This is a genomic window from Pseudobutyrivibrio sp. MD2005 (genome assembly GCF_000621865.1).
GTDB lineage: Bacteria > Bacillota > Clostridia > Lachnospirales > Lachnospiraceae > Pseudobutyrivibrio.
This window is the reverse complement of the sequence record NZ_JHXE01000008.1, coordinates 173,015-230,685: the sequence shown is the minus strand read 5'-3', so window position 1 is coordinate 230,685 and position 57,671 is coordinate 173,015. Positions and strand designations below refer to the sequence as shown.

The following is a 57,671-nucleotide window of genomic DNA, read 5'->3' as shown; positions in this document are numbered from 1 at the left end:
ACAAACCCTTCAACAGGCGATGTTGAAAAGTATCTTATCCCTTATGGATCACGTATCAAAGTCCTTTCAGGACAGGAAATCGAAGCAGGTGATGAGCTTACAGAAGGTTCAGTAAACCCACACGATATCCTTACAATTAAGGGTAAGTCAGCTGTTCAGGATTACTTAATCCGTGAAGTACAGCGTGTATACCGCTTACAAGGTGTTGATATCAACGATAAGCATATCGAAGTACTTTGCCGTCAGATGCTTAAGAGAATCAGAATTGACGAAGCAGGTGATACAGGATTTATGCCAGGTTCACTTGTTGATTGGCTTGATTTTGAGGATGCAAATGAGCAGATGGAAGCAGAGGGCAAGGAAGTTGCAACAGGTACACAGGAACTTCTTGGTATCACAAAGGCAGCACTTGCAACAAACTCATTCTTATCAGCAGCTTCATTCCAGGAGACAACAAAGGTTCTTACTGATGCAGCTATCAAGGGTAAGGTTGATCCACTTAACGGTCTTAAAGAGAACGTTATCATCGGTCGCTTAATCCCAGCTGGTACAGGTATGAAGAGATACTCTAATATCCCTCTTTCAACTGACAATCAGTTAGTTGACACACAGGAAGCTTTAGAAGGCTTTGAGGGTGAGACAACTTCAGAAGAACTTGTTGATGTAGAATAATACTAGTTATATTAATGGTCTTGGCCTTGTGCCAGGACCATTTTTTTTCACATTTTTAATCTTGACAGAATGAAATTAAGGAAATATAATGTTCTAGCATGCGCAAATAGGGATAATTATACCCATAAGCATGTAGAAATAAATTAGGAGGTAAAAAAGAATGCCAACATTCAACCAGCTAGTTAGAAAAGGTCGTCAGACATCTGTAAAGAAGTCTACAGCACCAGCACTTCAGAGAGGTTATAACTCTCTTAAGAAGAAGCCTACTAACACTTCTTCACCACAGAAGCGTGGTGTATGTACAGCTGTTAAGACAGCTACACCTAAGAAGCCTAACTCAGCTCTTCGTAAGATTGCCAGAGTTCGTCTTTCAAACGGAATCGAAGTAACTTCATACATTCCAGGCGAAGGTCACAATCTTCAGGAGCATAGCGTTGTTTTGATTCGTGGTGGTCGTGTTAAGGATTTACCAGGTACACGTTACCATGTAATCAGAGGTACACTTGATACAGCAGGCGTTGCTAATCGTAAGCAGGGTCGTTCAAAGTACGGCGCTAAGAGACCTAAGGACGCTAAGTAAGATAGCGTAAAGGCTTAGAAATTTTATTGTATATCACATGCACTTTGGTTAATGTTGTTATTTTTTCTCTATAGAATAAATAGCGCATGAACACATGAGTTTTAATGTGAGTACCGTTGATCTAACAAATTTTAGTTAAGGAGGGAAGTATCGTGCCAAGAAAAGGACATACTCAAAAGAGAGACGTTTTGGCAGATCCTATATACAATAGCAAAGTAGTTACAAAGCTTATCAACAACATCATGCTTGATGGTAAGAAGGGCGTAGCTCAGAAGATTGTATATGGTGCATTTGACAAAGTCGCAGAAAAGACTGGAAAGCCAGCACTTGAGGTTTTCGAGGAAGCAATGAATAACGTTATGCCTGTACTTGAGGTAAAGGCTAGACGTATCGGTGGTGCTACATATCAGGTACCTATCGAAGTAAGACCAGATCGTCGTCAGGCCCTTGGCCTTAGATGGCTCACAATGTTCTCACGTTCACGTACAGAGAAGACTATGGAAGAGCGTCTTGCAAACGAGATCATGGATGCAGCTGGCAACACAGGTTCAGCTGTTAAGAGAAAAGAAGAAATGCATAGAATGGCAGAGGCTAATAAGGCATTTGCTCATTACAGATTCTAATAGGAGGGACAAACAGTGGCAGGAAGAGAATATCCACTTGAGCGTACCAGAAATATTGGTATCATGGCTCATATCGATGCCGGAAAGACTACACTTACAGAGCGTATTCTTTATTACACTGGTGTAAACTACAAGATTGGTGATACTCACGAAGGTACTGCAACCATGGACTGGATGGAGCAGGAAGCTGAGAGAGGTATCACAATTACTTCAGCTGCTACAACATGTCACTGGACTGAGCAGGAAAACTGCAAGCCTAAGAAGGGTGCTCTTGAGCACCGTATCAATATCATTGATACACCAGGCCACGTAGACTTTACTGTTGAGGTTGAGCGTTCCCTTCGTGTACTTGATGGCGCCGTTGGTGTCTTCTGTGCAAAGGGTGGCGTTGAGCCACAGTCAGAGAATGTTTGGAGACAGGCTGACACATATAACGTACCAAGAATGGCTTTCATCAATAAGATGGATATCCTTGGTGCAAACTTCTACGGAGCTGTTGATCAGATCCGTGATAGACTTAAGAAGAACGCTATCGTTCTTCAGCTTCCAATCGGTAAGGAAGATGATTTCCAGGGAATCATCGATCTTTTCGAGATGAAAGCATACATCTATAACGATGATAAGGGTGATGATATTTCTATCACAGACATCCCAGCTGATATGGCAGAGGATGCTGAGCTTTATCACACAGAACTCGTTGAGAAGATCTGTGAGTTAGATGATGATCTTATGATGGAGTATCTTGAGGGCGAAGAGCCATCAGTAGAGGCTCTTAAGGCAGCACTTCGTAAGGGTACTTGCGAGTGTAAGGCTATCCCAGTTTGCTGTGGTTCTGCTTACAGAAACAAGGGTGTTCAGAAGCTTCTTGATGCTATCCTTGAGTACATGCCATCTCCAGTAGATGTACCAGCTATTCAGGGTACAGACTTAGATGGAAACCCAGTTGAGAAGCACTCATCAGATGATGAGCCATTCGCAGCTTTAGCATTCAAGATTATGGCTGATCCATTCGTTGGAAAGCTCGCATTCATCCGTGTATATTCAGGTACATTGAACTCAGGTTCATACTGCCTCAATGCTACAAAGGATAAGAAGGAGCGTGTAGGTCGTATTCTTCAGATGCACGCTAACAAGCGTACAGAGTTAGACAAGGTTTACTCTGGTGATATCGCAGCTGTAGTAGGTCTTAAGGTTACTACAACTGGTGATACAATCTGCGATGAGCAGCACCCAGTAATCCTCGAGTCTATGGAATTCCCAGAGCCAGTTATCGAGCTTGCTATCGAGCCTAAGACTAAGGCTGGACAGCAGAAGATGGGCGAAGCTCTTGCTAAGCTTGCTGAAGAGGATCCTACATTCCGTCAGCATACTGATCATGAGACAGGCCAGACAATCATCGCTGGTATGGGTGAGCTTCACCTTGAGATCATTGTTGATCGTCTTCTTAGAGAGTTCAAGGTTGAGGCTAACGTAGGTGCTCCACAGGTTGCTTACAAGGAGACATTTACAAAGCCTGTTGATCAGGAATACAAATATGCTAAGCAGTCAGGTGGTCGTGGACAGTACGGTCACTGTAAGGTTAGATTTACTCCAATGGATGCTAACGCTGAAGAAACATTCAGATTCAAGTCTTCAGTAGTTGGTGGTGCTATTCCTAAGGAATACATCCCATCTGTTGGTGAGGGTATCGAGGAAGCAGCTAAGGCTGGTATCCTTTGTGGATTCCCTGTACTTGGTGTAGAAGCAGACGTTTACGATGGTTCTTACCATGAAGTCGATTCATCAGAAATGGCATTCCACATTGCTGGTTCAATGTGCTTCAAGGAAGCTATGGCTAAGGCAGCTCCAGTACTTCTTGAGCCTATCATGAAGGTTGAAGTTACTATGCCAGAGGAATACATGGGTGATGTAATCGGATCTCTTAACGCTAAGCGTGGTCAGATCCAGTCAATGGATGACCTTGGCGGCGGAAAGATTGTTAGAGCACTTGTTCCACTTGCTGAGATGTTCGGATACTCAACAGAGCTTCGTTCATCTACACAGGGACGTGGTAACTACTCAATGTTCTTCGAGAAGTATGAGCCAGTTCCAAAGAACGTTCAGGAGCAGATCATCTCTAACCACTCTAAATAATAGCCTATTGGTTATGAAATAATTGAAAATAGTTGAAAAACCTCAGTACTTTCGATATAATCGAGGTACTGAGAGTTTAGAACTAACTATGCCCATTTTGGGGCACTAATTTAAGGAGGATTTTTAAAAATGGCAAAAGAGCATTTTGACAGAAGCAAACCACATTGTAACATTGGTACTATCGGACACGTAGATCACGGTAAAACAACTCTTACAGCAGCTATCACAAAGGTACTTGCTGAGCGTGTATCTGGTAACGCTAAGGTAGATTTCGAGAACATCGATAAGGCTCCAGAAGAGCGTGAAAGAGGTATTACAATTTCTACAGCTCACGTTGAGTATCAGACAGAGAAGAGACATTATGCACACGTTGACTGCCCAGGCCATGCTGATTATGTAAAGAACATGATCACAGGTGCTGCTCAGATGGACGGCGCTATCCTTGTAGTTGCTGCAACTGACGGTGTTATGGCTCAGACAAAGGAGCACATCCTTCTTTCTCGTCAGGTAGGTGTACCTTACATCGTTGTATTCCTTAACAAGTGTGATATGGTTGATGATGAGGAGCTTATCGAGCTCGTAGAGATGGAAGTTACAGAGCAGCTTGAAGAGTACGACTTCAACGATTGCCCAATCGTTAAGGGTTCAGCTCTTAAGGCTCTTGAAGATCCAAACGGCGAGTGGGGCGACAAGATCATGGAACTTATGGATACTGTTGATTCTTACATCCCAGATCCACAGCGTGAGACAGATAAGCCATTCCTTATGCCAGTAGAGGACGTATTCACAATCACAGGTCGTGGTACTGTTGCTACAGGTAGAGTAGAGCGTGGTGTTCTTCATCTTAACGACGAACTTGAAATCATCGGTATCAAGGAAGATACACAGAAGACTGTTGTAACTGGTATCGAGATGTTCCGTAAGCTTCTTGATGAGGCACAGGCTGGTGATAACATCGGTGCACTTCTTCGTGGTGTTAACCGTGACCAGATTCAGCGTGGACAGGTACTTGCTAAGCCAGGTACTGTAACATGCCACACAAAGTTTACAGCTCAGGTTTACGTTCTTACAAAGGATGAAGGTGGTCGTCATACTCCATTCTTCAACAACTATCGTCCACAGTTCTACTTCAGAACAACAGACGTTACAGGTGTTTGCGAGCTTCCAGCAGGTACAGAGATGTGCATGCCTGGCGATAACGTAGAGATGACAATCGAGCTCATCCACCCAATCGCTATGGAGCAGGGTCTTACATTCGCTATCCGTGAGGGTGGTAGAACAGTAGGTTCTGGTCGTGTTGCTACAATCATCGAATAATTTCGAGCGAACAGCCCAACCCAAATTATAAAATCAAGCCCTTCGAGGATTTCCTCGGAGGGCTTTTTTATTTTAAAAATAGGTTAACTTAAATAAATGAGGGCAATGGTACAAGCATACTTGATGAGCTAAAAAAATCTATAAAGATGAATTCTCAAAAGTGTTGAACGAGATAATCTGATTGAAACTCAAAATGAGATTATAAACGCAACCGATAAGATGGTGGATGAAGTAGTTGAAAAAATGGCAGATACGGAAATGAAGAAAGAGTTTATGAGATATGCATTACTGGATGAACCAAAGAGTGCCCTGGGTAAATTGGTCTCGGGTACATTTAGGAGATTTAAAGAGTGCTGGGAAAAAATAGAAAAACATTTGCTATTGAGGAAACAAAGGAAAGTGTACTAGCAAAACTAAAAAGTATTTCACAAAGGAAAGGAGATATACAAAACGATTCTGAAAATATAAAGAAAAGGCACAGGTATGAAATAGATCGATGACTAAGAAGGCTTTGCAGTGATTTTTGCTGCAAAGCTTTTTTATTTTACTGATTGTTTGACACATATTGGTTTTATATAATTAAATAAAAATCAAGTATTCTTTTAGAAAATTCAAAGCCTCTTTGATGTTCATTGGTATAACTTTTTCGTATCATGTAATCATCAAATAACGAATATTTATTGGAGGTCACAAATATGAAACAGAAAAATATATCAACATTTTTAGGAGAACAGTGCAGAAAATATCGTAAAATTCTTGGAATTACACAAGAAGAACTTGCAGAGAAAATGAATACTACACCTCAGACAATTAGTAATTATGAACGTATGGGAATAAAAGATGTAGATGTGGAAAATGAAATTTCAAGTATTTTTGGTGTTGATTTGAGAGAAGAGACAGAAGAAAATGAAGGTGAACCAGGAGAATTAGGGAAAGAAATTCTTTTATTTTTAATGGAACATGAAGGGACTTGTTTAGTTGGAGACTTATTAGATAAGAATATTTTATATGGTATTTCCAAAGAGCGTCTTGATAATGAAGTAGAAAAACTTGCAAAGAAAGATATGTGTTATCGCGAAGAAGATTTTCTGAGATATAAAAGTGATTTAGAAATATATTATGTAAAAGATGGATATGATAGTAACCATAAGCCGGATGATAGACTTTTTATAACAGCTAAGGGAATTATTACAACTAGAAATTTTATTACTAATCATTATCAGGCAGAAAGAATCAATTCGTGTAGTAATATACAGTCATATGAAATGTTACTATCAAAGAAATCTCGCGGTGATAAGATAAAAAAAGTCGGCAATGCAAAAGATATGGAGGAATATTTTGAGCTAAGACCGTGGCATTATATGATTAAGGATATTTCTAGAAATATATATATGAACTATAAGGCTGATTATATAAGTTATTTAAAGAATAATTGGTTACCTGATCTTGGAATTTCTGAAAAATATTATAGATATTATTCTGAAAATGAATGGAACATCCTTTTTCCGGGGAAAAGTTTCTATCATGATTTGTTGTATAGGATGGCATTTGGATTTTCGAATGGTTGGCGAACTGAAAATTTACATTTTAGGAATAGTGAAGAATTATTAAGCGAAGAGTATGAAGATGCAATTCAAAAATACGATGAAATGTATCGAAAAGATGTTGCAAACTCTGATTTACCTTCATGGGTTAAGAATATTAGTAGATTAGAATGGCTAGAAAGAAAAAGATTTTTCTTATTCCCTCCTAAGGAAGATGTGAATTATGTCAATTATATGGCAGAAATGGAAGCTGAATATTCAGAAGCAGAAATAGTTTTAGATGCAACTAACGAATTGCGCAATAATAAAATCTTATATAAGATTTTTGTTAAAAAATGTAAACATGATAATAATGTTGAAATAAGTGAAGAAGAACTTGAACAATTCGTTGCAGAGCCTCTTTTTTTTGAACCGGAAAAATCTAAGAAGAAACATGAAAGTATATTTGATGACAAAAGATTAAAAGAGACATTATATAAAAATATACCTAATATTGAAGAACTTATAGAGCATCCTATGAAGTGGTTTACAAAAGAGCAGATAGAAACATTTATTAAAGAAAACTACAAGAAGCCAGCCTATTATGAGGAATTGCTAATTCAGGAAAAAATAATCGAGATAGAAAAAATAATTCCAGAAGCAAAAGAGGAATACTATCGTTTTCCTAAAAGCTGGGAAGAAAATGGACTGGCTGATTTAGTTAGAGATGTATGTTGTTTAAAATAATTAACTATTGAAAGGCTTTATTATGGAAACATATGAATATAATGGAGAAAAATATTATTTCAAAAAAGGTAAATGGATAAAATCCGACTATACTATTGCGCCGATATCAGTAGTTACTGAATTAAATAAGTTATTAATGGAAAATGAAAATTTTGATGAGAAATCTGTTGATGAAATTATAAAATTACTAGATGGAGCAAAAATGACAAGTAATACTGGCTTTGCCCTAAAATTAGCTGAGGAGGCTATGGAAAAAGCTAGTCTTTCAGAGGCAAGAGCACTTTTACCTAGAATGACATCATTATATAGGATTAAACATAGACCAGAAAAAGCTATTGAAGTAGGAGAACATTATATTGGAATATATGAAGGCAAGATATGGTCACCTTCATTATTTACATCTCTTGCGGCGGCATACTGTGACTTGAATGAGTTAGAAAAGGCTCGCAAATATGCTAATAGAGCTAGGGCAATATCTGGAAATAATAGTTCTATAGAATTGATGAGTGTATATTCTAGGTTAAAGAAACTTGAAGAAGAAAGTCCAAATATAGTACGACGTGATAAAGTCGTTGAAAAAATAATAGAGTCAACAGAACCTAGCACTTCATTAAATGATATCGAAATGGAAAGTGTGGAGCAGCATTTTACTCAAACAAATGAAATGGACGATAAATCACTCTTTAATAAAGAGAGCGAGAATACTGTAATATATGAGGAAAAAGAAGAAATAAAACCACAGGTAGTTGAGAAAACGCTTAAGAAGAAAAAAACTTATGATGACTGGGTCGAAGAGTATCCAGACAGGGTAGTTATTAGAAAAGAAGGATTTTTTTATACAGTAAAAGACGAGTGCGCTACCGTAATTGCATCAATCCTGAGATACAATATTGGAGAGTATTATGGGCGATATATAACAGGATCTCCTTCTCTAGAAATAATGACTAATGAATTAAAGAATCATCATATAAGCTATGTGGCAATTGTAAGTGATGAAATAGTTGATGAAGAGGTATTTACGGATAATCAATTCTATGCTTGGGTGTCTGAAAAAGAACGACTAGTGTCTTTGGAACGAATCCGTGAAAGAAAAAAACGGAATATTACAAAACTAGGTAAAGATGGTATTGAAGATATTCTTAATTTTATTGACGTACTGAATCAAGGAACAGACCCTATTACTGGAGAAATTTATGACGAGGAACATTTTCTAAATACTCCGGAAATGAAGGTTATATTGGAAATAGCAAAAAAGAGACTTCAAAGTAAAATATCAATAGAGGAAAGAAAAGCATCTGAGGATGACTTAAATCAAGATGAGCATCTGATATTTTGTAAACTTAAGGGATGTCGTATGGATATAGCTAGGGAATATGGAGTCCCACCATACACAATCTGCCATGATAGTACTTTGGCTGAGTTAAGCAAGGTGAGACCTAAGGATATAGATGAAATGCTATTGGTTCCAGGCGTGGGTGAGAAGGCTATTGAAAAATATGGAGAAGCATTTTTGAAGATTATAAACGAAGCGGAGTAGAAGACATAAATTTCGTACTTGATTTTTCCATCTAAAATTTGTAAACTAATTTAACATTATTAGAGTGGAGAGCAAGTAATAGTATGTCAAATAAGGGCAGAATAGATATATCAGCTTTAAGTACACCGCCTGAAAAACATGAATTTGAGATGGCGAAATTCTTCACAGAGTTAGGAAAGAATATTACATTCATTGAGCCAAGTAGAATTCCTGGGACACACACTCCAGATATAAGAATGGATGGTGTAGAATGGGAAATGAAATGTCCGTTTGGTAATGGTAAGAGAACTATCGAGGACAATTTCAGAAAGGCAGTACAGCAGTCAAAGTACATTATTTTTGATTTAAGACATACCAAGATACCAGAGAAGCAATGCATAGCGCCGTTTGAAAAAGAGTTTTATGCGCGCCCATATTTAAAAAAGTTACATGTTATCAGAAAGAATGGTGAACTTTTGACATATCCACCAAAATAGTGAAAGTTGATAATTTCAGAATTCGTGTTACTATTTAAGTAAGATAGGACTCGACCCATCGCTGGATTTAGCGAAGGGCCCAGAGTCTTTTTCTTATATATGGAGAAATACTCTGGTACCATTCTGGTACCAAAAACTTCAAAAACAACAAATAATGATGCGAATATAGATAATTGCACCAAAAGAAACACCGTAAAATCAAGGCTTCCGAGGATTTCCTCGGGAGCCTTTTTCATGCGAAAATATACTAAAGATCAAATGTAAAATGAGTGCTTGGTACTATTCTGGTACTTTTTTATACGGAGATGCAACTCAATGGATCATGCGTAGAAAAGAGAAAAAACATTGACAAATGTAATCATGACTAATTAGGAATTGGATTCCGAATTAGTCGAATTCACGATTGAAAAACGGTAATGGAAGTGGTAGAATATGACTAATCTGGAATTGCATTCCGAATTTGTCATACTTTTTATGAAAGGATTAGTATATGGAATATATCAAGAGAGCCATTGAGGATGTGGTAGAGCATTCAGCCAAAACATTTAAGTGTATATTGATTACAGGTGCGAGACAAACTGGAAAATCTACGTTAGTCAAACATTTATATTCAGATGTAAAGCAGGTTTCATTTGATGATCCATTTGTTGAGGATCAGGCAAAGAATAATCCAGAGATGTTCATGTCATTAAATGAACCACCTGTATTTTTGGATGAAATTCAGTATGTGCCATCTTTATTTAGATATATAAAGCAATCTAGTGATAATAATGATTCAAAGGGATTGTATTATCTTTCAGGCTCACAACCTTTTAAGCTTATGGAATTGGTATCTGATTCATTAGCAGGAAGAGCTGCTATTATAGAATTATCACCATTATCACTTAGAGAAATAATGAAGAGCAGTTATACAAAACCATTTCTTCCTACAATGGAGTATGTTCAAGACAGAAATAAAGAAGCTGTAAAACCAGATAACATATGGAAAATAATACATCGTGGTGGCTATCCTGAGATGCAAAATCCAGAAATGGATTGGACAATGTTTTTTGCAAGCTATGTAAAAACTTATTTAGAACGTGATGTTAGAGAATTGGCTGCGGTACAGGATTTAGATGCATTTCGTAGATTTATGATAGCTTGTGCTGCAAGAACTGGACAGATGCTCAATTACTCTAATATAGCCGATGAAGTCGGTAAGGATGCAAATACTATAAAGAATTGGATCTCTATTTTGGAGGCGTCAGGCATAGTGTATATACTAGAGCCATATGCTAATAGTGCCTTAAAGCGTGCTATAAAGACGCCTAAAATGTATTTTAGAGATACAGGCTTAGCAGCATATCTTACAAGGTGGCTTACTCCTGAAACCTTAGCAACAGGTGCAATGAGTGGGGAGTTCTTTGAGACGTTTGTTATTTCAGAGATATTAAAAAGCTATTCCAATAGAGGATTAGATTATCGTTATTTCGTGTCATATTATAGAGGCAAAGATAAGAAAAAAATCAAAAAGAATGGTGAAGAAACCTACGAAGAGGCAGAGATTGATTTCATTATCGAGCAGGATGGTGTTTTGTATCCTATCGAAATCAAGCAAAGTAGTAATGTCTCTGCTGATATGACCTCGGCTTTTCAGATATTAGACACAATACCTGAAAAAAAACGAGGGACAGGAGCTGTTGTGTGTATGTGCTCCATGCCAGGTGCATTAAGAGAAAATGTGTTACAAATTCCATATTGGTTTATATAATGATATTGTAGCTAAGAAAAGACTCGCCCCATTGCTGGATAACGGAGGGCTTTTTTGTGCATAAAGGAAATTCAAAGAGAGAACCGTATCACTTGAAATAGTACACAAAACCTGTATACTGAGTATATGATTGTAAATTAACAGATATGGAGGATGATATGAAAAAAAGAATTTCCTTGATACTTGTTGTTAGTTTGCTTACAGTTGCTTTGCTTGCATGTGATAAAGAGAAAATTGAGACGCCTGTTGAGAATCCACAGGAGACTGTTCAACAGGAAACGGAAGATGTACAAGAGGTGGATGCTGATGCGATGCCAGAGTTTTCGTATACATCAGTAGCATATGATGAAGTATACGAGTATTTTTCGGGGTCTATTCAGTGTATAGAGATTACAGATAGCAATCATTCTAAATTGGCAGATGCTGTTAATGACTATTTTTCGGAGCAAGTTGAGCAATTTAATAAGACTTGCAACAATATGGTGAAGGCAGCAGAAGATGCAAATAATCAACTCGAGCAGGATAAAGTAAATAATGAAGGTGAAGAAAACGAGTTTGTTTATGATTATATTGCATATTACTCATACGATATAAGCGTTGAGGTTACCCGTAGTGATAATCAGATGTTTAGTATTAGAATGGATGAGTATGATTACGAAGGTGGAGCCCACGGTGTTGACAATATTTATGGTATTACATTTGATACACAGACTGGGGAGATTCTTGAAAATACTTGCTTTGAAGCAAGTGTTGCTAGTATCGCAGATACTATTAACAGTGAAATAGATAGTAGTCCACAGGAAGCAAAGGATTTGCTCACAGAAGACTATCAGGATTATATACACCGCATGGAGACTGGATTACTGTCTTCAGTAGCTGTTTGGTTTAATGAAAGAGGAATAGTTATTGGTTTTCCAGAGTCTACAATAGCACCACATGCAGCTGGGATAATCACATTCAATGTGCCGTATAGTAAGCTTGATGACTTCGATGAGAAATATATTCCCGACGGAGAATTCTATACAGCAGATATTTCAAATATGGGATTAGCTGAGATGATTGATGTCAATGGAGATGGAAATGATGATATAGTTTATTTGGAGACTACTGAAGATACAGAGAATTATACTAATACATATACTCTTCATATTGGTGAAGATGAGATTAAACTAAGCGATGTAGATTTATATTACTGCGATCCTATGTTTGTGCATTGTAGCACAGGTAATTATTTTATGATTACAACAACTGCTTCAAATGATTGGCACACAATACATATGTATAATGCTGATAAAAATTTCGCTATCGTTCAGTCGTTAGACGGAACAATAAGAGAAATATGGAACAATAAAGCTAAAATTAGTTATCGAGTAGATGCGTTTGGAACATGGACAGCTGTTAAAGACTACACATACGATGGGAATGGATTCTCTACAAATGAAACCTATGATAAATTACAAAATGATCCTAGAACAAATGGAAATGCTATGGGAATCACATTGTTAAAAAATCTAGATTATACAGATGAAAATGGTGACAGTGAAACCTTGAAAGCGGGAACTGTAATTTATCCAATTACAAATTATGAAAATCAATTAGAATTTGTAAACAAGGATGGAACTATTCAAGGATACTTTGATTATATATATGAAGATGGTGTTCGTTACGTTAATGGCGTTGAAGAGTATAAAATGTTTGATAATATGCCTTACGCTGGATAGGGAAAGAAGGATACAAAATGAAAAACAATGATACAAATATGAGAAAAAAATATAATAGAAAGCTTTTAATAAATGGTTTTAAAGCTGAGTTCGTAAAGAACTTAAAAAAGATATTCAATACAGAAGATAAAGAGCTATCATTTTCACAGTTTTTAATCAAGCATAGCTTTATATTTGTTGGTGGAATGATTCCGATTGTTATTGATTTTTTCAAAAATGGTAGATTTGAAGCAGACACATGTATTGGTTCATTGATTGCAATACTACTATTATCGTTATGCTGCTGGGGGGCAGGTAAAATCAAACTGTAGAATAGAGTGATTGTTAACGCATGATTGAAGTGGTAAGACATAGATCAAATAAGGCCTTCGAGGAAAACTCGGAGGTCTTATTATTTTTCCAGCCGATTTGAGAATAAGTAAAAAGTCTGACATTTGTGTGAACAATCTGAAAACATCAACAAAAACACAAAAAATAGGAGTAAAATGGGAAAAGGTATAGGAAGGAGGTTTCCAATGTCAGGGGTGGGAAAAACAAAAAAAAGAGGATCTATTAAATTCAATTTATTAATCATAATTATCCCGATAGTGGCAATTATGATGATTGGTCTAGTAGTATGCTCGTATGAAATTTCGTCAAGAAGTTTAAGAAAAGAAGCAGAAGAACTGCTAAAAACATCAATCAGAAGTCAGAAAAGTGACATTGAATCATGGATGAAAGACAATTTGGATTCCTTTAGAATTGTGAAGAATACAATAGAAAGCGCAAATCCAGATGAGGAAACCATAAAAGCGATTTTGGATGGTTCTGTAGGATTCAATAGCGCCTATGGTGACGGATTCTATATTGGAAAGAGTGACGGCACATTTATAACTGGTTCTGGCTCAACAAAGACAGAAAGCAATGTGTTGTCATCAAATTGGTATATGGAAGGCTCAACCAGAATCAATATGTCATTTGGTGAACCATATGTAAATAGTGATGGAAAAGAAGTCATTAGTGCAACAGGTATGCTTAATAATGGTGAAGAAGGAATCACAGTTATCGGTGCTGATGTTACACTAGATAGAATTAGTGTAATTGTAAACTCTAACGTTGAGATGGAGAATGCTGAGACTTTCCTTGTAGAAGCTACAACAGGAACTATTATCAGTAATAGAGATTCATCAAAGGTTGGAGCTAATATAGCTGACTACAGTTCAGATAAATTCTATGCCGGTGTACAAAAAGCTATTGAAGAGTCTAATCTTTCAACTCAGGAAATAAGTGGAAACATGACAACGTTTAGTGAAGTAAGTGGCACAGATTGGATATTGGTATCCTTCATTCCTTCAAACATTATCCTAAATGATTTAAAGACTCTCGGAAAAGTAATGACAGCTCTTGCTATCGTTGGAATACTGGTTCTTATCATATTAATTGAAAGAGCAGTACATATTTTAATTAATCCTGTAAATAAGCTTTCAGGAGTAATTAATACTATGACAGATGGTGATTTCACAATGGATGTTGAAGTCAAAGGTAATAACGAAATCACATCAATGTCAGAAGGAATCAGAGATTTTGCAGGTACAATGCATGATTTGATAAGTAAAATCGGAAGTATTGCTGTTAACTTAAATAATCAGGCAGATGAGAGTAATCGAGTTTCAAGAGAATTGTATGATGCTTCTAAACTACAGGAAGATTCAATGCAAGGATTAAATGAAACCGTAGATGGCTTGGCGAGTTCTATCAATGAAATTGCTAATAATGCCACAACACTAGCCTTAGTTGTAACAGATACAAGAACTAATGGTGAGAGTGTAAGCGAGCAGATGACAGAGACAGTAAATGTTGCTAACAAAGGCCAGAAAGAGATGGAGAAAGTTAGCGATGCAATGGGCATTATCATTAAATCAATTAATGAACTCCAGGCAGCAATCAATGATGTAGGTGTTGCATCAAACGAGATTACTGAGATTGTTAAATTAATTGGTAGTATCGCAGAAGAGACAAACCTCCTTTCATTAAATGCTTCAATTGAGGCAGCCAGAGCTGGTGAAACAGGAAAAGGCTTCGCAGTTGTTGCAAATGAAATTGGTAAGCTAGCTCAGACAAGTACAAATTCTGTTCAGCAGATTACCGAACTTGTTGTTGGAATTGATAATCTTGTAAAAGATGCAGAAAAGAAGGCAGAAGAGAGTGTAAGTAGCATTGATGAGAGTAGCGGATACATCAAGAATGCAGTAGACACATTTACTTTAATCTACGAGAATATCCAGCAGACAAACGAGATGGTGGCTCAAATGATTGAAAAGGTAGGAGAAGTAGATGCGGTTGCAACTGATGTAGCAGCGATTTCAGAAGAGCAGGCTGCAAGTGCAGAAATCATTCTTACTACTTCAGAAGAGATAGTTAAGCAATCATCTAAGCTAACAGATAATAGTATGAAGGTTGCTAAGGAATCAGAGCTGTTAGCATCAACCTCAACAGAATTAGATAGACGAGTACATCAATTCAAGATTTAAAGGAGTTAATCAAGATGAGAAAAATAATACTATCATTAATGTTAATATTTGCAGTTTCTATCTCTGGTTGTGGATTTTCTTCTTCAAAAGATTCGTCATCTGGAGGTAGTGGTGTAAAAATAATGTTTTCTTATTCACAAGAAGAAGGAAACGCATTTAGAGACACTTTGGCACAGGGCGCTCAGGAGTATGCTGCAAGCGTAGGTGCCACAGTAGAATGTGACTATGCTGAGCATTCTTTGGAGAAGCAAATTGAGTCAATAAAAAATGCACAGAGCAATGGATATGACGCAATCCTTTGTATTGCAGAGGATGCATCAACAGCAAGACAGCTTGAAGCAGCAGCTGGAGATTTGCCAATAATCTTCTGTAATAATGCTCCAGATGATGCAACATTAAAAGAAGATAAATACATCTATTGTGCATCAAATGAAGGCGTAGCTGGAGCGCTTCAGGCAGAATATATATTAAATGCATTTTCATCAAAGAATGAAATAAATGTTTTGTTACTAAAAGGCCTTGATGGACATTCTGCAACAGTTGGAAGAACTAAGACATTAAAAGAAGGATTAAATGCAAGCGGCAAGACAATAAACTATGTATTCGAAGATTTTGCCGATTTTGATACAACTAAAGCTAGAGAAGCAGTAAACTTTGCAATTAGCAAAGGCATTCAGTTTGATGTAATCGTATGCAACAACGACGCAATGTCACGAGGCGCAATACAGGCGTGCCAGGATAATGGTATCAATCCAAGTGATGTTCCAATTCTCGGCGTAGATGCAACACAGGATGGTTGCGAAGCTATTTTGGCAGGCGAGATGGTATTTACAGTTTATCAGCCAGCTGCACCACAGGGGGCTGAAGCTGCAAAAGCTGCTATAGAATTGGCTAATGGCGGATCAATTAGTGATTTTGAAACACTTTCAGAAGACAAATTACATTTGTGGGTTCCTTTTGAAGCTGTAGATGCTTCAAATGCGAAGGATTATTTGTAATCATGCTTTACGCAAAGCCCTTCGAGGAGTTCCTCGAGGGGCTTTTTTCACGAAAAAGGAGGATGTTGGATGTTTAAAATTGAGGAGTTTTTGCAGGAGGAAGAGGCAAAAACATTGACTTTATCTGATAGCTTATTCCATGAGGCTCTAAAGGATAAGCCTGAAAGTAAAGCACGTTATCATGTTAAGAATGATAAAGGGGAGGATTTTGACATTGTCTATTGGGATAATGACGAGGATATAGAACCACGAGATGCTTATCCAGCATACATAAAGCCTCCATACATGGCTAAATATTATATATACGATGAAAATGATAAAGATACCCTTTATTTAGATTATTTTAAAGGTCTCAAGTATATGATATTTGAGGAACTAAATGAATATACCATAACAATCAGTAAGGTTGTATTGAATTTTACTGACCTTGAGATATGGTGCAATGATGATAGGATTCTATGGTTTATAAATGAAAATCAAAGGCTTCATATAGTTAAAGATTTGCCTGTAGATGATTATAAAGGTGATTGTTTTTATATTCAGGAACAGATTAGAACCGGTTTAGAGGACAACAATTTCAATAGACTTAGCAATACATATGCATTTCACAATATATTTTTCCTTCAATGGATATTAAATGGTAAGTCATTTTCACAATTTAAATATATGACACTACCAATAAATGATACTGGTGGAATCGGAGCATTACTTACTGGATATAAACGATATAAAGAATCCTTTGCAACGTTTAATCTTAAATTTGCAGCTCCAGATAAGGACAAATTGGGTAAATATCCACGAGAAATGGTAGAGCGATATTTTGCTGTGGATATGTGGAGCACGGACGCAAATGAAGAAAATACACTGGCGGTTCCAGATTTAGTAATGTTTCTTAAAACCAAATTCTATCAGATGCAGCCAGGAGTAATGGATAAGTCAGTTATTGCCCCTAGGTTTCGCCAGGAAATGGATGAATACTATGAGGCAGTATTCAATGGAAAAAAGACTCTTGGTGTACTGATACGCGGTAGTGACTATATTGCTACAGGTCTTTCTGGCACTAGAAAAATGGCGACAGTTGAGCAGATGATTCCTACAATCCGTAAATGGATGTCTGAGTATGGATATGAAAGAATATTCTTAGCTACAGAAGATAGTGACATCCTAAAGCAGATGAGAGATGAATTTGGCAAAGATTTGGTGGCATTATCTCAGCATAGAATATCGCAAAAAGACTTAAGAGCTGGCCAAATAATATCTGATTATGAGAAAGAAAATGCTGGAAATGATTATAAAGAAAAGCTGGAAGATACAACAGTTAACTATTTTTATGCATTGTATTTACTGTCACATTGTGATGCCTTTATATGTTCAGGTCAGTGCAATGGATGGGATACAGTAACATCATTAAATAATAATCAATTTGAAAGAACATACAAGTTCATGGTTGGTATAAACGGAGATCCACGAACAGAAGACTGGAAGGAGATTCGTCCAGTTACAGCAGGTATGTTCGCAAGAGGTGTTTATCCTGTCGAAAAGCCATTTTTCATGACATATCGATTTGATTTAAAAGAAAAGGTGGATGGCATTTCTCTAAAAAAGGCGTGGGATAAAACAATTAAAATATACCCATATGTGAGCTATGCAACGGTGATTAGAAAAAGCGACCTGGTGTTATCAGAAAATCCTCTTGAATTTGTGATAGAAGAGACAGGTGAGGTTATTGAACCATCTACGCCAGCTGCTAATTTCCATACAGTGACAATGTGCTATTTAGGAAATACCTTATGGCTTTATGTGGACCACGTTCCTTATGATGGCACTGGATTTATGAAGGTGTTGGAGACTTTATTCTATCACTATTATTGTTTGACAGATGGCTGTGAGTATAAGCTTCCAGAGGGAGTATATTGTGAAAAGGATGGCGTAGTAGAGGGACAGGATGAAGATGCGTATCTAAAGGCTGACCCAGTAGATCCAAAGTCTCTTATGGGAGCAATGGGAAGTCAGGATATTTTCCAGACGCCAGAAAATCCAAAGGAAGGCATTTTTGTACCTAAGCCAGATTGTAGAGGCTTCTGCATAAGTGTACCATCAGAAGATTTCATAAAGTATGCAAAGTCAGTCAAGGGTAGTCCGATGTCTGCAATGGTAGTATGTGTGGCTCAGGCTTTATATAAAGTTCATCCGGATAACACGTTGCCATACTCGATTATGGCGCCGGTAAGTATAAGAAAAACTATGGGAAATAATAATTCTTTGCTACATCAGGTGGTGCATTACACACATAGTTTTGCAGTAGAAGATATTACTTCAAAAACAGACGAAGAACTTAACGTGGAATATAGAAATTATCTAAAGGGATTTAGTTCAGAGCAGGGAATCAAAAAGGTGGCAGGTGTATACCGTTCAATTTGCGAAGGCTACGCTAAAGCATTTAGATTTGGAGCACTGGGAAAGATTACTATGGATCAGCGTAAGAATATGAAAGCTGGTACTGGATTAAGCTACCTTGGAACAATGCGAACTGGCGATTATGGAAATCGTATAAGGATGACTGCATTCCATGCAATGCAGGAGAAAGGATTATCGATACAGTTTGCAGAAGTAGGAAATTATTTTTACATTGACTGGTATCAGGGGTTCCACAAGGAGGATTATGTAAAAGCCCTTCGTGATGTGCTAGAAGAAAAAGGAGTAGGCGGTATTACGATAGAAAGAGTTGAATAAAAAGGCAAAATAAAAATAGGCTTCCGGGATATGATTTCGGGAGCCTAAAATAATAAAGATGACAGAATAGTCATATAAGCTGTATAATTATACGGATAAGAGACTGTAAATTGTCAAACAATGGAGAATAATGGAGGAAAATATGGGATTTCGAATTGAAAGTGATACCATGGGCGAAGTAAAAGTATCAGACGAACATTTCTGGGGGGCACAGACTCAGCGTTCTCTTGAAAACTTTTGTATAGGAACTGAGACAATTCCTATGGAAGTAATTAACGCATTTGCGATACTTAAATCAGCAGCAGCCAGCACAAACCAGCAGCTTGGAAAGCTTGATAGTAACAAGGCTCAGGCGATTGTAGCAGCCTGCGATGATATCGTGCAGGGAAAATATCCAGATGAGTTTCCGCTAAAAGTATGGCAGACTGGTTCGGGTACACAATCAAATATGAACGTAAATGAAGTTGTTGCACATATCGTAAATGCGAATCATAATGATATAAATATTCATCCTAATGATCATGTGAATATGTCTCAGTCTTCTAATGACACATTTCCAACAGCTATGAATATGGCTGCGGTTATCATGATTCATGAGAAATTAATCCCTAGCATAGATAAACTGATTGCTACATTTAAAAGATTGGAAGAAGAAAACTACGATGTAATAAAAATCGGTCGTACACATCTTCAGGATGCAGTGCCACTTAGATTTAGCCAGGAAATATCAGGTTGGCGAGCTATGCTAGAAGAATCTAAAGCCCAGATTATTGAAGCTTCCGACAGACTAAGAAAGGTTGCTATTGGTGGTACAGCGGTAGGCACAGGTCTTAACTGCCCTGAAGGTTTTGATAAGATGTGCTGTGAGAAGATTTCCGAGCTATCAGGAGAAAGATTTGAGCCAAGTTCAAATAAATTCCATGCACTCACATCAAAGGACGGATATGTATACACAAGTGGAGCTTTAAAGGGACTTGCTGCAAATCTTATGAAAATCGCAAATGATGTAAGATGGCTTGCCAATGGTCCTAGATGTGGATTAGGGGAAATCACTATTCCAGAGAATGAGCCGGGAAGCTCAATCATGCCTGGAAAAGTAAATCCTACACAGTGCGAGGCAATCACAATGATTGCTATTCAGGTTATGGGCAATGATGCAACAATTGGTATTGGCGCATCTCAGGGTAACTTCGAGCTTAACGTATTTATGCCAGTGCTTGCCTACAATATGGTTCAGTCTATTCGCTTGCTCAGTGATGGAATCATATCTTTTGATAAGAATTGTGCTACTGGAATCAAGGCAAAGAGAGATAAGATGGAAAGCAATCTATTCAACTCACTTATGCTTGTTACTTGCCTGAGCCCAGTTATTGGCTATGAAAATGCAGCAAGTTGTGCACATAAAGCATACGAGGAAAATAAGACATTAAAAGAGGCTGTGCTTGAGCTTGGATTCTTAACTGAAAAAGAATATGACGAGACAGTACGCCCAGAAAAGATGGTTTAGCACTAAATAAAGGAGGAGAAATATGGCAGACGTATCAAAGGAATCATTAAAACTTCATTATGATTTAAAAGGAAAGATTGAAATCAAATCCAGAGCAAAAGTAGATAGCTCTGAGGCTTTGGCACTTGCTTATACACCAGGAGTTGCAGAGGCCTGCAAGGAAATCCAAAAGGATCCAGAAAAGGGCTGGGAGCTTACACGCCGTTGGAATACAGTAGCTGTTGTAACAGATGGAACAGCTATTTTAGGTCTTGGTGATATAGGTCCAGAGGCGGGAATGCCTGTAATGGAGGGCAAGTGTGTTCTTTTCAAAGAGTTTGGTGATGTAGATGCTATTCCCCTTTGCATACGCTCAAAGGATGTTGATACTATCGTAAATACGATAGCTCTTATGGCAGGATCTTTCGGCGGAATTAATCTGGAAGATATTGCAGCACCTCGTTGTTTTGAAGTCGAAAAGAAGTTAAAAGAAAAGTGCGATATACTTGTATTCCATGATGACCAGCATGGTACAGCAGTTGTTGTTGCAGCAGCTTTGATTAATGCCCTAAAGGTAACAGGAAAGAAGATGGGCGAAGTAAAAATCGTCATCAACGGTGCAGGTGCAGCAGGATGCGCAATCGGTAGACTACTTGTTACTATGGGATTTGGAAATGTTGTTCTTTGTGATATTAATGGTATCATCTGCGAAGGCGATGAGGGATTAAACTCAGGCCAGGAAGCTATGTCACATATCACAAACAAGAACCATGAGCATGGAACTCTTGCTGACGCTATGAAAAACGCTGATGTATTTATTGGAGTATCTCGTGCTGGACTTGTATCAAAGGAAATGGTTGCAAGCATGAACAATGGTATCGTATTTGCGATGGCAAATCCTGTTCCAGAAATCATGCCTGAGGATAGTAAGGCTGCAGGTGCAGCAGTTGTAGGTTCAGGACGTTCAGATTTCCCTAACCAGATTAACAATGTGTTAGTATTCCCTGGTATATTCAGAGGTGCTTTAGATGTTAGAGCTACAGACATCAACGACGCTATGAAGGAAGCAGCGGCCTACGCTATTGCAGGACTTGTATCAGATGAGGAGCTTAGCCCAGAGTATGTAATTCCAAAGGCCTTTGATCCAAGAGTAAAGGATGCTGTTGCAAGTGCTACAGCAGAAGCTGCAAGACGCACAGGAGTTGCAAGAATTTAATAAATTACTGATAAAGCTTTCTATAATCTCTTGGTGAATAACCAGTGATTTCATGGAAAGCTTTATTAAATGCAGTAGTAGATTGGAAGCCAGCAAGAAATGCACAATCTGTTATTGAGATAGACTTGTCCATTAAAAGCTTTGCAGCTGCCTGAACTCTGATGTTTGAAAGATACACAGGAAATGACATATTCATATATCTTTTGAAAAGTTTTGAAAGATAAAATGAACTTAAGCCAACAAAGTCGGCGACATCCTTTTGACTAATATCATCTGAAGAGTTTTCGATGATATAGGTGCAGGCTGCCTGAATGTATTTCCAACTGGCATCAGACTCTAATTTATCATTAGAATTATAATTAATTTGAGAAATAACCTGTTCAGCTATTTTAATAAGAATATTGTAAATACATAGTTTGCATCTGGTTTCAGCAAGGGAATCAGAGGAACTATGTATTTTTTTTATTTCGTTAATTGAATCTGCAATATACCTGGCTAGTTCCGGGTATTCTTTGACAGAAATATATTTGAAGTTGTATAAAAAACGAGAAATAGCAACTAAATCAAGATTGTTTTCAATTATTACTGCGGAAAACTGTGTAAACATGGCTCCGTTTGAAGGGATTGATATAGTCTCATGGATTTGTTGAGGCCAAGCCAAGAGCACATCCCCGGCCATCAACTCAAAAGTTTCGTCATTAATCTTATAAACACAACCATCTTTAAGGGCTACTGTAAATTCTGCAGCATTATGCCAATGTGCATGGTAGGACCCTGGCACAGATACATCAGTAACACTTACAGAGGAAACAGTATCAAATTTGATAAATTCTTTATTTAAGTTCTCCATAAAGTTATGATAACAAAATTTGGGCAAAACTCAACAAATATGAAATTCTATTTCCAAATATCAGGGCGTAAAATGTCAATTGCTTAGAAAGAATTAATTGAGGTATTGATATGAGCGTTAATTCAAATAGAAAGAGCGGACAAAAAGATTTTACAAAAGGCAGCCCTGCAAAGTTAATACTGGCATTTTATTGGCCATTGCTTTTAACAAGCATGTTACAGCAGATATATAATTTTGTTGATACGCTTATTGTGGGTAAGGGCTTAGGTGATAATGCTCTGGCAGCAGTAGGAAATATGGGGTCTTTATTCTTTTTGATAGTGGGATTTTCATTTGGCCTTGCCAATGGATTTGCAGTGCTTGTGGCCCAGAGCTACGGTGCAAAGGACATAGATCTTTTAAGACATCGCATGGCGGCCACAATAGTGTTAGGAATAATTCTGGCCATCGTTTTAACTATTTTAAGCGTAGGCTTTTTGCCATTACTGTTAAAATCTATGAAAACAGATTCTGTTATTATAGGAGATAGTTTAAAATATGGTTATGTGCTATTTGGAGGGCTTTCAGTTGGAATCTGTTACAATATTGCAGGCTCAATTCTTAGAGCATTCGGAGATAGCAAGACACCATTAAAGGCTATTATTGTGTCTTCAATTATAAATCTTATATTGGATATATTGCTTATAATGGTAATTAAGACAGGTGTAGAGGGGGCTGCATTTGCGACTCTTGTGGCACAAGCAGTTTCAGTAGTAATATGCGTTAATCGCTTAAAAGATATACCTGAAATTAAATTGGAAAAGTCACATTTTCATAATAGAGTTGGAGTGTATCTGGATCTTTTAAGAAACGGATTACCTATGGCTATTATGAACTCTATTACAGCAGTAGGATGCATGGTTGTTCAGGGATTTGTAAATAGTTATGGTGTAGTCTATACAGCAGCCTATGCGGCTTGCGGCAAATATAACAATCTGTTTATGAATCCAGCTGCTACGGCAGGAAGTGCCATGACAGCATACACAAGCCAAAATTATGGAGCAGGAAAATACGAGAGAATCAAAGAAGGGCTTAATGTGTGCATGAAGATATCGGTCGTTTCATATATATTATTAGGCTCAATTATGGTATTTCTACCTGCTCAGCTTGGAGGGTTTTTACTGTCAGGTAAGAAACAGATAGAGCTGGCATGTCAGTATTTGCCAATATGTGGATTAATGCTTATAGTTGTGGACGTACTTTTTGTGGTGAGGGCCACAGTGCAAGGCATGGGTAAGCAGATGCTTCCAATGATGTCTGGAATATTGGAAATGTTTCTAAGAATTTTTACCATATCTATTTTTATTGGACGAATTGGTTTTACTGCCACGGCCTACGCCGAGGTTAGCGCTTGGGTAGGGGCATTGCTTGTAAATATAGTAGCGCTATTTATAGCTTTGAATCCTCTTCTAAATAAAAACAGTAACAGGAGAATAAATGACAGCATATTATCATCTACCAGGACTATTTGAGTTTTACGATTTATATAAGGCGTTTCTCCCAATTTATCATAAACATCGAGATTATTTTTACGATTGGTGTGAGATAGGCTCAATATATGGCGCCCCGGCAGATTGCCTATGGGGCGGGGGAAGAGTTGGATTTGGAGATGAGCAGGCTACAGATGTAATCAGGCTGTTGCAGGAATATCATATATCTGCAAGGCTGACATTTAGTAATTCACTCATTAGACCTGAGCATCTAACTGATAAAAAGTGTAACCGTATATGCGAATTATTTGAGAAGACTGGGTATGTGCAAAATGGAGTAATTATATATTCTGATTTGCTTTTAAACTACATCAAAGAAAACTACCCTGGCTTCTATTTTGTATCATCCACAACAAAGGTTCTTACAGATTTCGATGATTTGGTTAACGAATTGAATCGTGAAGAATTCAAGTATGTGGTTCCTGACTTTAGGTTGAATAAGTCCATTCAAAAGCTGGAAGGGCTCAATCAAACTCAAAAGAATAAGGTGGAGTTTTTGTGCAATGAATGTTGCTCCTTCGGGTGCACTGATAGAAAAGCCTGTTATGAAAATGTTAGTAGAAAGAGCTTAGGTGAGGATTGCGAAGATCACATATGTGCCTCCCCTCAGGCGGCGAGAGGCTATAGGTTTTCAGATGCTATGAATAATCCTGGCTTTATAGGTATAGAGGATATAAAAAATATTTATTTGCCAGCCGGATATTCAAACTATAAAATAGAAGGCAGAAGCTTAGGCAGTGCCATAATTTTAGAGTTCTTGCTTTATTATATGACTAAGCCTGAGTATCAGCTGGGAGTTAGAGAGGAAATCTATCTCGATAGTATGTTAGACATATTTTAAAAGGGGGTCTTTATGAACGAAAATATCACTAAACGTAACCAATTGCTGGCACAAAAGGTTATCAGAGGACTTGAATCAAGAAATATGACAGGCTATTATGCAAGCGATAAAGAAGAAGCATTGAAAATAGCATTGGAATTGATCCCAGAAAACACATCAATAACTATGGGTGGTGCAATGTCGGCTCATGAGATTGGCATTGTGGATGCATTGAAAAAGGGCAATTACAATTTCATCGACAGAGATGCAACAGATGATAAAAGAGCAGCTATGCTTGCTGCATACGATGCCGATTATTTCCTTACAAGCGCCAATGCAATTACAGAAGATGGCGTAATGATTAATATCGATGGCAATGCCAACAGAGTATCTGCTATAGCACAGGGACCAAAGCATGTCATTGCAATCGTAGGAATGAACAAGGTGTGTGATGATGTGGATGGGGCTATGAAGCGTGCAAGAAATGTGGCAGCACCAATCAATGCTCAGAGGTTTGGTTTATCAACACCATGTGCTAAAACAGGTTCATGCATGAATTGTAAATCACCAGATACAATTTGCTGCCAGTTTTTGATTACAAGATATTCAAAACATGCAGATAGAATACACGTAATTCTAGTAAATGATTCATTAGGATTCTAAAAAATAAAGCTGTTTGTGACTGTGAAATACAGTACAAACAGCTTTTTATTTATTCGGATTTTAAATATAACCATTTAGCTTTACTGAGTAACTTTCCTATAAGTAAAAATACAAAATAGGCCATAAGCCCGCATACAAATATCGCCAGCACCCAAGTAAATAGCTTTGACATAAATCCCCAGAAATCATTGTATAAAAGAGTAATCCAATCCTGAGTTTCCCAAATGCTGTAAGAAAAGCCATTGTCGTGAAGCAGATATATCATAAAGGTTCCACGGGCCAAAGCGTTCAAAAACTTGAGATTAGGAAGACGTAATCTTCTAAATAACTCGAATGTACATATTCCAAGGACTACAACTACAATGCTATAGTTTTCAAATCTAGGAATCGACTGAGTAAAATCAGTGATAAGAGCACCTGGAATTGTTTGATTGTAATAATAAGCCTGTATCTTTCCTATTACATTGTTGTAGTAAGAAATGCCTATTAGGCAATTGGTAAGCACAATCACAAGAATGAATACATAGCCTCTAATTCTATCAAAAGGATTGTATTTTTTAATGTATCCTCCTAAAGCATAAAAATAAATACCAATAACTACTGTTCGAAGACCACTTGCAAGGTCATCTAAAAGTGCGCCAGACCAGCTGAGCTGTGAAATAGCAAGTATTGTGAATAAGAATCCCAGATATTTCTTTCTATCAAGCGTGGCCAGGAAATTATTTAAAAAGCAAAATGCTAAAAGCATAATTATGAAATAGTATCCTACAAACCAGGACATCTTATTGAAGTATTGGATTTTAATATAGCTGAAGAGTGTTTCAGGAACTTCAACATTTGAGGATTTAAAAATGAAAGCTGAAGAAGCAAGTACAAGCAAAACAGCAGCAAACAGTAATTGTGATAACAGCTTTCTAGATATTTTTAAAATATCAATCTCTCTATCTACAAGAAAATATCCTGAAATCATGATGAAAAGTGCATTTCCTACCAGGCCAAATGGCATCATAAGAGCTAAAGCTAAAAGCTGCTTATAAAATAATGGAAAGCAGAACCATCCGTTTTGCATTTTTTCGATAGATGCAATGCTAACTAACTGGACATTGACGCAATGGATAATGATGTGATAACAAATTATCATCAGCATAGCGATAATGCGCAGCAGTTCAATATTTGAAGCGCGTAAGCTTTTATTATTCATACTAAATACCAACCTTTAATCATTCTCAACAAATACAATATTATACATATTAGGCGGTAGAAAAAACAACCGCGACAATATACAAAAATTGTGAGGAATAAAGTAATATACAGTAAATGGTAACCAATTTGTAACCACGGAGCAGTTAATGTATAATGGCTACGAATAAAACGAGGTGTCAAACTATGAAGAATAATGATAAGACAAATGTAATGCGTGTCCTGGATGCGAAAAAGATAAAATATGATAGTCATTCTTATGAGCCAGATGCCACTATGACTGGTGAGGAGATTGCAAATATTTTGGGTGAGCCTTCTGAAAAGGTGTTTAAGACTTTAGTAACCCAAGGAAAAACAGGATCCTATTATGTATTTGTAGTTCCTGTAGTTGAAGAGCTTGATTTGAAGAAGGCAGCAAAGGCTGCAGGAGAAAAATCCATTACAATGATAAAGCAGAAAGATTTGCTAGGCCTCACAGGTTACGTGCATGGCGGCTGCTCTCCAATTGGAATGAAAAAGCAGTTTCCAACATTTATACATGAAACAGCTGATTCTTATGAAAAAGTATTTGTCAGCGCAGGAAAGGTTGGTTTTCAGATAGAACTGGCGCCTGCTGATTTAAAGAAAGTAGCGAATATTAAGCCTGCAGATTTGGTGTGATACTTCTGTGACATATCATCCTATATACTTAACTCATCAAATGAACAAGTACAGTTTATAGGAGGTATGAAAAATGGGTATCGTGGTTTTTGCAGCATTGGTATTATATGGAATCGAATTTGTTAGTTTAATAAATCTCAGAAGAGAAGCAAAAGAAATAATGAGTGGAGATTATGATTTCGGCGATGAATATGATGAGATGGAAGCAGGGATTATAAGATTTGCAGATGATTTAAGACGTGTAGGCTAACAATTTGCATATTATAAAGATGAAATGTAAAATCATATGGGGCAGGTAGCTGCCTCATATTTTTTTGACTGGAGGGAGAAAAATGTCTTACGCAGAATATATACAGCATTATTTCACAATGCCAGATTGTATATTGTTTATGTTACTTACAATGGTTCTTCTAATTGTAGTCTATGTAATTTTTTATAATTATTCGAAAAAAGTTTTTGATGGTGAACTAAAGATTCAGCATGAATTCTTTTCCTTAACAGAAAGATTTTATGAGCTGATTTTTTCAGGCGGAAGTATCATCGGCTTTATGGCAGCTTATTATCTTATCAACAGATTTGTGACAAGTGGTCCATTCTACAATTTCTGGGAAGAGTATAGCGATTACCTGTTGCTGATATTTATGATCATTTCTATAATGTTAAATTCTTTTTTAGACCATGTGTTGGTGAAGCTGAAGCGGCTTGATAAAAGCGAAATGGCATCTATCAGACTAACAGGAATGCTTTATATGATTATTATCTTCTGCTATATCAAATTTATTTATGAAGATAACAATTATGATATGTTTATTGCATATTTCCTCACTTTGATGATAGGACGATTTGTATATTTTGATGCCAGCTTCAAGGATTTTATTGAGTGTGTGAGAAATGCAATTAAGAATATTCCAATCATGCTGATTGGTCTGACATTCCTTGGTATTCTTTGCCTTAGAGGATATTCAACATCTTATCTTTTAAAGCATAATGGTGTAATTACAAACATATTCTTCTGCCACTTATATATTGTTGTTGCAATCTTCATTACACATTTTGTAACAGAAAAATACTTCAATAGTAGAAGACCAAAGCATAAAAGAGCAACTCGTTCACAGCGCGTGGAAAGGGCAGAAAGAATGGAAAGACCTGCTCGCAAGCCAAAGAGAACTTACGATGAAGTAGAGGATATAGAAGATCTTGAGGACTTCTAAAAGATAAATATTAGAAAGTAATAATATGACAGAAAAAGAATTTTTAGATAGATATACATTGCAGCTCAATCCGCAACAATTAGAAGCAGTACAGACCGTCGAGGGGCCTGTGCTGCTTCTTGCTGTGCCGGGAAGCGGTAAGACTACCGTATTGGTAAATCGATTAGGTTACATGATTTATTGCAAGGGGATTGTTCCGGAAAACATTTTGACACTTACATATACGGTAGCGGCCACAAAGGATATGGCAGCTAGATTTAATCATATTTTTGGAGAGGAGCTTTCCGATAGATTAGAGTTTAGAACCATCAACGGAATCTGTGCCAAGATAATCGCTTATTATGGCAGGATGATAGGAAAGACATCCTTTGAACTGTGCAGTGATGAAAAATACACAGGCCAACTGCTTACCAACATATATTTAAATGTTGAAAAGGATTATCCTACAGAAAGCGATATAAAGGGACTTCGTACTCTTATTACATATTGCAAAAATATGTATCTATCTGCCGATGAAATAAAGAAGCTTGGAAAAGATAATGATTTAGATTTATATCGTATATACGAATTATATAACAATCAGCTGAAGAGTCAGAGCATGATGGATTATGATGATCAGATGATATATGCCTACAAGATTTTAAAAGGCTCTCCGGTGACCCTCAAACATTTTCAGGAAGTCTACAAATATATCTGCGTGGATGAGGCTCAGGATACATCAAAGATTCAGCATATGATTATCTCACTATTGGCAGGGGCAGCTGGAAATCTTTTCATGGTTGGAGATGAGGATCAAAGCATTTACGGATTTAGAGCAGCTTATCCAGATGCTTTATTGAATTTCGAGAAAGAGCATACTGGGGCAAAAGTCCTTATCATGGATAAGAATTATCGTTCCAATGCCAAAATAGTTGAGGCAGCAGATATCTTTATTCAACACAATAAGGAACGCCACCCAAAGCATATCTGTGCCACCAAGCAAAGTGCTAGTGAAATCAATCTAGTGACCATCCCAAGGGAGGCTCAGTACAGCTATCTTATGAAGGTGGCAGAGAATCCGCTTACCAAAACGGCCGTGCTCTACAGAGACAGCGAAAGTGTCCTCCCGCTAGTAGATTTGCTAGAGAGAAATAATGTGCCATACAACATAAAGAGTGCTGATTTGACATTCTTTAGCAATCGAGTGGTTTTGGACATTATGAACATGCTAAAGTTTGCATTTGTGCCAATGGACGCGGAAATCTTCATGAAGATTTATTTTAAATTTCAGGCTTACATTAAGAAGACAGATGCTATTGAAATGTGTAATCTTGCTGAGATTAATCACAGCGGAATCCTTGATGCAGCAGAGGAAGTGGGAATGAATCCCCATGTTCTTGGCAATTGTCGTTCCTTAAGAACCCATTTTAAAAACATGGCAAACGAGAATCCGTATAAAGCCATCAACCGTATTGAGAATTTTATGGGCTACGGAGATTACCTTGGTGCCAACAATATCGACACCAATAAAATCTTCATCCTAAAACAGCTGGCAAAGCAGGAAAAGGATATCCCTGGATTTCTAAATAGATTATCAGATCTTAGAATGATATTAATGGAAAAGGAAAATACAACCAGCACAAAATTTATTCTATCCACAATCCATTCTAGCAAGGGCCTTGAGTATGATTCGGTAATCCTGATGGATGTGCTAAATGGCGTATTCCCTAACAAGGTCTTAAGGCAGCATACTAAAGCGACAGCCCAGGAGAAAAAAGATTTTGAAGAAGAACGCAGAATCTTTTATGTTGGAATGACAAGAGCAAAGGACAAGCTTACTATATTCAAGTATAAAGACCGCCCATCAGCATTTATCAAAGAGCTTAGCAACAGCAAGCCAATCGATGAAGACATAGTAGAATCCAAACCAGTCCACACCTATTCAGCCTCTCAGGCAACATCATATCTGCAAAGAATGAAGAAGAGTGGTAAATAATTTACAGAAATAATACTCGTTATATGTTATTATGTAGTTAATTACTATTGGTAATGTAAAAGGAGGGTTATTATGGGTGAGAACAAGTACGCAGGTACTAAAACAGAAAAGAATCTTTGGGAAGCGTTTGCTGGCGAATCAATGGCTAGAAATAAGTACACATATTTTGCTTCAGTTGCTAAGAAAGCTGGCTATGAGCAGGTAGCTGCATTCTTCTTAAAGACAGCTGATAACGAAAAAGAGCATGCAAAGCTTTGGTTCAAGGCAGTGGGTGAGCTTGGTGATACACCAGCAAATCTGCTTCATGCAGCAGAAGGCGAAAATGCTGAATGGACTGATATGTATGACAGAATGGCAAAGGAAGCAGATGAAGAAGGCTTCCATGAGCTTGCTGAGCAGTTCAGAGGTGTAGGTGCCATTGAAAAGGAACACGAGGAGAGATACCGTAAGCTTCTTCATAACATCGAAGCAATGGAAGTATTCAAAAAGAGTGGCGTGACAATGTGGGAATGCCGCAACTGTGGACACATTGTTGTAGGAACAGAAGCTCCAGAAGTTTGCCCAGTATGTAATCATCCTCAAGCATACTTCGAAGTTAGAGCAGAGAATTACTAATAGCAGCCTTTGCCGAAGGCAAATTTTAAATGGCTGTGAGTGTCATTATAAAATACAAAGAGCTAAGGCCTATACAGGTCTTAGCTCTATTACGTTATCACCATATGTGATGTTGTGCTTTTGTAGAAAATCAGTAAAGCCTGGAATATTTTCAGGCTGTGTGATGCTTAATGGAGCGTGAGCGTCGCAACCAATTACGAACTTTGCTCCCATCTGTGAAGCCATCGAATAGAATCTGTCACAAGGATAGTTTCTGCCTGTAGCAAAGCCTAGCATATTTACTTCCAGTGGAATATTCATATCAATAGCTGTCTGAATTACAGGGCGCATGTGCATCTGGAATACATCATCATCTCCAACATAATTAATCAAATCTGGATGTGCAAGGTATGAAAAATATCCTGTCTGCATTCCTTCGATGGTAAGTGCAGCGTAGTCAATGAGATGCTGCTCATCTTCTGTCATGGCGCCAGCATAAAAGCCTTCGATTTCATCAGGGATGAAATGCTGTCCCTGGATAATGTAATCAAGGGGAAATTGACGGATGTGCTTTAGCATCTTGTCAAAGTACTTAGGAAAGTATTCAGCTTCATAACCGATAAGAATCTGTATATCATCCTTATATTCTTCCCTAAGTTTTACCAAAGTAGATGTATAGTTCTCAATTTCTGATATCTGCATTCTGATATGAGAAACATAATCAGTAGGGTATGGCTGGGGAACATGATCGGAAAATCCAAGAATCTTAAATCCCTGCTTGATGGCCTGCTCAATGTACTCTCTTTCAGTGCCAGAAGCATGATTGCATCTGACTGTATGTGAATGATAATTTGCTAGCATAATATATCCTCCAAATTGTCTCAATGATAGCACAAATTTTAATTAAAAGGCTAGGAGCATTTTTACTAGTATTTTGTTATAATCATTGCAAGAGAATACGAGTAGGGGGTAACTCATTATGAAGATTGCAATGGCAAATGATCATGCAGGAACTCAAATGAAGGAAGAAATTAAGGCATATCTTTTAAGCGAAGGCTATGAAGTAGAGGATTTCGGAACATATGATGACAACAGCTGCGACTTATCAGATTTCGTTTATCCAGCAGCTCTTGCTGTAGCAAAGGGCGAATGCGACAGAGGAATCTTTTGCGATGGCGTTGGCTACGGTAGTGCACTTATTGCTAACAAAATCAACGGATGCTACGCAGCAGTTTGTCAGGATCCACTTTGCGCAACACTTGCTAGACAGCACACAGATTCCAACATCTTATGCTTAGGCGCTAAAATCATTGGCGGCCTTATGGCAATGGAAGTTGTTAAGACATGGCTTAACACAGATCCTCTCATGGAGGAAAAATACAGAAGACGTGTACAGAAGGTATGCGACATCAACGACAAGCATTGTGTACCAGTTAAATAAAAAAATTGGCTACCGGGAATCCCTGGTAGCTTTTTTTATTTTGCTTTCTGCACTGTTACATTGAACATGAAGTATCACTTTTGGTCCATATGTAAAAGTGATAATAGAAAACAGGGGAAATGACGCGTGTTTGGGGAAATGAAGTATCACTTTTTGCCTATATATAAAAGTGATACTTAAAAAGCCTTGAATTTGGACTTAGAAGAGGGAAAATCAGTATCACTTTTAAAATACGACTAAAAGTGATACTAGAAAATGTAAAATCCATGCCGTTTCTAAGAAAAATTGGTATCACTTTTGAAAAAGGGGCGAAAGTGATACTTCAATTTTGCTAGAAGCCTTTTGGCAGTAAATACGGGAAGGCCTTTGCAATAGACTTGTTATTTTAATGAGATAAAGTTGATAAAATGCAGAAGGCAAAAAAATGCTGCATAGTTAAGTAAGGAACGGTACAACCTCTAAAGAATGGATGCAAAGAAAATGTTTTACTTAAGGGGAGATATAGTTTATTTATTTTTATTCGCATAAGAATTAAAAATGAAAAAAATTTAAACTATTTAATTAGTACTACATTAATGGTAGAATGAACACCATCTGTGTGTGGCGCAAATATTTTGTGAGAAGATAGATTATGGCAGCACTAATGGAATCTGGGGAAGGTAAAAGATAAGTTGTCAGCATATATAGAGAGATTCTGATGTTTATGCATATTCTGTAGAAAATACATCTAAGCAACAAGGAGGATATTATTACGATGAACAAGTCAGATATCACCAATAACAATCCCATATTATATTCGATAGTTACAAGTATATTGATTTGGGGATTTTATATGGTGGGCTTAGAATTATTGGATTTAATATTTTTCAGTATTGTAGAGGTTATAGTTGATTTCATAGTTTTTCATGGGATAATCAGTAGTATTGTACTAGGCGGTATATATTATTTAATCACCAAAAATGTACATAAGACATACTCTTCATCAAACATATTAATGTTTCTTTTGCTGTCATTTGTGTCAAGCACAATTATAGGAATTGCTTTATTAATGTTCATTCATGGAGATGATGTATTCGAAATAGTATATGTATATCCACGTATTTTGATAGTTCTATTTAGCATATATATTTTTATGATAATTGAATCTAATATGAGATCAAATGAATAGAAAACATTAGTTAAGCAAGATATATAAAGGCTACTGAGAAAATCTCGGTAGCCTTTGTTATTTGCAGACAATCAGATTTTCAAGTATCACTTTTTTCGATAAATCTAAAGTGATACTAGAAAACAGGGGAAATGACGCATGTTGGCAGAAATCAGGTATCACTTTTGGCCTATATATAAAAGTGATACTTAAAAAGCCCTGAATCTGTGCTTAGAAGAGGGAAATTCAGTATCACTTTTAAAATACGACTAAAAGTGATACTAGAAAATGTAAAATTCAGGCTGATTCTAAGAAAAATCGGTATCACTTTTGAAAAAGGGGCGAAAGTGATACTTCAATCAAGTGTGACAGCAGGAACCTTTTGAAATCAGAAGAAAGAATTGATATCAAAATACCAAGGACTCACAAAAGGGCTACTGAGAATGTTTCTCAGTAGCCCTTTTGTTTACAAATAAATGCTATGAATTTAAGAAAATAATGTTAATATAATATAGCTGAATTATGGAATCAATTTAGTCTTCCCTAACTGCCACTGGCATGGCGTTAGGGAGTGCAACACATAGAATAGGAGTATGGTTATGTTAGAGATTAAAAATCTATCATACAAGGTTGATGATGAAAATGATACAACAAAAGAAATCATTGATGGTCTCGACCTTACAGTAGAAGATGGCAAGTTTATCGTCATCACCGGTCCAAACGGTGGCGGTAAGTCTACACTTGCAAAGCTTATTATGGGAGTCAATCAGTTGACAAGTGGACAGATTATTCTTGATGGTGTGGATATCTCAGATAAAAACATCACTGAGCGTGCAAAAATGGGAATTAGTTTTGCATTCCAGGCACCAGTTCACTTTAAGGGTATCAGAGTAATCGATTTACTTAGACTTGCAGCTGGCAAGCAGATTTCTGTTGCAGCAGCATGCGAGTATTTATCAAGAGTTGGTCTTTGTGCGAAGGATTATGTAGAGCGTGAGGTTAATGGTTCTCTCTCAGGTGGAGAGCTTAAGCGTATCGAGATTGCAACAGTGCTTGCACGTGGTACAAAGCTTTCAATTTTTGATGAGCCAGAGGCAGGTATTGATCTTTGGAGCTTCCAGAACCTTATCAAAGTATTTGAAAATATGCGTAAAACAGTTAACGGTACAATTATCGTTATTTCACATCAGGAGCGCATCCTAAATATCGCTGATGAAATCGTAGTTATTGAAAACGGCAAGGTTAAGAAGCAGGGACCTAAGGATGAAATTCTTCCAGAGTTACTGGGTACATCTGCAGCTGCCAATATTGCATGCGAAAGATTAGGAGGTGACCAGTAATGGAACTTGATGCTATTCAAAAGAATATTCTTCATGAGGTTGCAGATTTAGATGGCATTCCTCAGGGCGCATATAATATTCGTTCAAATGGTGCCAGTGCTGGCCGCAACACCACAGCCAATATCGACATCGTTACAAAGGAAGATAAGCCAGGTATCGATATCATCATCAAGCCAGGTACAAAGGGCGAGAGCGTACACATTCCTGTAGTTCTTACAGAGAGTGGACTTAAGGATATGGTTTACAATGATTTTTATGTTGGAGAGGATGCAGATGTTACTATCGTAGCGGGATGCGGTATTTCCAACTGCGGAGATCAGGATTCTCAGCACGATGGTATTCACACTTTCCATGTAGGAAAGAATGCAAAGGTTAGATACGTCGAGAAGCATTACGGCGAAGGCGATGGCAAGGGCTCACGTATTCTTAATCCTGTAACAAATGTTTATCAGGAAGAAGGTAGCCACGTTGAGATGGAGATGGTACAGATTAAGGGCGTTGATTCCACAGTTCGTACCAACTATGCAGAGCTTGCAGAAGGCGCAACACTTCTTATCCATGAGGCACTTATGACTCACGGACAGCAGAAGGCTACATCTGATTACAAGGTGATACTTAACGGCGAAGGCTCTAGCACAGATGTTGTGTCTCGTTCAGTTGCAAAGGATGAATCAGAGCAGATTTTTGAGGTTGCCATTGAAGGTAATGTGGCATGTAACGGACACGCAGCTTGCGACGCAATCATCATGGGAAATGCTCATGTAGTAGCAATCCCACGTCTTGATGCTAAAAATGTAGATGCTGCACTTATCCATGAGGCAGCTATTGGAAAGATTGCCGGAGATCAGCTTATTAAGCTTATGTCACTTGGTCTTACAGAAGAAGAGGCAGAGGAGCAGATTGTAGCAGGTTTCTTAAGATAATTCACGAAATGATTTGGCTGTTTCTTTGTGTCTAAACTAAGAATTTAATATCTATTATTTGTGTATTTTGGTTTTACTCCCTCCAAAGATGATACTATTAAACTAGTCAGCTATGGAGGGATTTTTTATGGCTATTGCACCTATTGGCGGATTAAGTTCATATGGTTCAATTAGTAGTGTTCAGCCGATGAATTATGCTGTGGAAAACGACTCAGATTTCTCAGATGTATATAACACTGAGTCGACGAAGAAAGCCGGTAGCGTTAATGGCGCAACACCGGTCCAATACCCTAACGCGACAATTAAAGAAGATGACAGCGATTCATCTATGGTGGTTGATCCACTTGAACGACAGAAAAAGACTATTCAAGTCTCCAGTGACTTTAATAATATAGCTGTTAAGTTCAATTCGGGTAATACTGGTTACAGTATGAATGGAGTTGGCGCTAGCTATAGCACAGCGGGAAGCAGTTTTGATGTTTACGCTTAATTAACCCAAAATAAAAGATTCAGTGACCTATAAAATCGCTGAATCTTTTTTATTTACCAAAATTTCCATATAATTTGTTTCTGTCTATGCCTCGTTCTTTATAGAAATTTTCTTTATTAATATACATATTTCTATCTGCTATTTTTGCAAGGTCATAAATGGATGCATCTGGAAACTCTGCAATAGTTGCATATCCATACGATAGTGTGAGTTCACGGATATACTGTCCATGCCAACCCAGCATATTTGAAATCAATGATTGCTCGATAGCTGGGAAGTCATACGTAAATACGATAGCAATAAACTCATCGCCGCCAGTGCGATAGACCTTTCCGTGGTCACCGATAGCGGAAAGAATACACTTTGCTGCACCGTTAATTAATTCATCACCTGCATAATGGCCTAGGGTATCATTGGCAATTTTTAATCCATTGACGTCAACAGAAAAAATTCCAACATTCATAGGAAGAGCTCGTTTATTAAGTTCAGCAATGTCTTCTTCGTAGCATCTTCTGTTATATAGATGGGTCAGTTCATCAGTTAAAGCTAGCTGCAGCAGTTGATCTTCTTTTTTCTTTTCTTCGTCGATATTTAGAACGGTAAAAATTACTTTCTGAGGAAGATTGTCTTCATTAACATCTACATTGATATATTGAGCACGATACCATTCATGAGTCTTATTGGTAAATTCAATATAAATAATATTCTTGTCTTTTAGTCGTTTTTGAATTGTGCACAAATCGGTAAACTCCAAAAAGCGCTTTAGATATACCGGTGAAACCTGTTTTGATAAATTGTCGACCATAGTAGAGTGATTGCTTTTATTGAAATCTAATTGGAAGCTGGCACGTTGTTCACCTTGTAGAGATTCTTCCGTCATATTTTCAAAGTCGAGAAAATTTACTTTATCATATAAATCAGTCATAGATTCAAGCAAAGTAAACTGCTTTTGCATTTGGGCTTCTGTGTTGGAAACATTTTCTTTTTCACTTATTAATGATTTGTAATAAAAGGCGATAAGTCGCCCAATTTCAAGACCAACGATACCCATGATAATAGTCTCGATGGTTCTTCCACCCAAAATAGTGGCAAAACTCTCATCACCTGATGAGGTCAAATAGAGCGCCAAAAGACTCATTACATAATTAACACCCAAAGAGTGCAAGTAGATTTTAGTATCTAATAGCAACATACTAAGCAGAGGCATCAGATACCAGGTAATACTAATATTAATATGTTCGATGGTCATGTAGACAAGCAAAAAATTCATTGCTGTAATACCGACCATGGAAGAAACAATAGAATAAGGCTGTTTTTTATAGAGGTATGTGCAAAGAATGAATAAAAGAATCATTGCAACTGAAATATTAATGCAAGCAATATAAGAGGTGCTTTTAAATACACCAAAATAGATTCCAGCGGCAATGGCGGGACCTGTAAAAATACATAGTGCTATTATGCGAAGTACGCAGGAATTTATATATTTACGATTTTGCAGAAGAAAATCGTTATAATTCAATGGGGTTTGATTAATTGCAAACATACAAGAACCTCTAGCTAGTTAACATATTTAAAGGATTATAACATCTACATAAGAATTTGCTGTGAACAATATGTGTTAACAATATGCTCTGCACATAATATAGGCATTGTGGTATTATAAATCTAACGATTTAAGGAAAATGGGAGGTATAAAATGAGCAAGGTTTTAATATTTATGGCTGAGGGACATGAAGAAATTGAGGCCCTTACAGTAGTTGATATTTTAAGAAGAGCAGAAATAGAAATACAAATGATATCTATCACAGGAAATAAGAATGTTACTGGTGCCCATGGAATCACAACTCACTGTGATAAATTGATTGAAACCACAGATTTTGAAAGTGTAGATATGCTTGTATTGCCAGGTGGTATGCCAGGCACTTTAAATCTGGAAAAGTGTGAGCCACTTATGGATCAGGTACATGGATTTTTTGCTTCAGGTAAGGATATTGCTGCTATCTGCGCAGCGCCTACAGTGTTTGGTAGAGCTGGCATCCTAAAGGGAAAGAAAGCAACTTGTTATCCTGGAATGGAAAATGATTTGATTGGAGCAGATTTTTCAACAGATTCAGTCTGTCATGACGGCAATGTAATCACTAGCCGTGGTATGGGAACAGCAATCCCATTTGCACTTGAAATTGTAAAGACATTCAAGGGAACAGATGTAGCTGATAAGCTTGCAAAATCAATAGTTTTTAGCATTTAAAGATATATCAGTGAAACACTATATTGCCCTTAATATTAAGAGAGTCTCAGTCAAAGAGACTCTCTTTTTGGTTTTTGTGTATTAAAAGACAAAGACTTTTAACAGAAAGTTCAGATTTTGGCTTTACAAACTATGTTACGATTAAATAGGAGGTAAATTGATAATATGGACAAATTAGAGGTAGAAGCAAAATTAGATAATTTGTATACGGTATTGGATTTTGTTGAGGAAAAGCTAAAGGCTATTGGATTCCCAGAAGAAAACGTTACTAAGCTTTGTATCGTAATTGAAGAGATTTTTGTCAATATTGCAAATTATGCCTACAAAGAAAAAGCGGGGATGGTTAGCCTGGAAGTAGACAGTAAAGCTTCAGCTATAAGGTTTGTATTTATGGATGAAGGCATTAAGTATAATCCATTAGACCGCCCTGACCCAGACATAACTCTATCTGCTGATGAGAGACAGATAGGTGGACTGGGTATATTCATGATGAAAAAGACCATGGATATCGTTGAGTATGAATATAAAGATAACAAGAATATTCTTACGATGATTAAGTTTTTCTAGGGGGCGACCATGAGTAAGGATGATAACACGCTTATTAAACATGAAGTATCTACCATAATTTCAATAGGCGGTGTAACATTATCAACCTTTGGTAACACTTTGCTGGCAGGATGGTTTCTGGGCAAATCAGCGCTGACTGTAATGGGATTATTGTCTTCATTTACTTTTGCCTATGCAATGTTTGGTAGCTGGATTAATATAGGCGCTGCCACAAGAGCATCTGTAGCTCTAGGAAAAGAAAACCGCAGGGAGGCAGGAAAATACGAAACCACTGCGCTTATCTTATCAATAGTGTTATCCGTTGGATTTAGCATAATCCTAGGGTTAAACCTAAAATTGCTGACCCATATTTGGAAGATGGAAGGGCAAATGTATGCTATGAGCATGGCCTATGGAAGCGTTATGTTGCTTGGGGGAATATTTACGACACTTGTGTATTTTTCCTTCAATTTCCTTCGAATAAAAGGAAAAATCAAAACGGCAACATTAACCTTTGGATTAATGGGAGTGCTGGATATAATTCTGGTATTTGCATTTTTAAAACTGGGCATGGGAATTATTGGAGTGGCATGGGGAAGTACCATTTCGGTAATTGTAGCAAATGCCATGGGGATATTCGTTTTAATTACGAATAAACAAGCCTTTAATCTAACAAGTGTGTCTTTTAAAGAATTTATAAAACTTGCGGGTGGTTCTTTATATGTTGGTGCATCCCCAGGAATTAATAACCTAAGCAAAGTCCTAAGAACATTATGGCTGAATGACATAGTGCTGAAATTCTATGGAGCTGATGGCGTAAGTGTACTTACCATAGGCAATTCTATTATTAATTTTGCATCAGCTATGGTTACAGGTTTTGGCATGTCTTTATACCCAATAGTTGCACAGGCCTATGGAAAGAAAGATATAAAGGGACAGATGAGATTAATCAATGAATCAGTGCGACACGGGACCATAACCTTGCTTGCTACAGCATCAATTATTATTATTGGTGCCCTGCAAATATCACGTTCATTTGGATTAAAAGATCCTCAGCTTGTTGGGGATGCAGTGATAATGGTACGTCTGGTTGCTATTAGTCTTTTGCCAGCAACCATTGTAAACATTTTTATTTATTTTTATATGGCAATAGGGGAGACAGTATTATCTGTAAGCTACACAGTGCTGCATACATTTGTATTGATAGCATGCTTTACATCTTTATGTATAAGAGTATTTCACGGTACATATTATGCGGTCGCGTTCACCTTAGTTGAACTGACAGATTTCTTGATTATTTGGATTGTATCTAGAGTAAGAAGAAAGAGAAATCCAAAACTAATAACGATGATGCTGATAAGGAATGATGACTGAGTGATGAATATTAAGCCAAAGCTGGTAAACGGAGAATACATTATTCGATTAGCAGAACAATCCGATGTTCCAAGCATAATTAATTGTGTCAAAGAAGAATATGGCGACAGCTATTATCGACGAGAGTTTTATGATGAAGATATGCTTAGGAATAGTCTGGATAGCTACAACATATTTCTGGTATGTCATGGTGATGAGCTTTGCGGAATGCAGTCGATGATAGATCGACGACCGTTGGATACTAACATGGAAGCGGCATCACAGATATTTAGAAAGAAATATAGAGGCAAGGGATTACCAAAAGAGCTTATTATTTATACCTGTGAAAAAGCGAAGCAGGAAGGTGCAAGCTGTGTTTATACGACCACGGTCACATTTCATAATGTTACACAAAGCATGTTTGAAAAAATCGGAATGGTGCCTGTGGCTGTAAATTTTGGAAGTTATATTACAGCAAAGATGAATAACAGCTATGCACTGGGAAATAGTGAAAAATATGCTCAGGCAATTCTGGTTTTGCCACTTAAAAAGAAAAATGCAGGCAAGATATATATTTCAGAGCATGAAAAAGATTTAGTTACATACTTATATAAAAAGCTGAATGTAGATTTTGAAATTGATACAACGATAAATGAACCGACAGAAGTGGCTAGCGAGATTTCAGTAAAGGTAACTGAAAGAGAACAGTCTCTATGTATTAGAGTTAATAAGATCGGCTTAGATTTAAAATCTGTCATTGAAGAATTGCAGAAAAAATATGCAGGTGAGCTTTGGACCATGCAATTGATATTGCCTACAAGCGATAGAGAAAGCATTTGGGCTCAGGCTAAGCTGAAAGAACTGGGATTCTATTTCACAGGGCTAAAGCCCCTTTGTAATGAAAAAGAACAGATTTTTATGCAATATATCGGGAACGTTAAGTTTTATCCAGAAGAATTTGTTTTTACGGATGACTTTAGATACCTGATGGATGAAATACTAAGTCTAAAGGGAAGTATATGAGTAAATTACGGGAACAGAGTCTTAAAACACAAATCTTAATAGGTATGCTGATCCTGATTTTAGGCAACACTTTGGTTACTGGAATTATAGTTGGAATTAGAATGTATCATGCTGAGAAGGTGCTTGTAGAGAGTGATAAGCACTTAGCAGAAACAGTTAAGGAAAACTCGTCTGCTTCTATGGAGCAGGAAGTGACAGACAGGTTGCTGAAAACAGCCATGCTTAATGCAGAATCCGTCAACTCAGACTTTGAACATTTTAAAAGAACAGTCGAATTGATAGGTGCAGATGCACAGCATCTTTACAATAATCCAAATGACTATGGCAGAGTGTCAGTTGCACCACCAGATCCTGCAAACGATGGCAAAATATCAGTACATGTTACTTACAGTGAGGCGACTAATCCGGACAATCCAAGCATAGTAGATGAAGTGGGACTTTTAGGAAATCTAAAAGGAACACTATTAAATGCAAATGAATCTAATTCGTACATTTCAAAATGTTATTACGGTTCAGAAACAGGATTTTTTATTGAAGCAGATTATGACGCTGCGGCAAAATGTGATGAAAATGGCAATCCTATAAACTATGACGCAAAGTCCCGACCTTGGTATCAGGAGGCGGTAGCAGCTGGAAAAACACATTTTACAAACATTGTACGAGAGGCAAATGGCGATAGAATCGCTGTTATGTGTGGAACACCGGTTTACAAGGGTGATGAATTGAAAGGTGTTGCCTGCGCTGGAATATACTTAGACGAGTTAAGCCAGCTTGTTGAAACAACGGATGTTGGAGAAGGCGGCATTGTAATAATTGTTAATAGCGAAGGTCAGCTTGTTTACTCATCAGTTGAATCAGGTTCATTTGAAGTGTCTGAAGAAAACGCAAACACTGATTGGAGAGAAACTAACAATAAAGAACTAAACCAGATTGTTCGCGACGGTATGGGTGGGGCAAATGGAGTAGGTTATTTCACATTAGATGGTATGGAATACTGCGGAGCCTATGCACCTATAGATGCTGTACAGTGGGCACTTGTAGTAATGCTTCCTAAGGAAGAAGTTTTTGCATCTACAAATAGCTTGCTAGAAAAAATGTCTGAGGAATCACTTGCTACAGAACAGAATATTGATAAGATTTTCAAAAAGCTGATTTTGATGCTTGGAATAATCGGCGGATTGCTGATTATAGTGTCAATATTTATAGCAGTATTTATGGCAGATGAAATAGTTGGTCCAATTATACTGCTTTCAGAAAAGGTTTCAGCAATAGAGGGGGACAACCTTACCTTCGAATGGAATGAAACAGTAGGAGATGAGACTAGAAAGCTGGCAGAGAGCTTCCAGGCACTGATCAGCAGGATGGAAGGCTACATCGAAGAGGTAAAGGAAGTTACCGCTGATAAAGAGAGACTTGGAACAGAGCTTGGAATAGCCACAAGAATTCAGGAATCAGCGCTGCCAAATAATTTCCCAGCATTTCCAGATAGAACCGATTTTGATATATACGCATCCATGCACCCGGCAAAGGAAGTAGGTGGAGATTTTTACGATTTCTTCTTAATAGATGAAAATCATCTAGCCCTTGTTACGGCAGATGTGTCAGGAAAGAGCATTCCAGGGGCCATGTTTATGATGGTTTCCAAAATATTGATTAAGAATAGATCCATGCTAAGTGGTAGTCAAAGCCCTGCAAAAATACTTTCATTTGTTAATCAGCAGTTGTGCATAAAAAATGACGCAGACATGTTTGTTACTGTTTGGCTTGCAATTCTTGATTTAAATACAGGTGATGTAATTGCAACAAATGCAGGGCACGAGTATCCTGTAATCAAAAGAAAGAACGGTAAATACGAGTATTATAAGGATAAGCACAACTTGCCTCTGGGAATTATGGAGGAGAGTACATACGAAGATTACACATTCAAATTGGAGCCAGGAGATTTCATTTATCAGTACACAGATGGTGTTACCGAGGCTGCAAACGAGGAAGAAGTATTCTTTGGAATGGATAATCTTTTAGAGGTATTAAATAAAGAAGAATATAATAATCCAAAAGACACACTAGAAGCAGTTACCGAAGAAATAGAAAAGTTTGTTGGTGATGCAACACAGTTTGATGATATTACACAGCTATGCGTGCAATACAATGGTCCTAGTAATTAAGTCAAATTGGCGGAAAGAAGGAGATATATGACTATTAATGAGAAAATTGAAGAGGACAAAATAATACTTGAAATTGAAGGCAAGGTAGACAGTCTGACAACGCCACAGCTCCAGGATGCAATACTATTATCTTTGCAAAAGATGAGCCATCTTGTCTTGGATTGCGAAGGACTGAATTACATTTCCAGTGCAGGATTGCGAGCATTGTTAATGGGACAGAAAACAGCTCAATCAAAGCAGGGAAATATGGTGCTACGCAATGTGTCGCCCACAGTATTAAGTATCTTAGAGATGACAGGCTTTATCAAGATACTGGAGATTGAATAAAAAGGTATGGGAGTATGAAAAAACGAGTATTAGTTGTGGAAGATGACGAGGATTTATGCTTTATCTACACAGTTCGCCTGAACGATGCAGGCTATGAAGTGGATACTGCAGTGGATCGTCTAACCACTGAGGAAAAAATCTTACACCAAGAGTACGACATAATTTTAATGGACATGATGCTTATAGGAACTACCGGGTTGGAACTATGTCCATTTATTAGAGAGCATACAAATGCGCCGATAATCTTTATTAGTTGCGTGGGGGATAACGTAACTAAGATAGACGCTTTCGATGCAGGCGCAGATGATTACATGGTCAAGCCGATTGATTATCAGGAACTTATTTCAAGAATGGCGGCAAATATAAGGCGAGCTCAATCAAGTGATACGCCAAGAAACTATGACAATATAAGACATTTTCAACAGTTCGATATCGATGAAAAAACACACACGGTTTACGGCAGACAAAATGGAGAACGAAAGAAGGTTGATTTGTCACCAACGGAGTACAATTTGTTGGTATTGTTCGTGAATCATCCTGACGAGCTTATTATGTACGACAGGATGTATCGAGAAATATGGGGTTGCTCCGATGAAGGAGATGTTAGAACTGTTATGGTGCACATATCCAATCTCCGAAAGAAAATCGATTTAGAAAAAAGGGATTGCATTCATACGGTTAGAAGTGCAGGTTATATTTTTTCGGATAAGTAAATGGCTTGTTATTGGTGGGGAAAACTATGAAAACAAATTTACAAAGACTATTACTGGCGATAATGTACACAATGTTCATAGTGGGAATGATTAGTTTTTATCAGGAACAATTATGGATAATGTTTATAAGCTTTGTGGGGTTTGCTGTATCTTCAGTTCAGTACGCAAAGGCTTGTAAGGAAGAGTCTGAAGAAGAATTAGATGAAAAAAAGGAGCGGCTTCAGTACATAACAGATCGCTACGACGATATAAAAGAACGAAATGATAGGATGAAGAAGGAGTTCGAAAATCAGGTTGAGCTGAAGGAGAGGACAATTGAGTCGGCCAACAATGAGATTGATGGACTTAATAACAGGCTTGAAGCTGCCTTGAAATTTGACGAAATCAAGGGAATCTTGCCGGAATCCGCTATCTTTGCAGATGAGTTGGATTTGATATCTGTTGCAACACCACTTAGACAGGTACTCAGGGAATATCATGAAAGAATGAAGGAAGCCAACATCCTGATTCAGATTTCAGAGCCGAATGACGAGGTATACGCAAGAGCCGAGGAAAAGTGCCTGCGAATTTTATTTAAGAACATAATTGATAATGCTGTTAAGTTTACTGGGGAAAATGGCAAGATTGTAATAACTATTTCTAAGGCGCTAGAAGAGGTAATAATTGTCATTAGAGATACTGGCGAAGGTGTTCCAGAGAGTGACCTTGATTTGATTTTTGATATGAACTACCAAGGCGAGAACAACAAAGGTGGAGCAGGACTGGGACTTGCCCAAGCTAAAGCTATTGTAGAGTTCTTTGGTGGAAGAATTTACGCAAGAAGCACGATAGAAGAGGGAATGGGAATATTTATTCATTTACAGGCAGAGTAACTGGGGGAGAGAAAACAATGAATAGATTCGTATATACGTTAACAACAATCATATTTGTAATTATTGCTGGCGTTACTGCATATATGGTGATTGATAAAAATGGAATACAAAAGACACCGGCTGTTGAAACAGTGCAGGAAGCAAGCGTTGAAGAACCTGCAGTAGTAGAGGAACCAGCTCAGGAACCAGAGGTAGAGGAGCAAGTTGAAGAGCCAGAGCCAGAGCCTGAAGAAGTGAAATGCTACACCTATACCGTAAGGGATGCAAGATGGCTTCACATACGAGCTGAAGAAGGAATGGACAATGACCCAGTAGGCAAGCTTCCAAGGGGATACACAGGCTATGTGGTAAAAATGACAGGACACTGGACACTGGTTTGTGCTGATGGCTATATTGGCTATTGCAGCGATTCATATCTGGATTTAGTAGAAATTGATGTGAGCGCATTTCCAGAGGAGCTAAAGGCCTTTGATGAAAATGATGCAGGCACGAAGCCGTTAGAAGGTAAGATCGGGGAAGTAGAAGAGGCAAATGCCAAAAACGTTAAGTGGTTTTAATTCTTAAAACAATAATGGTGGGGTTATGGTACAAAAATTCAACTTAGATGATAGAGAGAAGCCTTTTGAAAGTTACGATGAATTTATGCGTTACCTTTTTTCTTGCGTTGATGTGAGAATAAAGGAACAGATAAAAGTGATGCAGAAGGATTATGCTTCAGACAGGGGTGGATATAGAAATGTTATGTACCCGGACTTGGAGACTGCTGAAATCAAAAACAAAAAGCGCTTCGATGAGTTTTTCAAATCTAATTCAGAAACAGAGAGTCAAAAAGAAGATGATAAATATGGATTAGATAATTTTGAAGATGAGGAAGATAATGAATTTGACGAGGATATTCCAACAGATTTGCTGGATATACTTAGCTCGTTCAATACCTCAGATGAAGAAGAAACTAATGATGAGCCGACCTATGAAACAATCGACATGGGTATAGCGGAAATGATTTCTTATGTCATGGACAGAGGTAAACTGACCAGAGAACAAGGAATTATTCTGCCATTTTTAAATATTACTGAAAAGTTAAACTACACTAATTTCGCTGTGTTCTGTTTTACAGCAGGCATTCTGTCATCTCTTCAGACAGAGTATGCTACGATTTTCCAAGTTATTAATCAAAATAGTGGATTGCCAGTTCCAACAATAGAATCGGCAGCAAAAATATATTACGGTAGCGATTACCAGGTTGCGAAGTTTTATGATGACATGAGTCATTGCTTAGAGCAGCTACAGCCAATAATGTCTTTGAGTGTTAATCCGGCCATGCCTTTTTCTACAGCTGTCAGCCCAGATAAAAGATTAATTGATTTTTTGTTTGGAAGCGAAGACGACAAGCTTGATGCTGATTATAGTAGATTCTTCAAATTGCTAACCAAAAAGGGTGAGGTGCTTGACCCAATAATGGCAAATGAAGGTGTGCTTGATGCTATGGAAATTTCATATAGCGAAGGTGTTAGAGTCTTTCATTATTATGGTGATGAGGGCAGCGGACGACGCTTCTTTGTTAAGAAATTCTGCGAAAAGAATGGGTTAAAAGCCATAACCATCAATTGTAAAAAGCTCTTTAGTTATGACTTTAGATATGTTGAGCATGCTCTTTGGGCAGTAACAAGAGAATGCATCTTAACAGGCTCTTGCTGTTGCCTTACAGAGCTTACCTTTAGAGAAGAGGAAAAAGAAAAATTCTTTGGATATATGGATTTGGCATTAGGAAAGCTTATTGAAAAGGATATCCTGTGCTTTGCTATGAGCAAGGAAAAGCTTCCAATGAAGGAAATCACAAAGGAAGAATTCACAGAGCTGGAGCTTCCAACACCAACTACTGGCGAGCGTGAGGAATGCTGGAAATTCTTTGCAAAGGATTACACCTTAGGTAAGGATGTGGAACTTCCAGAAATGGCAATAAAGTTTTTGTTTACAGCCGGCAAGATAAAAGATGCTCTTAAAAACGCAAGAGCCCTTGCTACTATGGATAAAAATATTGATATCCCAAGAGATACATTATTTAGAGGCTGCTACAATCAGATGAGCTCTGAGCTTACGCAAAAGGCTACCAAGGTTAAGGCAAACTTTGGATTTGAGGATATCGTTATGAATCCAACCCAGAGAGAAACATTGCAGCATGCCATCGACCAAATGAATTTTAGAAAGCAGATTTATGATGATTGGAACTATACCAAGAAGTATCCATATGGTCGTGGTCTTTCGGTTCTATTATTTGGTGCTCCTGGTACTGGTAAATCAATGTGTGCTCAGGTTATTGCTCATGAATTGAATCTGGAACTATATCGAGTAGATTTGTCCAAGGTAATTGATAAATACGTAGGTGAAACTGAAAAGTCTATCTCAATGATTTTTAGAGAGGCCAAGAAGTGTAACGTAGTTTTGTTCTTCGATGAGTGCGATACCTTGTTTGCAAAACGAAGCGATGACGGTGGCTCCAATCAGTCTTCAAACAACAATAAGACAGCGTTGCTGTTGCAGGAGGTTGAAGCATACGATGGTGTATCTGTGCTAGCCACAAACTACAAGCACAACATTGACCCAGCTTTCTTTAGACGTATGAAATATATTGTTGAGTTCCAGTTCCCTGATGTAGATACAAGAGAAATGCTTTGGAGAACAACAATTCCAAAAACAACACCACTTGCCAAGGATGTTGATATCAGATTCCTGGCCGAGAAATATGAGCTTGTTGGTGGTAATATCAAAAACTGCATTTTAAATGCGGCCTTCCTTGCAGCGGCAGATCCAAATGCAGGAGGCGAAGTACATATGCAGCATTATTTAAATGCTGTTAAATACGAGTTTGTTAAGGTCGGCAAGGTATTTACCAAGGCTGACTTTGAACCGTATGCTGATTTAGTTGGACTTTAAATGATATAAAACAGTGAAGTTCCAGAAACTTCACTGTTTTAATCTTATATGTCAGAAATCTTTATGTAATCTTTAAAAATAGTTACACAAAACATGGTAAAATGATATCATCCAGAAATTTATATCGGGAGGCCATATGATTGTATGTAGGGTCGAAAAAGAAGAAACTGAATTATTGCATGGATTAGCTCCTGAAGAGGAGCTTAATGCATTTTATAGAGATGAGAATATAAGTGCATTAGCTCTGATCGATGGTGATGAAATAGTTGGTTGTCTTATAGGGGAAATAATTGGTGGAGTTTACAGGGTTTACTGGCTATATGTGGAACCTGCTTCAAGACGAAAAGGCGGAGCGAAAAAGCTTATTCGCACATTGAAAGAAATACTGGATACCATGGCTATTTCAATACATGTCGCATGGGAAGGCGAGCCTGATGTTAATGAAGAATTATGTGGCTTTTTAAATGCTCAAGGTTTTTTGCGAGAGAAAAATCAAGAGATAAAAAGCTATTCAGTAAAAATATCAAGCATAGCACCAGCAGAAAAAACTAATAAAAAAAGTGATAAAGTAGTTTCTTTTGAAGAACTAGGAAAAGATTTCCTTGAGAGTATGCAAAATGATGAAGCTGCAAATGAAGAAAGAATGATGCCGGAAGGCGGTTTTTTAAATCCAGCGATAAGAAAAGATTTGAGCTTTGTTGTCGTAAAAAAGGATAAGCCTATTGCATACATAGTCTTTATGGAGAATGGGGATGTGCTAGAGCTAAGTACGCTCTATTCAACGGGAGCATCAAATACAATTATTAGTTATCTGCTATATGAGGCTAGTTATGTATTAAAAGAGAAATGTGATGAAAACCAGATATTACACATAAATGCTGTCAGCGAGGGTGTGGAGGCTTTAGTAAAGTATTTTATTCCCGACGCAATAGAAGTGAGCAATAGTTATTACGGTTGATTATAGGAGGTGCTCATATGGGCGATTTCTACCAACTTCCAAAAGTGATTTCAAGAGATAATCCTGCAATGCTTGAAGGCCAACAAATAGTGCAAGACCTAGAAGATAACAGGTATGACAAATCTATTTATGATAATGAGTACGCGTCTCAGAAACTTGCTCAGCAGGAGATAAAAGATGGATATAGCCGTAGAATGGATTATCTGGAAGCTCATAAGGATGATGCAGAGCTTAATGCAATGTTTCAAAGACAACTTCAGGCTCAAGTTTTGCCTATTCCTAAAAAAATAAAGCAAAAAGTTACAGGTACTCCTGAACAGAGAGCAGCTGCATCAAAATTAGGCTTTGGCAAAGTAAAAGAGAAATATCGTGTATTCAAGCGTAGTTTTAAAAATGTAAATGCTACTGCAGTAACCGTAAGAGAAAGCGATAAATTAAAGGCATATAAAAACACCCACGATACATTTAACACAGAATATTTGAACCTTACCAAAAGCATGAATGTACCAACTAAAAATACTGTAGAGGTAGATGCCCTTAAGTATTTTGTAGACAGATCTGAAGTTAGTAAAAAGGATAAGGGCAAACAGACGGAGAATAACAGTAAAATAATTGCTGATTATTTATATAGACCAAATCAAAAGGAAATATTCTTAAACAAGATTTGCACGGACCTTATCAATTTTGAAATGACTGCAAATATGTTTACGGATGAATATCTTGCAGCAAATATAACAAGCTTGGTAGAAACGGCTTGTAAGTTTAAAGCATTTAGAACTATTTATGATGCAAACGAGGATCATTATGCACACCAGGAAGCTGTGATACAGAAAATGATTTTTGAAAGGGGAAAAATATTAGAGGATTTCATAACAAGTCATTTACAGCAGAACGGATTAAAAATTGATTGGAAAACAATGACTACTTCAACCATTGTAGATAATGTAGAAAAGACTGCAGCAGAGAGAGCACAGGCTAGAAATGACCTGGTTAGTAGCACCGTAAGTAAACTTAATGAGAAACAGGCGGATGCTATTGGAGTATATAAAGACATGTTGCCTTTCAAAGTGGAGCTGGAAAAAAATTATGACTCTAAGATGCAAAAGAGACATGACGCTTTAATAAAAAAGATAGCTAACAATCCAGTTGTATATGATACAAACAAAGAACTTTTAAGACGAATAACAGGTAAAGCCAGTAGATATGCTGAAATCCTACAGGGATTAGAGACACAAATGTTGGCATATGAAAAGATTATGAATATGGAGGATGATAATTCTTTAGACACTGCTTTACGTAAGAATGCAGCAGAATATAATCTGGCAAAATTACAGAATTTGTTTACTCAAAGAGAAGACCAATACAGAGCATATGAGCTTACCATTATCTCAATGGTTGATGGTAGCAGAACCTTTAATGCTGAAGAAACATTTTTGATTAACGACACAATAGCAACTGAAAAAATTGATAGAAATCTGACAGAGTTAAGAATTAGAAAAGATTTCTATGAGGCACATTATAAAGGGGCTTATGGACAAAATGTTGCTTATAGCAATGTGATGGACGAATACTCTCATAATGTAAGAGTAATTGATATAAAGACTATGGCTGAAGAAATAAAAGAATGGAAGGAGTCTTCATATAATGAGGAGGATCAAAAGAATTATTCGGAAAACTTAAAGAAAAACAAAGAGATATGTCCAGATCTGTTGGTGAAGCGTGACATAAATAGTTTTTATAGTCTTAAGCCTCAAAAAACAGAAGATTTCTTATCACCAAGAATTGATACTTCGCAACTCAATAGTTATTACATTGTAAAAAGAATGGTAGAACAGTATGACTTTATTGTTGAAAACAAATTGCTTGAGGGAAAAACGCAGGAAGTAATTGAAAATGTAACCGTAAACGGAAAGATGGCAAAAATCATTCTGAAACAATGGGAACCATACATGTTCATGATAGAGAATGAATTGTATTATAACATCCCACTTGGTAAGGACTCTATTCCTGAAATATTTAAACTAGGGATAGATGCATTAACAAGAATTTCGGAGACCATCAGGAAGGACTACACAGACGAAAAAGGAAAGCTTCCAAAGCATATGCAGACATACTTAGAACTGGTTAGATTGAGAATAGTAGCCTTGAAATCAGAAGCTAATATGCATGAGAAATACAAAGGCACATTTATGCCAGATTTAGAATGTGAATACCAAAACATAAAACAATCTGCAGAGGTAACATATTTACTACAGGGGCTGTACGAGAAAGGTGCAGAAAATGTAACCCCTGATATGATTAAGATAACCAGAGTTATAACAGAAGATATGAAAGCAGATGATGTGCTACCACAAGAGGTAAAAGAAGGACTTGGACCAGAGCTATATATGGCAATAAAGCATATATTTGCAAAGAATGTTATAGATCCAAAGCAAGTCAAGTACGACGCTCAAGGAAATGTAAAGGAGGCATATAAAATCCTAAATCAGGAAGCGTTCACTGATAACATGAGAAAGGCAAATCTGTTTAGAATGCTATGGCATCAGCCAGAAGAGCTAGACAAAGACGAAAAAGATGAATTAAATGAAATATTGGCAAAATATTTAAAAAAGGAATTCCAAAGTTATAAATCCTATAAAGATGATTATGACAAGGGAATAAAAGGCTATCCAGCAGAGTCAAAGATTAGTAACAAGCCAACGGCTGAGAGACTCCACCTTAGGAAAGCCTTAGAGAAGAATGCCCAATCAAGGCTTATTCAGAAAATGATAGAGGCCAATTTAGGCTTAGAAAAAATTGGAATCGATGACTATCAAGAGTACTGTGAAGATATTGCATTTAATCAAGAAAACATAAATAAGCTTTATGATTATTTAAATGAGAATGGGTATAACAGTGATTATACTTTTGCTGAAAAGAAAAAATAAAATTAGCAGAAGGGGATTAGTATGGGGAACTCTATAAATGTAGGGGCAGAGCTTGAACAAGAAATAGATAAGATGCGAAGCAGTAAAGAAATGGCTGCATTTATATCTTATTTGAGTATTGACGATCCTGTAGGGGCTGCTGTAAATGATGATTGGCTCAGAGATTTGATAATGAAAAGCCAAGACACACTTTACAGAATACAGGATGAAATAAAAGCAAGAGGTGTAGATTTAGACAGAATTTTAGAGGATGGAATAGCAAACAAAGATGACTATAAAGTCATTGAAGAGCTTACACCTTACTATTACGAAGTTTTTGCTGCCCTTTACTATTTTATAAAGCTTGTTAATCCAATGAGTGCAGTGGGCGCCGAGCGTCTAGAGTACTTTATGGATTATGAGATGGAGCTAAAGGATGTTTTGTTATTGGATAAGGATGACTTAGATGCCTTTGGCCCATTAATCCCCGCAGAATTCCATGACAAAGTAGGCTTGCCGGAATATTTCGCTTTTGGAGCTATTCGAAGAGAAAATGGTGAGTCCCATCCAGCTGGTGTAATCCTATTTAAAGAATACTTAGATGACAGCATCGAAAAAATATGTGCAGATCTATTATGGCTGAATGTTCGCAAGAAATATGAGCACAAAGGTGTTGGAGATGAGTTGATGGCAATGTTTTTTGCAGAGGTAAACAATGCAAAGGCAGACTATGTAAATTGCCAGATAAGCCCAATGTCAGAAAATATTGAAGCGTTCAATTATTTTATGCAGCGCTGGGGATTCTTCTCAGATTTAACATATAGTACGAAAGTTTCAGTAACCCTTAAGGAAATAGCAGAATCTGAATACATAAAATTAATAAATGTAGATACCTCCAAAATTACTCCATTGTCTGAACTAAGTGACGATGAATATACAGACATAATGGGAGAGCTGGAGGAAAAAAATGACGATGGCAACGATTATTATAAATACCATGTAGGAAGAGAATATTATGACCCAGAGTTGTCGGGCGTTATCAAACAAAAAAATAATGTTTCGGCTTTGTTTGTACATAAGAACGGAGCTCAAGAAATAGAACTAGAAATTGGACAGTGTACAGATAATACAATTTCACCAGCCCTTTTATTGTTGGCAAAGAACGCAATTGATAAGGCAATCAGAAAATATACTGATAGCATACCTGTAAAGTACGAGGTGCGTAATGAAACAATAGCCAACTTAACAGATAAGTTGTTCAGCAAACGTGGTTTAGCGCGAGTATTAAATTACACCAACACTAGAAATGATGCGTTTACAGAAGAAATGTATGATTTATTGAAAGAAGAAGTGGTTGTAAAAGGCAATTATGTAGATTATCTGGAACCAGACGATAGAGAGTTGTTAGATGGATTATTCCAGGAACTTGTCCTTCAGGAGTAGTTAGGAGAGGAAATATGAGTGATATATATCTTAATAAGAATCTTTATAAAGATGAGAACATTATCCAGACCGATCTTGAAGAGCAAGAGGAGCCACAAGACAGTGTATTTGATAATCCAATAATGGATACCAGGCAAAAGTCAAGCAATCAAACGTCAAGTAAGCAAATGTTTACTAGCAATATGTTTCAGCAGGAAGTGCCTGCCCATTTAAATCTTAGCGATAAAGACTATAGAACAATCCAAGACATTATTGAAAAAGACAAGTATAAAGATAGTGATTTGGACGATGAAAAATGGAAATTGCTTAAAGATTTTCATCGTAACAGATTAAACGTGCAGGTTCCTATATATCAGGAGGAATATAAACACTCATCAGATTTCTTTAAGTCAAAAGTAAAAACAAGTCACGTTAAATATGAATCATTAGCTAAGCATCAAGATAAGAAAAAAGGAGAAGCTAAAACCTACACCATATCCAAGAAAGAAAAAGAATTCATGAAGTGGATGGACAAAAAGGAAATAGATAATGAGATTGACAGAATAGAACAAGTGGAGGGTGCTGACCTTCTTAACAATGAAGCTCTATTTGGCGAGGTTTGTGTAGATGATTCAGATAATATGATTGCTGTTAAGACGGCTTTGGCTGATTATCGAAGTGGAAAGCTTAATGTAAAGCAGGCTTCCCTGTATAAACGTTTAAAGAGTAAATTTACCGGCCAATCAAGAAAAGAAGCTCTCCGTAATAGAGCTGCTGGGGAACTCACTGAGTATGGTAGTGTTGAATTTTCAGGAGCAGATGCTGATTCAATTATGAATAGAGAGTATTATTCAGATGCTGATAATACAGCAGTTAATCTTAAGCGATTAGTAGAGGCATGTGATAGCTATATAGGCATTGGCAAAATTAAATTTTCAAGAAAAGGAAGAGTAAGGAAACGTGCTATATCAAAATTAAGGGATGCAGCCAATGAAGAATTAAAGTCATATTCATCAAAAGGTTCATGGGCTGGAATAGCACCAACTGTTGCTGCATACACACTTGGCACAGTTCAAAATGTTGTTAATACAGGGGTATTTGCAATCCAGCTTGTTCCTTGGTTGATAGGAAAGGGTATAAATAAATTTATAAAAGGAAAGACTCATTCACCATTCACATTGGTCCGTCCATATACACCAAAGGAATGGGCAATGCATTATTCTATACTATTTGAGGGGCCTATTTCATCAAAAACAAAAAATGTTAAATATGGTTTGGATGCATTTATTAACAGTAAGCAAAATAGGAAGATTAGCTTACCAGAAATGATTTTTGGCCCATACTACAATACAAGTTCATATATCAATAGATATGTAAATATAAAAAAACAAGATATTGATTCTTTTGATAATAATAGAGGACTTGTTCCAAACTAACATTTCGGCAGTATGGATGTAAGTAGATGGATAACCAGATAAAAAGGGAGAAGATATGGATGACGTAAAATGGATGCGAAGCTTGCTTTCCCACAATGTAAGAATGCCTCTTTCAATTATTCAAGGTTACGGAGAATTGTTGGAGGAAGGAAAGCTGGATGATGAAAAACAAAAAGAGGTTGTGACTAAGATTTGTGGCAATATTAAATATCTTTCCAATATCCTAAAGCTTGTAATCGATAATGATTCATCGCTGCTTGAGTACAAATTCGAAGTGGTGGACATTCTAGATGTGGTGAAGGAAGTATCACAGTATATGAAAGATTTTACTGACAGAAGTGGAATCAAAGTAAATGTGATTAGTCAAAGTGAGAAAGTGATAATACAGGCTGACAGATGGCAGTTTATAAGATTATTTTACAATCTCTTTGAAAACTCACTTAAGTACATGGGAAGGACCGGCAACATAAATGTTATGGTAAGCGAAGCCGGCAAAGACTCAATCCTGATAGTTTATAAGGATGATGGAAAGGGAATGCCTGAAGCTGAGGTTGACCATGTATTTGAAAGCGGATACCGAAGTGCTATTCATAAGGGGGAAAATGGACATGGCATGGGAATGTATTTTGTATATCAGATAGTAAAGGATCATGGCGGCAATATTAGTGTTATATCTGACGTGGGAAAAGGGTTTTCGGTAAGGATTATATTACCGGTGGCACAAGGCGATAGTTAGGAGGGGAAGAAACTATGGGGTGGTTATTCGGTAGTAAAAAAACAACATTAGAGCAAAAAAGAGAAGAGCATATAAATAAGCGTAGGGAAGAGATGCAGCAGAGTCAGGATTTCTTTTTCAATTACGCTAATCTAGATGCGCACCTAGAATCAGAGGCCAATGAGGCGGTTACCGAGCAGTCTATTCTTGCTGCTGAAAAAGAGGCTGGATTGGAACAGAAAAAGATTCCACAGCAAGAGATTCCTGAGGAGGTTATGAACCAGATAGAGGCAGAGCATACCATTATAAATAATGGTAAAAAAATGACTTGGAAAGACCGTCGCAGCGCTAAAAAGAATTATAAAAAGAAAATTAATCGCGTAAAAAAGGCTCAAAAGATTAATGACAGTTTTAACAATTATTTAACCACAATGAAGGATTCGGTTAAAGATATTGCAACGGATATAGCAGGAAAAAATGTTGCGGATAATGCGCGACTGAATTATACAGCAGCTATTTTAATAAATACATTTAACGGAGGAAGTGTGATCTCTATGGTGGACAGTATGATTAATCTGTCCGTTTCAGCAAAAGAGGCTACTGAAGAGCAGGCTGAGAAAAAAGCTCTAGAGATAGAGAAAATGTTTAAAATCATACTAGATTTTGATTTGAAGAAATTAAAATATAATAACAGTGATGAATTTTTGAAAAATGCTTCCGAACGTATGATGATCTGTAGGCTTGCAATGGAGGCAGATAATACGATGAGTAGTTATCGTGAAATGATTAACCTTGGCAAGTTGAAGACGCATGTAGATGATGAAGTCCTTGATGAAATTAAAGCCAGAACCGACGTAATTTTGGGTACTGCGACAAAAACTGAGAAAAAGCTAAAAATAATGTCTTGCGAAAAATATGCAATATTTGGACAGGAGACTGTTGATAGTTTAGATGATGAATTTGTGGACCGGAAGACGAGAGATGCCCAAAGAGCTATGGGTAGGGAGGATATATCTGAGGAACAGAGAAAAAATATAAAAAGAGAATACGAATATTATGACTCGATACATAATCTTAGATTAGCTGAAATATCTGGCCTCACTTTTAATAGGGGCGATGATCCTGAAGCAATGCTTATTAAAGAGAGGGAAAAGATTAATGCTAAACGTAAAAGCTCTGAGAAAAACG

Annotated in this window: 50 protein-coding genes (2 of these 50 running past the window's edge); 46 read left to right on the top strand and 4 right to left on the bottom strand. The window is 37.2% G+C overall.

The window, feature by feature from the left end:
• The 17 genes from rpoC to T498_RS0102510 form a co-directional block, all read left to right on the top strand.
• A protein-coding gene (gene rpoC / locus T498_RS0102590; RefSeq protein WP_028234584.1) for a DNA-directed RNA polymerase subunit beta' crosses the window boundary here: on the top strand, positions 1–672 show its end. It extends 2,985 nt beyond the left edge of the window; the window shows 672 of its 3,657 coding nt (coding positions 2,986–3,657); its start codon lies off the left edge, out of view; the stop codon is at positions 670–672.
• Between the two features lie 160 nt (positions 673–832).
• Positions 833–1,252 (top strand): 30S ribosomal protein S12, encoded by a 420-nt coding sequence (gene rpsL / locus T498_RS0102585; RefSeq protein ID WP_028234583.1) that lies wholly within the window; start codon positions 833–835, stop codon positions 1,250–1,252.
• A 152-nt stretch (positions 1,253–1,404) separates the two neighbouring features.
• Positions 1,405–1,875, top strand: coding sequence for a 30S ribosomal protein S7 (rpsG, locus tag T498_RS0102580; RefSeq protein WP_028234582.1), 471 nt, complete (start codon positions 1,405–1,407; stop codon positions 1,873–1,875).
• A 15-nt stretch (positions 1,876–1,890) separates the two neighbouring features.
• Complete coding sequence (gene fusA, locus T498_RS0102575) at positions 1,891–4,008, top strand: elongation factor G (RefSeq protein ID WP_028234581.1); 2,118 nt, start codon at positions 1,891–1,893, stop codon at positions 4,006–4,008.
• A gap of 129 nt (positions 4,009–4,137) precedes the next feature.
• Positions 4,138–5,325, top strand: coding sequence for an elongation factor Tu (gene tuf / locus T498_RS0102570; RefSeq protein ID WP_028234580.1), 1,188 nt, complete (start codon positions 4,138–4,140; stop codon positions 5,323–5,325).
• Positions 5,326–5,568: 243 nt separating this feature from the next.
• Complete coding sequence (locus T498_RS16850) at positions 5,569–5,733, top strand: hypothetical protein (protein ID WP_207638268.1); 165 nt, start codon at positions 5,569–5,571, stop codon at positions 5,731–5,733.
• Between the two features lie 287 nt (positions 5,734–6,020).
• A complete protein-coding gene (locus tag T498_RS16075) occupies positions 6,021–7,595 on the top strand; it encodes a helix-turn-helix domain-containing protein (RefSeq protein WP_051524545.1) in 1,575 nt (524 codons plus the stop codon).
• A gap of 22 nt (positions 7,596–7,617) precedes the next feature.
• The gene (locus T498_RS0102555) at positions 7,618–9,132 is read left to right on the top strand and encodes an HRDC domain-containing protein (protein WP_028234578.1); all 1,515 of its coding nucleotides are present in this window, start codon (positions 7,618–7,620) and stop codon (positions 9,130–9,132) included.
• Positions 9,133–9,215: 83 nt separating this feature from the next.
• Positions 9,216–9,608, top strand: coding sequence for a hypothetical protein (locus T498_RS0102550; protein ID WP_028234577.1), 393 nt, complete (start codon positions 9,216–9,218; stop codon positions 9,606–9,608).
• A 490-nt stretch (positions 9,609–10,098) separates the two neighbouring features.
• Positions 10,099–11,358, top strand: coding sequence for an ATP-binding protein (locus T498_RS0102545; protein WP_028234576.1), 1,260 nt, complete (start codon positions 10,099–10,101; stop codon positions 11,356–11,358).
• A 158-nt stretch (positions 11,359–11,516) separates the two neighbouring features.
• On the top strand, positions 11,517–13,079 hold the full coding sequence (locus T498_RS0102540) for a DUF3298 and DUF4163 domain-containing protein (protein WP_028234575.1): 1,563 nt from the start codon (positions 11,517–11,519) through the stop codon (positions 13,077–13,079).
• Between the two features lie 17 nt (positions 13,080–13,096).
• Complete coding sequence (locus T498_RS0102535; protein WP_028234574.1) at positions 13,097–13,390, top strand: hypothetical protein; 294 nt, start codon at positions 13,097–13,099, stop codon at positions 13,388–13,390.
• A 204-nt stretch (positions 13,391–13,594) separates the two neighbouring features.
• Positions 13,595–15,589, top strand: a complete 1,995-nt coding sequence (locus tag T498_RS0102530; protein WP_028234573.1) for a methyl-accepting chemotaxis protein — start codon at positions 13,595–13,597, stop codon at positions 15,587–15,589.
• 14 nt (positions 15,590–15,603) lie between these two features.
• Positions 15,604–16,587, top strand: coding sequence for a sugar ABC transporter substrate-binding protein (locus T498_RS0102525; protein ID WP_028234572.1), 984 nt, complete (start codon positions 15,604–15,606; stop codon positions 16,585–16,587).
• 69 nt (positions 16,588–16,656) lie between these two features.
• Positions 16,657–19,320: a hypothetical protein gene (locus T498_RS0102520; RefSeq protein WP_028234571.1), complete on the top strand. Its 2,664-nt coding sequence runs from the start codon at positions 16,657–16,659 to the stop codon at positions 19,318–19,320.
• Between the two features lie 142 nt (positions 19,321–19,462).
• Positions 19,463–20,827 (top strand): class II fumarate hydratase, encoded by a 1,365-nt coding sequence (gene fumC / locus T498_RS0102515; protein WP_028234570.1) that lies wholly within the window; start codon positions 19,463–19,465, stop codon positions 20,825–20,827.
• Between the two features lie 22 nt (positions 20,828–20,849).
• Entirely contained in the window at positions 20,850–22,022 is a 1,173-nt protein-coding gene (locus T498_RS0102510) for an NAD(P)-dependent malic enzyme (protein ID WP_028234569.1), read from the top strand.
• A 4-nt stretch (positions 22,023–22,026) separates the two neighbouring features.
• Here the strand turns inward: T498_RS0102510 and T498_RS0102505 are convergent, their stop codons facing one another.
• Positions 22,027–22,872: an AraC family transcriptional regulator gene (locus T498_RS0102505; protein ID WP_028234568.1), complete on the bottom strand. Its 846-nt coding sequence runs from the start codon at positions 22,870–22,872 to the stop codon at positions 22,027–22,029.
• A 110-nt stretch (positions 22,873–22,982) separates the two neighbouring features.
• Between T498_RS0102505 and T498_RS14610 the strand changes: the two genes are divergently transcribed.
• From T498_RS14610 to T498_RS0102490, 3 genes are read left to right on the top strand one after another with little or no spacing between them, the layout of a single operon-like run.
• Positions 22,983–24,383: an MATE family efflux transporter gene (locus T498_RS14610; RefSeq protein WP_051524544.1), complete on the top strand. Its 1,401-nt coding sequence runs from the start codon at positions 22,983–22,985 to the stop codon at positions 24,381–24,383.
• The gene (locus T498_RS0102495; protein ID WP_028234567.1) at positions 24,349–25,242 is read left to right on the top strand and encodes a hypothetical protein; all 894 of its coding nucleotides are present in this window, start codon (positions 24,349–24,351) and stop codon (positions 25,240–25,242) included. Before T498_RS14610 ends, T498_RS0102495 begins: the two co-directional genes overlap by 35 nt.
• A 12-nt stretch (positions 25,243–25,254) precedes the next feature.
• Positions 25,255–25,884 carry a lactate utilization protein gene (locus tag T498_RS0102490; RefSeq protein WP_028234566.1) on the top strand — a complete coding sequence of 210 codons (630 nt, stop codon included), beginning with the start codon at positions 25,255–25,257 and terminating at the stop codon, positions 25,882–25,884.
• Between the two features lie 49 nt (positions 25,885–25,933).
• On the opposite strand, the gene T498_RS0102485 is transcribed toward T498_RS0102490, so the two are convergent.
• Positions 25,934–27,085 carry an acyltransferase family protein gene (locus T498_RS0102485; protein ID WP_028234565.1) on the bottom strand — a complete coding sequence of 384 codons (1,152 nt, stop codon included), beginning with the start codon at positions 27,083–27,085 and terminating at the stop codon, positions 25,934–25,936.
• Positions 27,086–27,270: 185 nt separating this feature from the next.
• On the opposite strand from T498_RS0102485, the gene ybaK reads away from it, so the two are divergent.
• The 5 genes from ybaK to rbr all read left to right on the top strand — a co-directional run bounded on the left by ybaK (position 27,271) and on the right by rbr (position 31,545).
• Entirely contained in the window at positions 27,271–27,744 is a 474-nt protein-coding gene (gene ybaK, locus T498_RS0102480; RefSeq protein WP_028234564.1) for a Cys-tRNA(Pro) deacylase, read from the top strand.
• 73 nt (positions 27,745–27,817) lie between these two features.
• Entirely contained in the window at positions 27,818–27,994 is a 177-nt protein-coding gene (locus tag T498_RS16665) for a hypothetical protein (RefSeq protein WP_155951003.1), read from the top strand.
• An 82-nt stretch (positions 27,995–28,076) separates the two neighbouring features.
• On the top strand, positions 28,077–28,955 hold the full coding sequence (locus tag T498_RS16070; RefSeq protein WP_051524543.1) for a hypothetical protein: 879 nt from the start codon (positions 28,077–28,079) through the stop codon (positions 28,953–28,955).
• Between the two features lie 25 nt (positions 28,956–28,980).
• Positions 28,981–30,930 (top strand): ATP-dependent helicase, encoded by a 1,950-nt coding sequence (locus T498_RS14600; RefSeq protein ID WP_081779659.1) that lies wholly within the window; start codon positions 28,981–28,983, stop codon positions 30,928–30,930.
• A gap of 72 nt (positions 30,931–31,002) precedes the next feature.
• Positions 31,003–31,545 (top strand): rubrerythrin, encoded by a 543-nt coding sequence (rbr, locus tag T498_RS0102460; RefSeq protein ID WP_028234563.1) that lies wholly within the window; start codon positions 31,003–31,005, stop codon positions 31,543–31,545.
• Positions 31,546–31,614: 69 nt separating this feature from the next.
• Here rbr and T498_RS0102455 read toward each other — a convergent pair whose 3' ends face one another.
• On the bottom strand, positions 31,615–32,385 hold the full coding sequence (locus T498_RS0102455; RefSeq protein ID WP_028234562.1) for a histidinol-phosphatase: 771 nt from the start codon (positions 32,383–32,385) through the stop codon (positions 31,615–31,617).
• Positions 32,386–32,503: 118 nt separating this feature from the next.
• Between T498_RS0102455 and T498_RS0102450 the strand changes: the two genes are divergently transcribed.
• The 5 genes from T498_RS0102450 to T498_RS0102430 all read left to right on the top strand — a co-directional run bounded on the left by T498_RS0102450 (position 32,504) and on the right by T498_RS0102430 (position 36,865).
• Positions 32,504–32,965 carry an RpiB/LacA/LacB family sugar-phosphate isomerase gene (locus T498_RS0102450; protein ID WP_028234561.1) on the top strand — a complete coding sequence of 154 codons (462 nt, stop codon included), beginning with the start codon at positions 32,504–32,506 and terminating at the stop codon, positions 32,963–32,965.
• Positions 32,966–33,719: 754 nt separating this feature from the next.
• A complete protein-coding gene (locus T498_RS0102445) occupies positions 33,720–34,133 on the top strand; it encodes a hypothetical protein (protein ID WP_028234560.1) in 414 nt (137 codons plus the stop codon).
• A gap of 578 nt (positions 34,134–34,711) precedes the next feature.
• A complete protein-coding gene (locus tag T498_RS0102440) occupies positions 34,712–35,452 on the top strand; it encodes an ABC transporter ATP-binding protein (protein WP_028234559.1) in 741 nt (246 codons plus the stop codon).
• Positions 35,452–36,375 (top strand): SufB/SufD family protein, encoded by a 924-nt coding sequence (locus tag T498_RS0102435; RefSeq protein ID WP_028234558.1) that lies wholly within the window; start codon positions 35,452–35,454, stop codon positions 36,373–36,375. The genes T498_RS0102440 and T498_RS0102435 overlap by 1 nt, the downstream gene beginning before the upstream one ends.
• Before the next feature lie 127 nt (positions 36,376–36,502).
• On the top strand, positions 36,503–36,865 hold the full coding sequence (locus T498_RS0102430; protein ID WP_028234557.1) for a hypothetical protein: 363 nt from the start codon (positions 36,503–36,505) through the stop codon (positions 36,863–36,865).
• Between the two features lie 49 nt (positions 36,866–36,914).
• Here T498_RS0102430 and T498_RS16065 read toward each other — a convergent pair whose 3' ends face one another.
• The gene (locus T498_RS16065; protein ID WP_028234556.1) at positions 36,915–38,408 is read right to left on the bottom strand and encodes a GGDEF domain-containing protein; all 1,494 of its coding nucleotides are present in this window, start codon (positions 38,406–38,408) and stop codon (positions 36,915–36,917) included.
• A 153-nt stretch (positions 38,409–38,561) separates the two neighbouring features.
• Between T498_RS16065 and T498_RS0102420 the strand changes: the two genes are divergently transcribed.
• From T498_RS0102420 to T498_RS0102345, 16 genes are all read left to right on the top strand, one after another.
• Entirely contained in the window at positions 38,562–39,113 is a 552-nt protein-coding gene (locus T498_RS0102420) for a DJ-1 family glyoxalase III (RefSeq protein ID WP_028234555.1), read from the top strand.
• Between the two features lie 165 nt (positions 39,114–39,278).
• The gene (locus tag T498_RS0102415; protein ID WP_028234554.1) at positions 39,279–39,680 is read left to right on the top strand and encodes an ATP-binding protein; all 402 of its coding nucleotides are present in this window, start codon (positions 39,279–39,281) and stop codon (positions 39,678–39,680) included.
• 9 nt (positions 39,681–39,689) lie between these two features.
• Positions 39,690–41,033 (top strand): MATE family efflux transporter, encoded by a 1,344-nt coding sequence (locus T498_RS0102410; protein WP_028234553.1) that lies wholly within the window; start codon positions 39,690–39,692, stop codon positions 41,031–41,033.
• 3 nt (positions 41,034–41,036) lie between these two features.
• Positions 41,037–42,035, top strand: coding sequence for a GNAT family N-acetyltransferase (locus tag T498_RS0102405; protein ID WP_155951002.1), 999 nt, complete (start codon positions 41,037–41,039; stop codon positions 42,033–42,035).
• Positions 42,032–44,200 carry a SpoIIE family protein phosphatase gene (locus T498_RS16060; RefSeq protein WP_051524542.1) on the top strand — a complete coding sequence of 723 codons (2,169 nt, stop codon included), beginning with the start codon at positions 42,032–42,034 and terminating at the stop codon, positions 44,198–44,200. Before T498_RS0102405 ends, T498_RS16060 begins: the two co-directional genes overlap by 4 nt.
• Before the next feature lie 27 nt (positions 44,201–44,227).
• Positions 44,228–44,527 carry an STAS domain-containing protein gene (locus tag T498_RS0102395; RefSeq protein WP_028234551.1) on the top strand — a complete coding sequence of 100 codons (300 nt, stop codon included), beginning with the start codon at positions 44,228–44,230 and terminating at the stop codon, positions 44,525–44,527.
• Positions 44,528–44,541: 14 nt separating this feature from the next.
• Entirely contained in the window at positions 44,542–45,240 is a 699-nt protein-coding gene (locus tag T498_RS0102390; protein ID WP_028234550.1) for a response regulator transcription factor, read from the top strand.
• Between the two features lie 26 nt (positions 45,241–45,266).
• Complete coding sequence (locus T498_RS0102385) at positions 45,267–46,112, top strand: sensor histidine kinase (protein WP_028234549.1); 846 nt, start codon at positions 45,267–45,269, stop codon at positions 46,110–46,112.
• Positions 46,113–46,129: 17 nt separating this feature from the next.
• A complete protein-coding gene (locus T498_RS0102380) occupies positions 46,130–46,669 on the top strand; it encodes a hypothetical protein (RefSeq protein ID WP_028234548.1) in 540 nt (179 codons plus the stop codon).
• Between the two features lie 25 nt (positions 46,670–46,694).
• Entirely contained in the window at positions 46,695–49,046 is a 2,352-nt protein-coding gene (locus T498_RS16055; protein ID WP_051524541.1) for an ATP-binding protein, read from the top strand.
• 136 nt (positions 49,047–49,182) lie between these two features.
• Positions 49,183–50,004: a GNAT family N-acetyltransferase gene (locus T498_RS0102370; protein ID WP_028234547.1), complete on the top strand. Its 822-nt coding sequence runs from the start codon at positions 49,183–49,185 to the stop codon at positions 50,002–50,004.
• Positions 50,005–50,021: 17 nt separating this feature from the next.
• Complete coding sequence (locus T498_RS0102365; RefSeq protein WP_028234546.1) at positions 50,022–52,931, top strand: hypothetical protein; 2,910 nt, start codon at positions 50,022–50,024, stop codon at positions 52,929–52,931.
• A 21-nt stretch (positions 52,932–52,952) separates the two neighbouring features.
• A complete protein-coding gene (locus T498_RS0102360) occupies positions 52,953–54,353 on the top strand; it encodes a hypothetical protein (protein ID WP_028234545.1) in 1,401 nt (466 codons plus the stop codon).
• 14 nt (positions 54,354–54,367) lie between these two features.
• Complete coding sequence (locus T498_RS0102355; protein WP_028234544.1) at positions 54,368–55,768, top strand: hypothetical protein; 1,401 nt, start codon at positions 54,368–54,370, stop codon at positions 55,766–55,768.
• A gap of 55 nt (positions 55,769–55,823) precedes the next feature.
• On the top strand, positions 55,824–56,504 hold the full coding sequence (locus T498_RS0102350; RefSeq protein WP_028234543.1) for a sensor histidine kinase: 681 nt from the start codon (positions 55,824–55,826) through the stop codon (positions 56,502–56,504).
• 14 nt (positions 56,505–56,518) lie between these two features.
• Positions 56,519–57,671, top strand: the 5' portion of a protein-coding gene (locus T498_RS0102345; RefSeq protein WP_028234542.1) for a hypothetical protein. It continues 1,280 nt past the right edge of the window; the window shows 1,153 of its 2,433 coding nt (coding positions 1–1,153); it begins with the start codon at positions 56,519–56,521; the stop codon falls past the right edge of the window.

Bases quoted from the DNA above. Each gene is read 5' to 3' on its own strand.
- T498_RS0102455 (WP_028234562.1), bottom strand. From the start codon at position 32,385: ATGCTAGCAAATTATCATTCACATACAGTCAGATGCAATCATGCTTCT.
- T498_RS16070 (WP_051524543.1), top strand. From the start codon at position 28,077: ATGTCTTACGCAGAATATATACAGCATTATTTCACAATGCCAGATTGT.
- T498_RS0102525 (WP_028234572.1), top strand. From the start codon at position 15,604: ATGAGAAAAATAATACTATCATTAATGTTAATATTTGCAGTTTCTATC.
- T498_RS0102395 (WP_028234551.1), top strand. From the start codon at position 44,228: ATGACTATTAATGAGAAAATTGAAGAGGACAAAATAATACTTGAAATT.
- T498_RS16850 (WP_207638268.1), top strand. From the start codon at position 5,569: ATGGCAGATACGGAAATGAAGAAAGAGTTTATGAGATATGCATTACTG.
- T498_RS0102390 (WP_028234550.1), top strand. From the start codon at position 44,542: ATGAAAAAACGAGTATTAGTTGTGGAAGATGACGAGGATTTATGCTTT.
- T498_RS16060 (WP_051524542.1), top strand. From the start codon at position 42,032: ATGAGTAAATTACGGGAACAGAGTCTTAAAACACAAATCTTAATAGGT.
- T498_RS14610 (WP_051524544.1), top strand. From the start codon at position 22,983: ATGAGCGTTAATTCAAATAGAAAGAGCGGACAAAAAGATTTTACAAAA.
- T498_RS0102385 (WP_028234549.1), top strand. From the start codon at position 45,267: ATGAAAACAAATTTACAAAGACTATTACTGGCGATAATGTACACAATG.
- rpsL (WP_028234583.1), top strand. From the start codon at position 833: ATGCCAACATTCAACCAGCTAGTTAGAAAAGGTCGTCAGACATCTGTA.
- T498_RS0102370 (WP_028234547.1), top strand. From the start codon at position 49,183: ATGATTGTATGTAGGGTCGAAAAAGAAGAAACTGAATTATTGCATGGA.
- T498_RS0102555 (WP_028234578.1), top strand. From the start codon at position 7,618: ATGGAAACATATGAATATAATGGAGAAAAATATTATTTCAAAAAAGGT.
- tuf (WP_028234580.1), top strand. From the start codon at position 4,138: ATGGCAAAAGAGCATTTTGACAGAAGCAAACCACATTGTAACATTGGT.
- T498_RS0102360 (WP_028234545.1), top strand. From the start codon at position 52,953: ATGGGGAACTCTATAAATGTAGGGGCAGAGCTTGAACAAGAAATAGAT.
- T498_RS0102530 (WP_028234573.1), top strand. From the start codon at position 13,595: ATGTCAGGGGTGGGAAAAACAAAAAAAAGAGGATCTATTAAATTCAAT.
- T498_RS0102435 (WP_028234558.1), top strand. From the start codon at position 35,452: ATGGAACTTGATGCTATTCAAAAGAATATTCTTCATGAGGTTGCAGAT.
- T498_RS0102535 (WP_028234574.1), top strand. From the start codon at position 13,097: ATGAAAAACAATGATACAAATATGAGAAAAAAATATAATAGAAAGCTT.
- fumC (WP_028234570.1), top strand. From the start codon at position 19,463: ATGGGATTTCGAATTGAAAGTGATACCATGGGCGAAGTAAAAGTATCA.
- T498_RS0102485 (WP_028234565.1), bottom strand. From the start codon at position 27,085: ATGAATAATAAAAGCTTACGCGCTTCAAATATTGAACTGCTGCGCATT.
- T498_RS0102415 (WP_028234554.1), top strand. From the start codon at position 39,279: ATGGACAAATTAGAGGTAGAAGCAAAATTAGATAATTTGTATACGGTA.
- T498_RS0102355 (WP_028234544.1), top strand. From the start codon at position 54,368: ATGAGTGATATATATCTTAATAAGAATCTTTATAAAGATGAGAACATT.
- T498_RS14600 (WP_081779659.1), top strand. From the start codon at position 28,981: ATGACAGAAAAAGAATTTTTAGATAGATATACATTGCAGCTCAATCCG.
- T498_RS0102405 (WP_155951002.1), top strand. From the start codon at position 41,037: ATGAATATTAAGCCAAAGCTGGTAAACGGAGAATACATTATTCGATTA.
- T498_RS0102365 (WP_028234546.1), top strand. From the start codon at position 50,022: ATGGGCGATTTCTACCAACTTCCAAAAGTGATTTCAAGAGATAATCCT.
- T498_RS0102490 (WP_028234566.1), top strand. From the start codon at position 25,255: ATGAACGAAAATATCACTAAACGTAACCAATTGCTGGCACAAAAGGTT.
- T498_RS0102505 (WP_028234568.1), bottom strand. From the start codon at position 22,872: ATGGAGAACTTAAATAAAGAATTTATCAAATTTGATACTGTTTCCTCT.
- T498_RS0102430 (WP_028234557.1), top strand. From the start codon at position 36,503: ATGGCTATTGCACCTATTGGCGGATTAAGTTCATATGGTTCAATTAGT.
- T498_RS16055 (WP_051524541.1), top strand. From the start codon at position 46,695: ATGGTACAAAAATTCAACTTAGATGATAGAGAGAAGCCTTTTGAAAGT.
- T498_RS0102520 (WP_028234571.1), top strand. From the start codon at position 16,657: ATGTTTAAAATTGAGGAGTTTTTGCAGGAGGAAGAGGCAAAAACATTG.
- T498_RS0102380 (WP_028234548.1), top strand. From the start codon at position 46,130: ATGAATAGATTCGTATATACGTTAACAACAATCATATTTGTAATTATT.
- T498_RS16075 (WP_051524545.1), top strand. From the start codon at position 6,021: ATGAAACAGAAAAATATATCAACATTTTTAGGAGAACAGTGCAGAAAA.
- T498_RS0102540 (WP_028234575.1), top strand. From the start codon at position 11,517: ATGAAAAAAAGAATTTCCTTGATACTTGTTGTTAGTTTGCTTACAGTT.
- T498_RS0102420 (WP_028234555.1), top strand. From the start codon at position 38,562: ATGAGCAAGGTTTTAATATTTATGGCTGAGGGACATGAAGAAATTGAG.
- T498_RS16065 (WP_028234556.1), bottom strand. From the start codon at position 38,408: ATGTTTGCAATTAATCAAACCCCATTGAATTATAACGATTTTCTTCTG.
- T498_RS0102350 (WP_028234543.1), top strand. From the start codon at position 55,824: ATGGATGACGTAAAATGGATGCGAAGCTTGCTTTCCCACAATGTAAGA.
- T498_RS0102450 (WP_028234561.1), top strand. From the start codon at position 32,504: ATGAAGATTGCAATGGCAAATGATCATGCAGGAACTCAAATGAAGGAA.
- T498_RS16665 (WP_155951003.1), top strand. From the start codon at position 27,818: ATGGGTATCGTGGTTTTTGCAGCATTGGTATTATATGGAATCGAATTT.
- T498_RS0102410 (WP_028234553.1), top strand. From the start codon at position 39,690: ATGAGTAAGGATGATAACACGCTTATTAAACATGAAGTATCTACCATA.
- T498_RS0102440 (WP_028234559.1), top strand. From the start codon at position 34,712: ATGTTAGAGATTAAAAATCTATCATACAAGGTTGATGATGAAAATGAT.
- T498_RS0102550 (WP_028234577.1), top strand. From the start codon at position 9,216: ATGTCAAATAAGGGCAGAATAGATATATCAGCTTTAAGTACACCGCCT.
- T498_RS0102510 (WP_028234569.1), top strand. From the start codon at position 20,850: ATGGCAGACGTATCAAAGGAATCATTAAAACTTCATTATGATTTAAAA.
- T498_RS0102445 (WP_028234560.1), top strand. From the start codon at position 33,720: ATGAACAAGTCAGATATCACCAATAACAATCCCATATTATATTCGATA.
- T498_RS0102495 (WP_028234567.1), top strand. From the start codon at position 24,349: ATGACAGCATATTATCATCTACCAGGACTATTTGAGTTTTACGATTTA.
- T498_RS0102545 (WP_028234576.1), top strand. From the start codon at position 10,099: ATGGAATATATCAAGAGAGCCATTGAGGATGTGGTAGAGCATTCAGCC.
- ybaK (WP_028234564.1), top strand. From the start codon at position 27,271: ATGAAGAATAATGATAAGACAAATGTAATGCGTGTCCTGGATGCGAAA.
- rbr (WP_028234563.1), top strand. From the start codon at position 31,003: ATGGGTGAGAACAAGTACGCAGGTACTAAAACAGAAAAGAATCTTTGG.